This is a genomic window from Sphingomonas pollutisoli, assembly GCF_029167165.1.
Taxonomy (GTDB): Bacteria; Pseudomonadota; Alphaproteobacteria; order Sphingomonadales; family Sphingomonadaceae; genus Sphingomonas; species Sphingomonas pollutisoli.
Genome location: NZ_JARFNJ010000004.1, coordinates 286,877 through 344,012 on the forward strand (window position 1 = coordinate 286,877; position 57,136 = coordinate 344,012).

54 protein-coding genes (2 of these 54 cut by a window edge) are annotated in these 57,136 nt (G+C 66.9%); 20 read left to right on the top strand and 34 right to left on the bottom strand.

The genetic code is table 11. From position 1 onward, the window contains the following. Nucleotides 1-190, bottom strand: the 5' portion of a protein-coding gene (gene hisI / locus PX554_RS10610) for a phosphoribosyl-AMP cyclohydrolase (protein WP_093219662.1). It extends 173 nt beyond the left edge of the window; 190 of the gene's 363 nt are visible here — the first part of the coding sequence; the start codon lies at nt 188-190; its stop codon lies beyond the left edge, outside the window. 235 nt (nt 191-425) lie between these two features. Between hisI and purF the strand changes: the two genes are divergently transcribed. Next, nucleotides 426-1,904, top strand: a complete 1,479-nt coding sequence (gene purF / locus PX554_RS10615) for an amidophosphoribosyltransferase (RefSeq protein ID WP_093219664.1) — start codon at nt 426-428, stop codon at nt 1,902-1,904. Between the two features lie 104 nt (nt 1,905-2,008). After that, on the top strand, nt 2,009-2,719 hold the full coding sequence (locus PX554_RS10620; protein WP_093219667.1) for an SDR family NAD(P)-dependent oxidoreductase: 711 nt from the start codon (nt 2,009-2,011) through the stop codon (nt 2,717-2,719). Between the two features lie 73 nt (nt 2,720-2,792). On the opposite strand, the gene PX554_RS10625 is transcribed toward PX554_RS10620, so the two are convergent. From PX554_RS10625 to PX554_RS10665, 9 genes are all read right to left on the bottom strand, one after another. Then, nucleotides 2,793-4,085 carry an SAM-dependent methyltransferase gene (locus tag PX554_RS10625; protein WP_093219669.1) on the bottom strand — a complete coding sequence of 431 codons (1,293 nt, stop codon included), beginning with the start codon at nt 4,083-4,085 and terminating at the stop codon, nt 2,793-2,795. Between the two features lie 42 nt (nt 4,086-4,127). Then, nucleotides 4,128-5,492 carry a cryptochrome/photolyase family protein gene (locus PX554_RS10630; RefSeq protein WP_275501476.1) on the bottom strand — a complete coding sequence of 455 codons (1,365 nt, stop codon included), beginning with the start codon at nt 5,490-5,492 and terminating at the stop codon, nt 4,128-4,130. 25 nt (nt 5,493-5,517) lie between these two features. Continuing rightward, nucleotides 5,518-6,141, bottom strand: a complete 624-nt coding sequence (locus PX554_RS10635) for a tetratricopeptide repeat protein (protein WP_093221659.1) — start codon at nt 6,139-6,141, stop codon at nt 5,518-5,520. Further along, a complete protein-coding gene (locus tag PX554_RS10640; protein WP_275501478.1) occupies nt 6,141-6,548 on the bottom strand; it encodes a cytochrome c-type biogenesis protein in 408 nt (135 codons plus the stop codon). Before PX554_RS10640 ends, PX554_RS10635 begins: the two co-directional genes overlap by 1 nt. Next, a complete protein-coding gene (locus PX554_RS10645; RefSeq protein ID WP_275501479.1) occupies nt 6,545-7,072 on the bottom strand; it encodes a redoxin family protein in 528 nt (175 codons plus the stop codon). Before PX554_RS10645 ends, PX554_RS10640 begins: the two co-directional genes overlap by 4 nt. Beyond that, on the bottom strand, nt 7,069-9,030 hold the full coding sequence (locus PX554_RS10650) for a heme lyase CcmF/NrfE family subunit (RefSeq protein WP_275501481.1): 1,962 nt from the start codon (nt 9,028-9,030) through the stop codon (nt 7,069-7,071). Before PX554_RS10650 ends, PX554_RS10645 begins: the two co-directional genes overlap by 4 nt. A 145-nt stretch (nt 9,031-9,175) precedes the next feature. Beyond that, nucleotides 9,176-9,610 (bottom strand): cytochrome c maturation protein CcmE, encoded by a 435-nt coding sequence (gene ccmE, locus PX554_RS10655; protein ID WP_275501482.1) that lies wholly within the window; start codon nt 9,608-9,610, stop codon nt 9,176-9,178. A 114-nt stretch (nt 9,611-9,724) separates the two neighbouring features. Next, nucleotides 9,725-10,447, bottom strand: coding sequence for a heme ABC transporter permease CcmC (gene ccmC / locus PX554_RS10660; protein ID WP_275501483.1), 723 nt, complete (start codon nt 10,445-10,447; stop codon nt 9,725-9,727). A gap of 105 nt (nt 10,448-10,552) precedes the next feature. Then, entirely contained in the window at nt 10,553-10,888 is a 336-nt protein-coding gene (locus PX554_RS10665) for a VOC family protein (protein ID WP_093221661.1), read from the bottom strand. Nucleotides 10,889-10,939: 51 nt separating this feature from the next. Here PX554_RS10665 and PX554_RS10670 point away from each other — a divergent pair, with 51 nt between their 5' ends. Then, nucleotides 10,940-12,010 carry a PA0069 family radical SAM protein gene (locus PX554_RS10670; RefSeq protein ID WP_093219685.1) on the top strand — a complete coding sequence of 357 codons (1,071 nt, stop codon included), beginning with the start codon at nt 10,940-10,942 and terminating at the stop codon, nt 12,008-12,010. A gap of 7 nt (nt 12,011-12,017) precedes the next feature. Here the strand turns inward: PX554_RS10670 and PX554_RS10675 are convergent, their stop codons facing one another. Further along, entirely contained in the window at nt 12,018-12,395 is a 378-nt protein-coding gene (locus PX554_RS10675) for a winged helix-turn-helix transcriptional regulator (RefSeq protein ID WP_093219688.1), read from the bottom strand. Between the two features lie 95 nt (nt 12,396-12,490). Between PX554_RS10675 and PX554_RS10680 the strand changes: the two genes are divergently transcribed. Further along, nucleotides 12,491-13,069, top strand: a complete 579-nt coding sequence (locus PX554_RS10680; protein ID WP_275501488.1) for an FMN-dependent NADH-azoreductase — start codon at nt 12,491-12,493, stop codon at nt 13,067-13,069. Between the two features lie 53 nt (nt 13,070-13,122). On the opposite strand, the gene dnaE is transcribed toward PX554_RS10680, so the two are convergent. The 6 genes from dnaE to PX554_RS10710 form a co-directional block, all read right to left on the bottom strand. After that, entirely contained in the window at nt 13,123-16,605 is a 3,483-nt protein-coding gene (gene dnaE, locus PX554_RS10685; RefSeq protein ID WP_275501489.1) for a DNA polymerase III subunit alpha, read from the bottom strand. A 201-nt stretch (nt 16,606-16,806) separates the two neighbouring features. Then, on the bottom strand, nt 16,807-17,286 hold the full coding sequence (locus PX554_RS10690) for a glutathione peroxidase (RefSeq protein ID WP_093219694.1): 480 nt from the start codon (nt 17,284-17,286) through the stop codon (nt 16,807-16,809). After that, on the bottom strand, nt 17,283-17,876 hold the full coding sequence (locus PX554_RS10695) for a GNAT family N-acetyltransferase (protein ID WP_093219697.1): 594 nt from the start codon (nt 17,874-17,876) through the stop codon (nt 17,283-17,285). The genes PX554_RS10690 and PX554_RS10695 overlap by 4 nt, the downstream gene beginning before the upstream one ends. Beyond that, nucleotides 17,873-18,547 (bottom strand): ABC transporter ATP-binding protein, encoded by a 675-nt coding sequence (locus PX554_RS10700; protein WP_275501495.1) that lies wholly within the window; start codon nt 18,545-18,547, stop codon nt 17,873-17,875. The genes PX554_RS10695 and PX554_RS10700 overlap by 4 nt, the downstream gene beginning before the upstream one ends. Next, the gene (locus tag PX554_RS10705) at nt 18,540-19,790 is read right to left on the bottom strand and encodes a lipoprotein-releasing ABC transporter permease subunit (protein WP_275501497.1); all 1,251 of its coding nucleotides are present in this window, start codon (nt 19,788-19,790) and stop codon (nt 18,540-18,542) included. The genes PX554_RS10700 and PX554_RS10705 overlap by 8 nt, the downstream gene beginning before the upstream one ends. A 502-nt stretch (nt 19,791-20,292) precedes the next feature. Beyond that, entirely contained in the window at nt 20,293-22,734 is a 2,442-nt protein-coding gene (locus PX554_RS10710; protein ID WP_275501499.1) for a TonB-dependent receptor, read from the bottom strand. 259 nt (nt 22,735-22,993) lie between these two features. On the opposite strand from PX554_RS10710, the gene PX554_RS10715 reads away from it, so the two are divergent. Next, a complete protein-coding gene (locus tag PX554_RS10715) occupies nt 22,994-23,467 on the top strand; it encodes an Hsp20 family protein (RefSeq protein ID WP_093221664.1) in 474 nt (157 codons plus the stop codon). Between the two features lie 123 nt (nt 23,468-23,590). Continuing rightward, nucleotides 23,591-24,976: an RNB domain-containing ribonuclease gene (locus PX554_RS10720; protein ID WP_275501502.1), complete on the top strand. Its 1,386-nt coding sequence runs from the start codon at nt 23,591-23,593 to the stop codon at nt 24,974-24,976. A gap of 85 nt (nt 24,977-25,061) precedes the next feature. Here PX554_RS10720 and PX554_RS10725 read toward each other — a convergent pair whose 3' ends face one another. Both PX554_RS10725 and secG read right to left on the bottom strand, forming a co-directional pair. After that, nucleotides 25,062-26,696 carry a CTP synthase gene (locus PX554_RS10725; protein WP_093219709.1) on the bottom strand — a complete coding sequence of 545 codons (1,635 nt, stop codon included), beginning with the start codon at nt 26,694-26,696 and terminating at the stop codon, nt 25,062-25,064. A 105-nt stretch (nt 26,697-26,801) separates the two neighbouring features. Next, entirely contained in the window at nt 26,802-27,203 is a 402-nt protein-coding gene (secG, locus tag PX554_RS10730; RefSeq protein ID WP_476712850.1) for a preprotein translocase subunit SecG, read from the bottom strand. Between the two features lie 223 nt (nt 27,204-27,426). On the opposite strand from secG, the gene PX554_RS10735 reads away from it, so the two are divergent. The 8 genes from PX554_RS10735 (at nt 27,427) to eda (ending at nt 34,918) form a co-directional block, all read left to right on the top strand. Then, nucleotides 27,427-27,783, top strand: a complete 357-nt coding sequence (locus tag PX554_RS10735; protein ID WP_093221669.1) for a MarR family transcriptional regulator — start codon at nt 27,427-27,429, stop codon at nt 27,781-27,783. 37 nt (nt 27,784-27,820) lie between these two features. After that, entirely contained in the window at nt 27,821-28,060 is a 240-nt protein-coding gene (locus PX554_RS10740; protein ID WP_275501506.1) for an SH3 domain-containing protein, read from the top strand. Then, nucleotides 28,057-28,986 carry an N-acetyl-gamma-glutamyl-phosphate reductase gene (gene argC / locus PX554_RS10745; protein WP_275501508.1) on the top strand — a complete coding sequence of 310 codons (930 nt, stop codon included), beginning with the start codon at nt 28,057-28,059 and terminating at the stop codon, nt 28,984-28,986. Before PX554_RS10740 ends, argC begins: the two co-directional genes overlap by 4 nt. 46 nt (nt 28,987-29,032) lie before the next feature. Beyond that, the gene (zwf, locus tag PX554_RS10750) at nt 29,033-30,502 is read left to right on the top strand and encodes a glucose-6-phosphate dehydrogenase (RefSeq protein ID WP_093219714.1); all 1,470 of its coding nucleotides are present in this window, start codon (nt 29,033-29,035) and stop codon (nt 30,500-30,502) included. A gap of 108 nt (nt 30,503-30,610) precedes the next feature. Continuing rightward, complete coding sequence (gene pgl, locus PX554_RS10755; RefSeq protein ID WP_093219716.1) at nt 30,611-31,318, top strand: 6-phosphogluconolactonase; 708 nt, start codon at nt 30,611-30,613, stop codon at nt 31,316-31,318. Nucleotides 31,319-31,530: 212 nt separating this feature from the next. Continuing rightward, a complete protein-coding gene (edd, locus tag PX554_RS10760) occupies nt 31,531-33,345 on the top strand; it encodes a phosphogluconate dehydratase (RefSeq protein WP_275501512.1) in 1,815 nt (604 codons plus the stop codon). Then, nucleotides 33,345-34,313 carry a glucokinase gene (locus PX554_RS10765; RefSeq protein WP_275501513.1) on the top strand — a complete coding sequence of 323 codons (969 nt, stop codon included), beginning with the start codon at nt 33,345-33,347 and terminating at the stop codon, nt 34,311-34,313. Before edd ends, PX554_RS10765 begins: the two co-directional genes overlap by 1 nt. Further along, entirely contained in the window at nt 34,310-34,918 is a 609-nt protein-coding gene (gene eda / locus PX554_RS10770; protein ID WP_275501515.1) for a bifunctional 4-hydroxy-2-oxoglutarate aldolase/2-dehydro-3-deoxy-phosphogluconate aldolase, read from the top strand. The genes PX554_RS10765 and eda overlap by 4 nt, the downstream gene beginning before the upstream one ends. Before the next feature lie 342 nt (nt 34,919-35,260). Here eda and mltG read toward each other — a convergent pair whose 3' ends face one another. From mltG to fabD, 6 genes are all read right to left on the bottom strand, one after another. Further along, complete coding sequence (gene mltG, locus PX554_RS10775; protein WP_093219724.1) at nt 35,261-36,226, bottom strand: endolytic transglycosylase MltG; 966 nt, start codon at nt 36,224-36,226, stop codon at nt 35,261-35,263. A 5-nt stretch (nt 36,227-36,231) separates the two neighbouring features. Further along, nucleotides 36,232-37,491, bottom strand: coding sequence for a beta-ketoacyl-ACP synthase II (gene fabF / locus PX554_RS10780; RefSeq protein WP_275501518.1), 1,260 nt, complete (start codon nt 37,489-37,491; stop codon nt 36,232-36,234). A 136-nt stretch (nt 37,492-37,627) separates the two neighbouring features. Further along, entirely contained in the window at nt 37,628-37,864 is a 237-nt protein-coding gene (locus PX554_RS10785) for an acyl carrier protein (protein ID WP_069207325.1), read from the bottom strand. Between the two features lie 118 nt (nt 37,865-37,982). Further along, entirely contained in the window at nt 37,983-38,720 is a 738-nt protein-coding gene (fabG, locus tag PX554_RS10790; RefSeq protein ID WP_275501524.1) for a 3-oxoacyl-[acyl-carrier-protein] reductase, read from the bottom strand. Continuing rightward, nucleotides 38,720-39,151, bottom strand: coding sequence for a GxxExxY protein (locus PX554_RS10795; protein WP_093219729.1), 432 nt, complete (start codon nt 39,149-39,151; stop codon nt 38,720-38,722). Before PX554_RS10795 ends, fabG begins: the two co-directional genes overlap by 1 nt. Before the next feature lie 82 nt (nt 39,152-39,233). Then, complete coding sequence (gene fabD / locus PX554_RS10800; RefSeq protein ID WP_093219731.1) at nt 39,234-40,169, bottom strand: ACP S-malonyltransferase; 936 nt, start codon at nt 40,167-40,169, stop codon at nt 39,234-39,236. A 171-nt stretch (nt 40,170-40,340) separates the two neighbouring features. Between fabD and PX554_RS10805 the strand changes: the two genes are divergently transcribed. From PX554_RS10805 to rplI, 4 genes are all read left to right on the top strand, one after another. Continuing rightward, nucleotides 40,341-40,724 carry an RcnB family protein gene (locus PX554_RS10805; protein WP_093219733.1) on the top strand — a complete coding sequence of 128 codons (384 nt, stop codon included), beginning with the start codon at nt 40,341-40,343 and terminating at the stop codon, nt 40,722-40,724. 154 nt (nt 40,725-40,878) lie between these two features. Continuing rightward, nucleotides 40,879-41,307 (top strand): 30S ribosomal protein S6, encoded by a 429-nt coding sequence (gene rpsF, locus PX554_RS10810; RefSeq protein ID WP_093219735.1) that lies wholly within the window; start codon nt 40,879-40,881, stop codon nt 41,305-41,307. Nucleotides 41,308-41,320: 13 nt separating this feature from the next. Then, complete coding sequence (rpsR, locus tag PX554_RS10815; RefSeq protein WP_010543816.1) at nt 41,321-41,545, top strand: 30S ribosomal protein S18; 225 nt, start codon at nt 41,321-41,323, stop codon at nt 41,543-41,545. 12 nt (nt 41,546-41,557) lie between these two features. Next, nucleotides 41,558-42,148: a 50S ribosomal protein L9 gene (rplI, locus tag PX554_RS10820; protein WP_093219738.1), complete on the top strand. Its 591-nt coding sequence runs from the start codon at nt 41,558-41,560 to the stop codon at nt 42,146-42,148. Between the two features lie 143 nt (nt 42,149-42,291). Here the strand turns inward: rplI and PX554_RS10825 are convergent, their stop codons facing one another. The 3 genes from PX554_RS10825 to alaS form a co-directional block, all read right to left on the bottom strand. After that, entirely contained in the window at nt 42,292-43,176 is an 885-nt protein-coding gene (locus tag PX554_RS10825; protein WP_093219740.1) for a bestrophin family protein, read from the bottom strand. 40 nt (nt 43,177-43,216) lie between these two features. Next, a complete protein-coding gene (locus PX554_RS10830) occupies nt 43,217-43,438 on the bottom strand; it encodes a hypothetical protein (protein WP_093219743.1) in 222 nt (73 codons plus the stop codon). Nucleotides 43,439-43,663: 225 nt separating this feature from the next. Further along, a complete protein-coding gene (gene alaS / locus PX554_RS10835; protein WP_275501618.1) occupies nt 43,664-46,324 on the bottom strand; it encodes an alanine--tRNA ligase in 2,661 nt (886 codons plus the stop codon). Nucleotides 46,325-46,472: 148 nt separating this feature from the next. On the opposite strand from alaS, the gene PX554_RS10840 reads away from it, so the two are divergent. Continuing rightward, on the top strand, nt 46,473-47,924 hold the full coding sequence (locus tag PX554_RS10840; protein WP_275501620.1) for a DUF1593 domain-containing protein: 1,452 nt from the start codon (nt 46,473-46,475) through the stop codon (nt 47,922-47,924). A 3-nt stretch (nt 47,925-47,927) separates the two neighbouring features. Here PX554_RS10840 and PX554_RS10845 read toward each other — a convergent pair whose 3' ends face one another. Next, on the bottom strand, nt 47,928-49,193 hold the full coding sequence (locus tag PX554_RS10845; protein ID WP_275501622.1) for a M24 family metallopeptidase: 1,266 nt from the start codon (nt 49,191-49,193) through the stop codon (nt 47,928-47,930). A 74-nt stretch (nt 49,194-49,267) separates the two neighbouring features. Between PX554_RS10845 and PX554_RS10850 the strand changes: the two genes are divergently transcribed. Beyond that, entirely contained in the window at nt 49,268-50,584 is a 1,317-nt protein-coding gene (locus tag PX554_RS10850; RefSeq protein WP_275501625.1) for a dicarboxylate/amino acid:cation symporter, read from the top strand. Here the strand turns inward: PX554_RS10850 and PX554_RS10855 are convergent. The 5 genes from PX554_RS10855 to PX554_RS10875 all read right to left on the bottom strand — a co-directional run. Then, a complete protein-coding gene (locus tag PX554_RS10855) occupies nt 50,575-51,201 on the bottom strand; it encodes a glutathione S-transferase family protein (protein WP_275501627.1) in 627 nt (208 codons plus the stop codon). The genes PX554_RS10850 and PX554_RS10855 overlap by 10 nt on opposite strands. 121 nt (nt 51,202-51,322) lie before the next feature. Further along, on the bottom strand, nt 51,323-52,411 hold the full coding sequence (gene recA, locus PX554_RS10860) for a recombinase RecA (RefSeq protein WP_371128236.1): 1,089 nt from the start codon (nt 52,409-52,411) through the stop codon (nt 51,323-51,325). Between the two features lie 194 nt (nt 52,412-52,605). Beyond that, nucleotides 52,606-52,959, bottom strand: coding sequence for a response regulator (locus PX554_RS10865; protein WP_275501629.1), 354 nt, complete (start codon nt 52,957-52,959; stop codon nt 52,606-52,608). A 16-nt stretch (nt 52,960-52,975) separates the two neighbouring features. After that, the gene (locus PX554_RS10870; protein WP_275501632.1) at nt 52,976-55,390 is read right to left on the bottom strand and encodes a hybrid sensor histidine kinase/response regulator; all 2,415 of its coding nucleotides are present in this window, start codon (nt 55,388-55,390) and stop codon (nt 52,976-52,978) included. A 433-nt stretch (nt 55,391-55,823) separates the two neighbouring features. Further along, nucleotides 55,824-57,136, bottom strand: the 3' portion of a protein-coding gene (locus PX554_RS10875; protein ID WP_275501634.1) for a M13 family metallopeptidase. 736 nt of this gene lie beyond the right edge of the window; 1,313 of the gene's 2,049 nt are visible here — the last part of the coding sequence; its start codon lies off the right edge, out of view; its stop codon occupies nt 55,824-55,826.

Consider the following 57,136-nt stretch of genomic DNA (forward strand, 5'->3'; position numbering starts at 1 on the left):
AGAGCTTCGCGCGGCTGCGGGACCAGAAATGCGCCTCGCGCGTCGCAAGCGTGGCGGCGAGCGCTTCGGCATTCATATGCGCGAGCATCAGCACATCCCCCGACGCGCGATCGGTCGCCACGGCGGTGATGAGGCCGTCGGCGCCATATTTGGGATTGAGGGCGAGCGTGGTGTCGCGGTCGTCGGTCATGCGGACTCCATAGTGGCGCCGCCGCCCGAGCGATAGCGCCCGCGACTCGGCGTTGAGCGTGGCTCGCCCGCTCCGCCCGCATTTTCGGAACGCGCCGACCGCAAAAAGCACACGCGGAAACCTTGGTTTTCCGCCATTGCGATGGCCGGCTTCGCTTTCGATGTGACAAAAGCGCGACAAATCCGCGCGGCGCCCCTATATGGCGCGGACACGCTCACCCCCCGCGAAGGGCGCCATGTTCACAACCAATCCGTTCGAGGTCGCCGATGGCGACAAGCTCCGTGAGGAGTGTGGTGTTTTCGGTGTCGCCGGTGCGGCGGACGCGGCGCGACTCGTCGCGCTCGGCCTGCATGCGCTCCAGCATCGCGGCCAGGAGGCGGCCGGCATCACCAGCTTCGATGGCGCCGATTTCCACACGCATCGTGCGATGGGCCATGTCGCCGGCAATTTCGACCGCGAGGACGTGATGGTCCCGCTGCGCGGCAACGTCGCCTGCGGCCATGTGCGCTACTCGACCACCGGCGAGACGGCGCTGCGCAACGTCCAGCCGCTCTATGCCGATCTCGCCTCAGGTGGATTCGCGATCGCGCATAACGGTAATATCTCAAATGCGATGCGGTTGCGGCGCGATCTGGTCCGCAACGGATCGATCTTCCAGTCGACGAGCGATACCGAGACCATCATCCACCTCGTCGCGATGTCCAAATACCGGACGTTCCTCGACAAGTTCATCGATGCGCTCAAGCGGGTCGAGGGCGCCTATTCGCTGATCGTGATGACGCCCGAGGGGATGATCGCCTGCCGCGACCCGCTCGGCATCCGCCCGCTGGTGATGGGCAAGGTCGGCCCCGAGGACGATGGGGCGATCATCTTTGCATCCGAAACGGTGGCGCTCGACGTGGTCGGCGCGCGCTTCGTGCGCGAGATCGAGCCGGGCGAACTGGTGATCGTCAAGGGCGGCGAGATCAGCTCGCACCGCCCGTTCGCGCCGGTGTCGCCGCGCCCGTGCATCTTCGAGCATGTGTATTTCTCGCGCCCCGATTCGATCTCCAGCGGGCGCAGCATCTATACGGTGCGCAAGGAAATCGGCGCGCAGCTCGCGATCGAAAGCCCGGTCGATGCCGATCTGGTCATCCCCGTCCCCGATTCGGGCACGCCCGCCGCGATCGGCTATGCCCAGCAATCGGGCATTCCGTTCGAGCTCGGCATTATCCGCTCGCATTATGTCGGGCGTACCTTCATCCAGCCGACCAACGAGGTTCGCCATCTCGGCGTCAAGCTCAAGCACAACGCCAACCGCGCGCTGATCGAGGGCAAGCGCATCATCCTGATCGACGATTCGATCGTGCGCGGCACCACCTCGTTGAAGATCGTGCAGATGATGCGCGATGCCGGTGCCGCCGAAGTCCATATGCGAATCGCCAGCCCGCCGACCCGGCATAGCTGCTATTACGGCGTCGATACGCCCGAGCGCGCCAAGCTGCTCGCGCACAGCAAGAACGTCGCCGAGATGAACGCGTACATCCACGCCGACAGCCTCGCCTTCGTCTCGATTGATGGTCTCTACAAGGCACTCGGCGAGCCATGCCGCGCCGACATCCGCCCGAGCCACTGCGACGCCTGCTTCACGGGCGATTACCCGACGACGCTGACCGACCAAGACGAGGTCGCCTCGGTCGACCAGTTCGCGCTGCTGGCGGAGCGGGTGGTCTAAAGACCCGAATACCGTTCGTGCTGAGCTTGTCGAAGCACGTGCTTTCCCTCTACGCGGGTTGGAAGATACGCCCTTCGACAAGCTCAGGGCGAACGGAGGGATAATTGACCGACACGCCACTCGCCAACCAGATCGCCCTCGTCACGGGCGCGAGCCGGGGGATCGGCGCCGCGACCGCGAAGGCGCTGGCGGCGGCGGGCGCGCATGTGGTGCTGACCGCGCGTACCGCCCACGCGCTCGAGCAGGTCGAGGAGGCGATCTTCGCTGCCGGCGGCTCGGCCACGATCGCGCCGCTCGACCTCACCGAGACCGACAGTATCGCGCGGCTGGCGGCGGCGGTCGGCGAACGCTGGCAGACGCTCGACATACTCGTGCTCAACGCGGCGATGCTCGGCACGCTCGGCTCGGTGCCCGCGATCGATCCCAAGGAACTCGCGCGTGTGCTGACGCTCAACGTCAGCGCGCAGGCCGCGCTGATCGGCGCGTTCGACCCGATGCTGCGCCGCTCGCCGCGCGCCCGCGTGATCGGCATCACCTCGAGCGTCGCGCGTACCCCGCGCGCTTATTGGGGGCTGTACGGCGCCTCCAAGGCGGGGTTCGAGACGCTGATCGGCGCCTATGGCGACGAGATGGAACAGATCAGTTCGCTTCGCACCGCGATCATCGATCCCGGCGCGACCCGCACCGCCATGCGCGCGCGGGCCTATCCCGGCGAGGCGCCGGAGACGGTCAAGCCCCCCGAGGTGGTGGGCGAGCGAATCGCCGCGCTGGTGATCAACGATTTCGCGACTGGGCATGTCGAGCGGGTGGGGTAATCCCCCGTTCGTGCTGAGCTTGTAGAAGCACGTGTTTCAAAGCGCTGCGATTGAGACACGCCCTTCGACAGGCTCAGGGCGAACGGGTTGAAACGCCCACGCTTTTCACCAAAGTCACCTGCGCGACATCAATCCCGCCGCCGCGAAAGCCGCCCTCGCAGTACATCAGATAATAGCGCCACAACCCGATGAAATCGCTGTCGAAACGCTCCGGCAGGCGGCCTTCTGAGACCACCCGGTCGAACGCCTCGCGCCAGCGTCGCAGCGTTTCGGCATAGTGCAACCCGAAGCCGCGCCGATCGGTCCAGGTCAGGCCATGCTCCGCCGCGATTGCGCGGAAGCGGCTTTCCGAGATCAGCATCCCGCCGGGGAACACGTAACGCTGGATGAAATCGACGTTGGCGGCATAGGACGGGAAGATCGCATCGTCGATCGCGATATATTGGAGCGCCGCCCGGCCACCCGGCTTGAGCGCGCGCGCGATCGCGGCGAGATAGTCCGGCCAATAAGCCTGCCCGACCGCCTCGACCATCTCGATGCTCGCGACGGCATCGTAGGTGCCGGAGACGTCACGATAATCGGTCAGCGACACCGATACGCCGGTCAGCGCGAGACGCTCGGCACGCGCCTCGACCGCGCGCTTCTGCTCGGCCGAGAGTGTGATGCCGTGGACACTGCGCCCGGCGCGTGCCGCCACTTCGATGAACGATCCCCAGCCGCAGCCGATTTCGAGGATCGTATCGCCCGGCGCGGTGGCGGTGCGATCGAGGATCGCGGCAAGTTTGGCGCGCTGCGCGTCCTCGAGACTCTGCGCCGTGGAGATCGGCTCGGCGAACAGCGCGCTCGAATAGCTCATCGTAGGATCGAGCCATAAGCTATAGAAATCGTTGCCGAGATCGTAGTGGAATTCGATGTTGCGGCGCGCGCCCCGCCGGCTGTTCGCGCGGAGCCGATGCCAGCCGCGCTGGAGCCGGCGCGTCATGCCCGACGCACGCCCGGCATTGCCGAGCGTCGCGCGGTTGAGCACGAACAGCTCGAACAGCGCGACCGGATCGGGGCTCGACCATTCGCCGAGCGACCATGCGACATACCAGCCCACCGAACCGCGCGTCGCCAGCCGGAGCAGCGCGCGCCAACTCGCCAGCGTGACCGACGCCGCCGGCCCTTCGGCACGCCCGCCGAGCCGCCGCACCCGCCCGTTCGGCAGAACCGTCTCGATCGAGCCGGCGGCCAGACCCGCATCTATCCGGTCGAGGAGCTTCTGGAACACACCCGCGAACAGCCCGAACACCGGATCGAGCGCGGAGGGCCGGCGCGAGGGGGTGGCGCCGTGCTGGCGCCCGGAAGCTGGCGCGATTGCGTTCATGGCGTCAGCCCATGCACCGAGGCCCCGCGCCGCCACAAGAGGTCATTTCGTCCGACGATAAGCCGCCAGCGCGCGCTCGCGGGCCTCTCGGTGGCCAATCCGCTTGGCCGGATAATCGCGGGGGCGGCAGCCAGCGGCTTCGGGGTCGTGGATCGCGGCATCGCCGACCCCGGCGAGTTCGGGCACCCACTCGCGGATATAGTCGCCCGCGTCGAACTTGGCCGATTGGGTGAGCGGCGCCATGATCCGCGGGAACATGTTCGAATCGATCCCGCTGCCTGCCGTCCACTGCCAATTGACCGAATTGTTGCCGTAATCGGCATCGACCAGACAGTCCCAGAACCAGCGTTCACCCGCGCGCCAGTCAATCAGCAGGTGCTTGATGAGGAACGAAGCGGTGATCATCCGCACGCGGTTATGCATCCACCCCGTCGTCCAGAGCTGGCGCATGCCAGCGTCGACGATTGGATAGCCGGTGCGGCCCTGCTGCCACGCGCGTAGATCGGCGTGCGCCGCGCGGTCGTCGCGCCACGGCATCGCATCGAACGCGGTACGGCCGTTCTTCACCGCATAATCGGGCCGTTGCAGGATGACGGTCTGCGCGTAATCCCGCCAGCCGATCTCGCTCAGGAAGATGGTCGCCTTCGTGCCGACGCCGTGCCACACCTGTGCGGGCGAGATCTCGCCGAAGTGCAGATGCGGCGACAACCGCGAACTGCCCTCGACCGAGGGCAGGTTGCGCGCCTCGGGATAGCCATCCGCCTCATCCCGGAAATCGGCGAGCCGCTCGTGCGCGCCGGCCTCCCCGGGGGTCCAGTCGGCTGCGAACGCCTTGGCCCAATCAGGCTTGGTCGGCAGCAGCGCCCAATCGGCGAGCGTTTCGCTCTTGGGCCAGTGCGCCGGCGCGGGGATCGCGCGCGGCGCCGGGTGGGGCGCGGGCGGCGGCATATGCTGCTGGAGCGCGCGCCAGAACGGCGTGTAGATCTTGTACGGCACGCCGCTGCCGGTGGTGATCGATCCCGGCGGGGCGAGGTAATTGCCGTCGTGGCAGATCAGATCGAGCCGCTCTGCGACCGCGCGCTCGGCCGCGCGCCACCAAGGTTCGTAATGGCGCAGGCAGTGGACTCGCGTCGCGCCGGTCTCCTCGGCGAGCGCGGCGAGCGTCGCGGCGCTACCACCGCGTCGCAGGATCAGCCGCGAACCCTTGGCGCGCAATGCTGTGTCAAGCGCGGCGAGGCTGTGATGTAACCACCAGCGCGAGGCGCCGCCCATCGCGAACTGCTGCGGCGTCTCGTCGTCGAGGATATAGATCGGGATCACCGCGCCATCGTGCGCGGCGGCGGCAAGTGCGGCTTGATCGGCGAGGCGCAGATCGCGCCGGAGCCACAGGAGTGTTGGGGATGTCATCGCAAGGCGTAACGCCGCAGCGCGCTTACGGCTTCGTCGCGGCTAGATATTTATCAAGAATCGCGAGCCGCTCGGCGATCGCAGGCCGGTACGAGATCGTCTTGGGAGCAAGCGCCAGCGCGCGTGCCCAATAGGGCCGCGCGGCGGCGAAGTCCCCGCTCTGGATCAGCGCGACACCGAGGAAGAACGGCGGTGCTGGATGGTTAGGGGCAAGCTGCATCGCGCGCGTGAACGCCAGCCGCGCCGCCGGCGACACCGCGCCGTCATGCTGGACATAGGCCATGCCGAGCCACGTCCACAAAGCGAAATTGTCGGGCGCATTCCCGACCCCGCCGCGCATGATCTGCACCGCCGCACGCGGGTTGCCCGCACGGGTGAGCCCGTCGGCCATCACCATATAGGCGGCCTCGCCAGTATAGCGGCCGAGCATATCGCCGCGCAGTTCAATCAAACCGGGATCAACCGGGATCGGCCGCGCGAACGGCTCGACCGGGTGACCGGGCAGCCCCGGCCTGCCCTGCACCGCATAGCCGGTCGCGCCGAGCATCAGCCCGGCGCCGACGAAGCTCCACAGCGGCCGCGCGAGGCCAAGCAGCCACAGCGCCGCTGCCACGGCCACACCGATCAGCCCGAGCGCGATCCACCCCATCACCGGCGGCGCCTCCGGAAGCACGCGCGCGCCAGCCACAGGCCGATCGCGATCAGCGCGAGCGGCGCGATCCAGAGCGGCGCGGTGAGCAGGCTGAACGGCGGATCATAGGTGACGTAATCGCCATAGCGCGCGACCAGCCAGTCACGGATCTGTGCGGGCTGTTCCCCCGCCTGGATGCGCTGGCGCACCAGCGCGCGCATGTCGCCCGCCATCTCGGCGTCGCTGTCGGCGATCGACTGGCCCTGGCAGACGAGGCAGCGCAACGTCACCATCAGCGCCTGCGCCTTCGCCTCCTGTGCCGGATCGGGCAATTGCGTGCTGGCGAGCGGCGCGGGCGGCAGAGTGCTGTCGGCGAAGGCGGGGGCCGCCGCGAGCAGCGACAGCGCGAGCGCGACCCGCCTCATCGTGCGGCCCGCAGCTTGGCGACGATGCCGGGCACTTCGTCGGCACGGATATCGCCGACGTGCTGGAGCAGGATCGTGCCGTCGCCGTCGATCAGGAAGCTCTCCGGCACGCCCGACGAGCCGAGCGAAAGTTGTACCGCGCTCGCCTTGTCGTCGCCGATCGCCGCATAGGGGTCGCCAGCGCGCGCGAGGAAGTCGCGCATCGCCTGCGGGGTATCGCGGATCGCGACGCCCTCGATCGTGACCCCCGCCGCCTTGAGCGCCATCAGTTGCGGCGCCTCGGCGACGCAGGGCACGCACCAGCTCGCGAAGATGTTAAGCAGCTTAGGCTTGCCGTCGTGGAACGCCGCGCTGGCGAGGCCGGGCTTGTCGGGCAGCAACGGCGGCGTCTCGAACGCCGGCAGCGGCTTGCCGACCAGCGCCGAATAGACCGTGCGGTCGGCCGGCCGGTACAGCGCGCTGGCGATGATCCCCAGCACCGCGACGAACGCGACCAGCGGCAGCCACAGTTTCAGGCCCTTCACGCCCAGGCCTCCGCTTCGACACGCCGCCGCGCGCGTCGTTCGCGCAGAAGCCGCCCGAACAGAGAGAGTGCGCCGCCCAGCGCGACCAGCGCGCCGCCGAGCCAGATCAGCGTCACGAACGGCTTCCACCACAAGCGCAACTGCACCCGGCCGGAGGGGTCAATCTGGCCGAGCACCGTGTACACCTGCCCGTCCCAGCGCGTCGCGATCGCCGATTCGCTCGTCACCGTCACCGGGTTGGTGAAGAAGCGCGATTGCGGGCGCAGCACGATCGCCGGCGCATCACCGCGCCGCGCCACCAGATGCGCCTCGAGCGCCGACCAGTTCGGGCCGATCACCGGCGAAATCCCCTTCAGCGTCACGGTGTACGGCCCGACTTGCAGCGGCTCGCCGACCCGCGCCGCGACCAATGTCTGCTTGGTGAACGCGCTCTCAGCGGCCATGCCGGCAAGGCTCACCGCGATGCCGAGATGCGCGACCACCATTCCCCAGGTGAACAGCGGCGTGCGCAGCAGATTGCGTCGCCACAGCGGCGCGACGCTCGCCACTGCCAGGCCGCCCGCGAGCGCCAGCCCGAGCAGTGGCAACAGCGAAACGCCACCGCCGAACACCAGCAGCGCGATCAGCCCGATCGCGAACGCCGCGCCCGGCACCGCCATTCGCGCCGCCAGCGCGCGCCAGCCATCGCGCCGCCATCGCAGCAGCGGCCCCGCCGCCATCACCACCACCAGCAGCAGCGCAACCGGCCCCGCCGCCTTGTCGAAGAACGGCGGACCGACCGACAATTGCACGCCGAACCCAGCCGCGACGATCGGGTAGAGCGTGCCGATCAGCACCACGCCGAGGATCACTGACAGCAGCAGATTGTTGGCGACCAAAGCGCCCTCGCGACTGACCGGATCGAAGGTATTGCCCGCGCGCACCGTGCCGACGCGGGTCGCGAACAGCGCCAGCGCGCCGCCGATGTACAGCACCAGCAGCGCGAGGATGAAGCTGCCCCGCGTCGGATCGACCGCGAAGGCATGAACGCTGGTGAGGATGCCCGAGCGCACCAGAAACGTGCCGATCATCGACATCGAGAAGGCGACCACCGCCAGCATCACCGTCCAGGCGCGGAGACCATCGCGCGTCGCCAGCACCGTCACCGAATGGAGCAACGCGGTCGCCGCCAGCCACGGCATCAGCGACGCGTTCTCGACCGGGTCCCAGAACCACCAGCCGCCCCAGCCGAGTTCGTAATAGGCCCAATAGCTGCCCGCGGTGATGCCGAGCGTCAGGAAGATCCATGCGCCGAGCACCCACGGCCGCATCGCGCGCGCGAACGCCGGCCCGACGTCGCGCGCCACCAGCGCGCCGACCGCGAACGAAAACGCCACCGATATGCCGACGTAGCCGATGTACAGCGTCGGCGGGTGGAAGGCCAAACCCGGATCTTGCAACAACGGGTTGAGGCCCTGCCCGTCCGCCGGTGCCGGATCGATCCGCGCGAACGGGTTCGAGGCGAACAGCAGGAACGCGTAGAAGCCAAGCGCGATCAGCGCCTGCGCGCCGAGCGTCGCGGTCAGCGTCGCGCGCGCAAGGCTGCGCTCGAAGATCGCGACCGCGCCGCCCGCCAGCCCGAGGATCGTCACCCACAGCAGCATTGAGCCTTCGTGGTTCCCCCACGCTCCGGCGAATTTATAGAGCCACGGCTTTTCGGAATGGCTGTTCTCGGCGACGAGCAGCACCGACATATCGCTGCGCAGGAACACCGCGATCAGCAGCGCCATCGCCAGCGCCGCGAGTGCGCCCTGCACGATCGCCACCGGTCGCACCGCGCCGATCAGCTCTGTGGTCAGCGCGCTGTCGTCATCCGGCGCGGCGAGCACACGCCGCACGCTGATGGCGGCGAGCGCGACCTGCATCGCCGCCAGCGCGGCGGCAAGCCACAGAGCGGCGAGGCCGGCTTCGGCGATCATGCGGCGCCTGCGGGGATGCCTCCCCTCCCTGGAAGGGAGGGGTCGGGGGTGGGTTGCTCGCAAGGGAACGTTGCGGCCGCCCCGGGCCGACCCACCCCCGGCCCCTCCCTTTCAGGGAGGGGAGTAAGAAGGGACACGCGAACGCTCATTCCCGCAATGTCTTCGTTTCGTGCATCTTGCCCGCAAGCTGCGGCGGCATGTACTTCTCGTCGTGCTTGGCGAGCAGGTTGGTCGCAGTAAAGCTGCCATCGGGGTTGAACGATCCCTCCGCCACCACGCCGGAGCGCTCACGGAACAGATCGGGCGCGATGCCGCGGAACGTGACGGGCACGCGCGCAACACCATCGCCGACGACGAAATGGATCGAGACGCCGTCGGCCTGGCGTTTGATCGAGCCGGCCTCGACCATGCCGCCGAGCCGAACCGCGCGCCCGAGCGGCAGGCCCTGGCGCTGGACGTCGCTCGGCGCGTAGAAGAACGACGCCTGATCCTTGAGCGCGGACAGCGCGAGCAGCGCCGCCGCCGCCACCGCCGCCAGCCCGAGGCCCGCGAGCATCATGCGTTGCTGCTTCGCCTTCACCGCCGTTCGCTGCCCCGCATCGCGAGATAGCTCCACGCCGCAAGCGCGGCCGCGCCGATGCCGGTGATCGCGTACGCGGCGATGACGAACGGCCAGGGGTTCACGCCGCAATCCTCATCGCGCCATCCGGCGCAGCCGCGCTTCGGCCTTGGTGATCGCGAGGATCGTGCGCATCCGCATCAGCACCACACTCGCGAAGAACAGCGAAAAGCCGCCGAGCGTGAACCACAGCGGCCACAACATGCTCGCGTCGATGCTCGAGCGGGTGAGGCCGATGCTCTCGCCCTGGTGGAGCGTGTTCCACCACACCACCGAATAGCGGATGATCGGCAGCAGCACCGATCCCGCCACCCCGTACAGCGCGGGAATGCGGCCGTCCCCGCCCCGATCGGCATCGGCGCGCAGCAACGCCATGAAGCCAAGATAGACGAACAGCAGCAGCAGCATCGAGGTCAGCCGCCCGTCCCACTCCCACCAGGTGCCCCAGGTCGGCCGCCCCCAGATCGACCCAGTGACGAGGCACAGCGCGGCGAACACCGCGCCGGGCAGCGCGAGCGCGCGCGCCGCGACCATCGCCAACGGATGGCGCCACACCAGATAGGCGAGCGAACACAGCGCGATGCTGCTCCAGCCGCCCATCCCCAGCCACGCGGCGGGCACGTGGATGTAGAGGATACGCACGGTCTCGCCTTGGAGATAATCCGCCGGTGTCCGCGTCAGCCCCGCCCAGGCGCCGATCGCGACCAGCACGACGCCCACCCAGAACAACGCCGGCGTCAGCGGCCGCGCCAGCTTGAGGAAGCGCGCAGGATTGGCAAGGGCATGAAGGGAAGCCACGATCTCCAGCGTCTAGGCAATTGCGCGAAGACACTCAACCAAACTCGTCGATGCGGTGAAGGCCGACGCACCCGGCCAAGCGCCTCACCTGAGCCTGAGCGAAGATCAGTCGGATTGCGATACCGCCATTTCGTGCCCGTCGGGATCGCGAAAGTGGAAGCGCCGTCCGTCCGGATAGGCGACGATCGGCAGCGTGATCGCGCCGCCCGCCGCCTCGACCGACGCAAATGCCGCATCCACATCGGCCACGTCGATCACCGGCAGCGCCGCCGCGGTCTTCTCCGCCGGATCGGCCTGAAGGCCGAGATCGGTGTCGCCGCTGGTGGTCGCGGCATAGCTTGGCCCGAAATCGGTGAAGACCCAGCCGAATGCCGACCCGTAAAACGCCTTCGCCCGCGCGGTGTCCGCGACCGGCAGTTCGACATAGTTGATTCGCGCCATCTCGCCCTCCATGTTCTTGTATTGTTCTATAGGCGGGCGTAGCATCGGGCAATGGCAAAGACTCGCCCAGCGCGCGGCGCGACCGTCAATCGTGAGAGCACGCGCTTCAACCTGCCCGAGCGCGAGGCCGATGGCGATTGGCTCGACGCGCGCGCGATCGTCGATGACGGCCCGGCGCCGCTTCGCACGACGGTCACGGTCGAGACGCCGCGCACGATCATCACGCGCAACAGCTCGCCCGACATCAGCTTCGACCGCTCGATCAATCCCTATCGCGGTTGCGAGCACGGCTGCATCTATTGCTTCGCACGGCCAACCCACGCCTATCTCGATCTGTCGCCGGGGCTCGATTTCGAAAGCCGGCTGTTCGCCAAGCCCGACGCGCCCGCGTTGCTGCGCGCCGAACTCGGCAAACGCGGCTATGTCGTCCAGCCGATCGCGTTCGGCACCAACACCGATCCGTATCAGCCGATCGAGGCCGAATGGCGCATCATGCGCGGCTGCCTCGAAGTGCTCGCCGAGACGGGCCACCCACTGTTCATCACCACCAAGTCCGACCGAATCCTGCGCGATCTCGATCTTATCGCGCCGATGGCGAAGCGCGGGCTGATCGCGGTGATGATTTCGGTCACCTCGCTCGACCGGCGCACCGCGATGACCGTCGAGCCGCGCGCGCCCACGCCCGAGCGGCGGCTGACGGCGGTGAAGGCGCTGAGCGAGGCGGGGGTGCCGACCTATGTCTCCGTGTCGCCGGTCATCCCGGCGATCACCGATCATGAGATCGAGCATCTCATCGCGCGCGCGGCGCAGGCAGGCGCGCGCAACGTCAATTTCATCCCGGTGCGCCTGCCGCACGAAGTCGCGCCGCTGTTCCGCGCCTGGCTCGACGAGCATTTCCCGGACCGCGCCGCCAAGGTGATGGCGACGATCCAGGCGCTGCGCGGGGGACGCGACAACGACCCCAATTTCGGCACGCGCATGCGCGGCCAAGGGCCGTGGGCGGACCTGCTTCGCACCCGCGTTCAGATCGCCTGCCGCAAACATGGGCTGACGCGCGAGAAACTGGTGCTGCGGACGGACCTGTTCCGGGCTCCGGCCGGGCCGCAGGGGGAGTTGTTCTAGCGGCGTCTCAATCCTCTCGGCTGTCGAACGCCATGCGGGAGCGCGTGATCTCGTCCATATTATCCATCACCCAAAGCCCGAGCGCCTTGACCGGCACACGCAGCGAATGACCGAGCGGGGTCAGTTCATAATCCACGCGCGGCGGGATCGTGGGGAAAACGGTGCGACGAACCAGCCCGTCGCGTTCGAGGCTGCGCAGCGTGTGTGTGAGCATCCGCTGCGAGATGCCGTCGATCAACCGCTTGAGTTCATTGAAACGACGCGGCCCGACGGAGAGCACCATCACCACCAGGATGCTCCATTTGTCGCCGATGCGGGCGAGTACCGGCGTGACGTTCTTGCAGCCGGCGTGGATGTCGGCCGGGTCAAGATCAGTCACATCCATGTGACCAGGTAACAAAATAGTGCCTCCTTGCGCGTCGCTTGCCTACGGTAACATATCCCGCCCCGGTTACGTTTCTATACCGGAGACCCTGCATAATGAAACTGCTTCAGATCGATTCGAGCATCACCGGCGAGAGCTCGGTGTCGCGACCGCTCACGGAAAAGGTCGTCGCGAAACTGGTCGCCGCCGATCCGGGCGCCGAGGTCATCAAACGCGATCTCGCCGCCGCGCCGTTGCCGCACCTCGATCTGGCATCGTTCCCGGGCGGCGAGGGCGACGCCTCCGCCGCCAGCGAAGCGATCCTCGCGGAATTCCTCGCCGCCGATGTCGTCGTGATCGGCGCGCCGATGTACAATTTCACGGTCCCGAGCCAGCTCAAGGCATGGATCGACCGCATCGTCATTCCCGGCCGTACCTTCCGTTATGGCCCCGAGGGCGTGACGGGGCTGGTCGCGGGCAAGCGCATCATCGTCGTGGTGTCGCGTGGCAACTTCTATGGGCCGGGCGCGCCGGCGGCCGCCTTCGAGCATCTCGAAACATTGCTGGGCGGCCTGTTCGGCTTTCTGGGCGCGACCACGGAGTTCGTCATCGCGGAAGGGGTGCGGGCCGGCCCGGATCATCTCACCGCCGCGCTCGACAGCGCGCACCAGGCGATCGACCGGCTCGCCGCCTGATCGTGGGCGCCGGCGGGTGGCGAACGTCACCTGCCGGCGCCATCCGCCAAACGCTACCCGACGAGCGCCAGCCGCGTCTCCGACGTCTTCAGCGCGACGCCGCTGATCCCCGGCAGTCCCTCGATCCGCGTCGCCAGTTCCTGATCGAGCAGGAAGTCACGCCCGAGCAGCAGCCGCGCGAAGCCGCCCTCGGGCATCGCCGCCTTCGCCCACACCTCACCGCGCGCGCCGCGATGGTCGGCGAGGACGCCGGCGAGCGTCTGCATCGCCGCCGGGGTCTCGACCGTGAGGTCGAGCATGAAGCGCGCGGCGGTCGCCAGCGAATCGAACCGCTGCAACCGTTTGACCGAGACGCGTGGCGTCTCCTCGCCGGGCCGCCGGTCGAGCTCCACCGTCAACAAACCGCACGCACCCTCGCGCGCGGCTTCCTCCAGATCGGCCGCGACGGCATCGTCGAAACAGGTCGCGATGAACTGCCCGGATGGATCGGAGAGCGTCGCCATCAGATAGCGCCGCCCGCGTGCCGAAGTACGCCAGCGCGCGTCCTCGACCAGCACCGCCATCATCGCGCCGGCGCGCGATTTGCCGTCGTCGGGGATGTCGAGTTCACCCAGCGTCGCATAGCTGCGCGCGCCGTGCATCCGCGCGAGATGGCCGTGGCGGTCGACCGGGTGCGCCGAGAAATAGAAGCCGAACGCCTCCTTCTCCGCCTCCATCCGCTCGGCGAGCGGCCAGTGCGCGTTGGGCAGGCGGATTGGCGGCTCGGCGGCATCGGCGCCGCCGAACAGCCCACCCTGCCCGCTCGCGCGCATCGATTGCACACGCGAAGCCGTCGCGAGGATCGTCTCGGCGGCGGCGTGGATGCCGGCGCGATTGGGGGTGAACGCATCGAACGCGCCCGCGCCAGCCAGCGTCTCCAACTGGCGCTTGTTGAGCAGGCGCGGATCGACGCGGTGCGCGAGATCGTCGAGCGTGGCGAACTTGCCATTGGCCTCGCGTTCGGCGACGAGCTTCTCCATCGCCGCCTCGCCGACGCTCTTGAGCGCGCCGAGCGCGTAGCGCACCGCCAGACCGTCTCCCGCGTCCTCGACCGAGAACTCGGCCTCGCTGCGGTTGATGTCGGGCGGCAGGATCGCGACGCCCAGCCGCCGCATATCGTCCACGAAGATGCTCAGCTTGTCGGTGAGCGCCATGTCGTAGCACATCGAGGCGGCGAAGAATTCGTGCGGATGATGCGCCTTGAGCCACGCCGTCTGATAGGCGAGCAACGCATAGGCCGCCGCGTGCGACTTGTTGAAGCCGTAGCCGGCGAACTTGTCGATCAAGTCGAACAGCTCGTTCGCCTTGGCGGCGGGGATCTGGTTGTGCTCGGCGCAGCCCTTCACGAAGATGGCGCGCTGCGCGTCCATCTCCGCCTTGATCTTCTTTCCCATCGCGCGGCGCAGCAGATCGGCGCCCCCCAGCGAATAGCCGGCGAGGATCTGCGTCGCTTGCATCACCTGTTCCTGATAGACGAAGATGCCGTAGGTCTCCGCCAGGATCGGTTCGAGCAGTGCGTGGGGGTATTCGATCGGCTCCTGCCCGTTCTTGCGGCGGCCGAAGCTCGGGATGTTGTCCATCGGCCCGGGCCGGTACAGCGAGACGAGCGCGATGATGTCGCCGAAGTTGGACGGCTTCACCGCCGCCAGCGTGCGCCGCATCCCCTCCGATTCGAGCTGGAACACGCCGACCGTGTCGCCCTTCTGGAGCAGTTTGTAGACGCCCTCGTCATCCCATTCGAGCGCCGACAGGTCGATCGAGACGCCGCGGTCGGCGAGCATCTGCACCGCCTTCTGCAACACCGAAAGCGTCTTGAGGCCGAGGAAGTCGAACTTCACGAGGCCGGCGCCCTCGACATATTTCATGTCGAACTGGGTGACCGGCATGTCCGAGCGCGGATCGCGGTAGAGTGGCACGAGTTCGGCGAGCGGTCGATCGCCGATCACCACGCCAGCGGCGTGGGTGGAGGAATGGCGGGGCAAGCCTTCCAGCTTCATCGCGAGATCGAGCAGATGCTTGACGCCCGCGTCGCCTTTATACTCCGCGGCGAGTTCGGAGACGCCGTTGAGCGCGCGGTCGAGCGTCCACGGGTCCGCGGGCAGGTTTGGCACCAGCTTGGCGAGCCGATCGACCTGGCCGTAGCTCATCTGGAGCACGCGGCCGGTGTCCTTGAGCACCGCGCGCGCCTTGAGCTTCCCGAAGGTGATGATCTGCGCGACCTGATCGCGGCCGTATTTCTCCTGCACGTAGCGGATCACCTCGCCACGCCGGGTTTCGCAGAAGTCGATGTCGAAGTCGGGCATCGACACGCGTTCCGGGTTGAGGAAGCGCTCGAACAGCAGCCCGAGCTTGATCGGATCGAGATCGGTGATGGTCAGCGCCCACGCCACCACCGAGCCCGCGCCCGATCCGCGCCCCGGCCCGACCGGAATGTCGTGATCCTTAGCCCATTTGATGAAGTCGCCGACGATCAGGAAATAGCCGGGGAAGCCCATCGAGATGATGACGTCGAGCTCGAACTCGAGCCGCTTCGCATAGGTGTCGCGCAGCGCCGGGTCGGTGATCTTCGCCTTGGCGAGCCGCGCCTTCAGCCCGGCGCGCGAGGTGACCCGCAGCGCCTCCGCCTCACCCTCGCGGTCGCCCGCGAGGCTCGGCAGGATCGGCTTGCGATAGGGGGCCGCCACCGCGCACCGCTGCGCGACGACGAGCGTGTTGGCGATCGCCTCGGGCAGATCGGCGAACAAGGTCCGCATCTCGTCCGCCGGCTTCATCCAGGCATCGGGCGAGCTGCGCGGGCGATCCTCGCTGGCGAGATACGACGAGCTGGCGATGCACAGCATCGCATCATGCGCCTCGACGAAATCGGCCTCGGCGAAACAGCAGGGATTGGTCGCGACCAGCGGCAGATTGCGGTCATAGGCAAGATCGACGAGCGGCGCTTCCGCCTTGCCCTCGATCGGATCGAGCCGCCGCGTCAGTTCGATATACAGCCGATCGGGGAACAGCGCCTGCAAGCGATCGGCATAGGCGAGCGCGCGCGCCGGCTGATCTTCGGCGAACAGTCGCGTGAGCCCCCCCTCGCGCCCGGCGGTGAGCGCGATCAGCCCGTCCGTATGCTTGGCCAGCGTTTGGAACGACACATGCGGCGCATGTTCGAGCGGCCGGTCCAGATGCGCCTGCGACACCAGTTCGCACAGGTTGCGATAGCCGGTCTCGTCCTGCGCGTAGAGCGCCAGCCAATCGAACACCGGCTCGACGCCATCGGGCATGTCGGGCCGGGCCAACCCGAGCATCGTGCCGATCACCGGCTGCACGCCGGCTTTCTTGGCCGCGTCGGAATAGGCCATCGCCGCATAGAGGCCATTGCGATCGGTCAGCGCGGCGGCGGGAAAGCCCAGTTCCTGCGCGCGCTTGGCGATCGCCTTGGGGTCGATCGCGCCGTCGAGCATGGTGAAACACGAGAAGATACGCAGCGGAACGAACGCGGAATGGGCCATCGCCCGTCTATGCGCGCCTCACGCGATTCGCGAAACCGTCATGTGGCGGATCGGGCGCATCTGCGGCCCCACGCGTCATGCCAGCGCACGCTGGCATCTCGTCGCGAAGCGCGGAACGTCCGCCAAGTGGGGCTCTGCCCAGATCGGGCGGGTCGCGAAAGCCGCGCGAGACCCCAGCGTGCGCTGGGGTGACGAACGTCCTTACAGCAGCCGCTCGATATCCGCCGCGATCGCCTCGGGCACCGTTCTCGGCCCGAAACGCGCGACCGCCTTGCCGCTGCGATCGACGAGGAACTTGGTGAAGTTCCACTTGATCGATTTGGTGCCGAGCAGCCCCGGCGCCGCCGCCTTCAGCGCGGTGAACAGCGGATCGGCGGCGGGACCGTTCACGTCGATCTTGGCGAAGACCGGGAAGGTCACGTCATAGGTCAGCGAGCAGAAGGTCGCGATTTCGGCGGCGTCGCCCGGCTCCTGCGCGCCGAACTGGTTGCAGGGGAACGCCAGCACCGTGAAGCCGCGCGCGGCGTAGCGCTGATAGAGTTCCTCCAGCCCCTCATATTGCGGGGTGAAGCCGCATTTCGAGGCGGTGTTCACGATCAACAGCACCTCGCCGGCATAGACCGACAGGTCAGCCCGCGCGCCGCTCGATGCCGTCACGACGAAATCGGTGATCGCGGTCATCTCGCATGCCTCGCCAGCAGATATTCCAGGTTCTGGCGCACGCCCGGCCATTCACGGTCGAGGATCGAATAGACCACCGAATCGCGCAGCCGCCCGTCCGCCATGATCTGATGCCCGCGCAGCACGCCGTCGCGTTTGGCGCCCAGCCGTTCGATCGCCGCCTGGCTGCGCTTGTTGAGCGTATCCGTGCGGATCTGCACGCATTGGCAGCCGAGCACATCGAAAGCATGGCCGAGCAGCAGCAACTTCGCCTCGGTGTTGACGCCGGTCCGCTGGACGGCGGTCGCGTAAAAGGTGCCGCCAATCTCGAGCCGCCGGTGCTTCTCGGCCACGCGCAAATAGCGCGTCGTGCCTACCACCCGGCCCCCGGCTAGCACCGCGAACGGGATCACCCGGCCATAATCCTGCTCGGCGAAGGTCTCGCCCATGAAGGCATCGACATTCTTGAGCTTGGCGACGCTCGCGTAGAACAGATCCCACAGCCCATCGGTGCGGGCGACCTCGACCAGCGCCGGGCCGTCATCACGGGTCAGCGGCCGCAGCGTGACGTGCTGGCCCTTGAGCGTCGGCACCGAGCGCCACAGGCTCATCCGAGCGTGCCTTCGTGAAGGCGCACCACGCGGTCCATCTTCTGCGCGAGCCGCTCGTTATGCGTCGCGACCAGCGCCGCCGAGCCTTCGCCGCGCACCAGCCGGAGGAATTCGGCCAGCACGACATCCGCCGTGGCTTCATCGAGATTGCCGGTCGGCTCGTCGGCGAGGACGAGCGCGGGCTGGTTCGCGAGCGCGCGCGCCACCGCGACGCGTTGCTGCTCGCCGCCCGACAATTGGCTGGGCCGGTGCGTCAAACGGTGGCCGAGCCCGAGCGCGGTGAGCAGCGCCTCGGCGCGCGCATCGGCGGCGGCGCGGTCGGCGCCGCGGATCATCTGCGGCAGCACGACATTCTCGGCGGCGCTGAAATCGGGCAGCAAGTGGTGGAACTGATAGACGAAACCGAGCGACTCGCGCCGGACGCGCGTGCGCCCGTCCGAATCGAGTTCGGCGGCTTCGGCGCCGGCGATGCGGATCGATCCTTCGAACCCGCCTTCGAGCAAGCCGACCGCCTGCAACAAGGTCGACTTGCCCGATCCCGATGGGCCGAGCAGCGCGACGATCTCGCCCTGCCCGACCGTCATGTCGACACCGCGCAGAACGTCGATCCGCACCCCGCCCTGTTCGAAGCTGCGCGCGAGGCCGCTGACGGCGAGAACCGGCTCACTCATAACGCAACACCTGCACGGGATCGGTACTCGCCGCCTTGAACGCGGGGTACAAGGTGGCGAGGAAGCTGAACACCAGCGCCATCACCGCGATGCCGGTGACCTCGACCGGATCGGTCTTGGAGGGCAATTCGGTCAGGAAGCGGATCGAGGGATCCCACAGGTTCTGCCCGGTCACCAACTGCACGAAATCGACGATCGACTGGCGGAAGAACAGGAACACGAACCCCAGCGCCAGACCGGCCACCACGCCGAGCGCACCGATCGTCGTGCCGACCACCATGAAGATCTTCATCAGCCCGAACCGCGACGCGCCCATCGTCCTCAGGATCGCGATGTCGCGCGTCTTGGCGCGCACGAGCATGATGAGCGAGGACAGGATGTTGAACACCGCGACGAGGATGATGATCGACAGCACCGTGAACATCGCCACCCGCTCGACCGCGAGCGCCTGAAAGAGCTGCGCGTTCATCTGCTGCCAGGTGGTGATGACGGCGCGGCCCGCGATCTGGGTCTCGACCGGCTCTAGGATCGCGTTGACGCGGTCGGGGTCGACCGTGTTGACCTCGATCATGCCCACCGAATCGCCCATCAGCAGCAAGGTCTGCGCGTCCTCGATCGGCATGACGATATATTTGATGTCGTAATCGTACACGCCGACCTCGAAGATCGCACCGACCGTGTAGCTGACCACGCGCGGCACCGTGCCGAACGGCGTCGATTGCCCGAGCGGGTTGAAGATCGAAATCTGGCTGCCGACCTGCGCGCCGAGCGCCTCCGCGAGCCGGCTGCCGATCGCGACGCGGCCGCTGCCGGCGGTGATGCTGTCGAGCGACCCCATCACCACCTTGCTGCCGATCGTCGCGTTCGAGCGGATGTCCTCGACCCGCATGCCGCGGACGAGGATGCCCTCGGAACGGCCCGAATAGGTCACGGCGAGCGGCTGCTCGATCAGCGGCACCGCACTGGTTACGCCCGGCGTCTTGATGGTAATCTTGGCGATATTGCGCCAGTCGGGCAGATCGTTGCCGATCCCCTGGATCACGGCATGGCCGTTGAGCCCGACGATCTTGTCGAACAGCTCGGCGCGGAAGCCGTTCATCACGCTCATCACGATGATGAGCGCGGCGACGCCGAGCATCACCGCGACCAGGCTGATGCCGGCGACGAGGAAGATGAACGCTTCGCCACGCCCCGGCAGCAAATAGCGCTTGGCGATCATGCGTTCGTAACGGGAAAGGATCATATGCGGTGTCTGCCCGGCCCCCGGGAGGTAAGTCATCGCCGCTCTAGGTCGCGCGTGCGCCGCTGGCAACCTGCATACCCTGTTGCGCATACGCCACAGCCCCGCCGCAATCGCCGCAACCGTGTCACAATGACGGTGACAAAAGGGGGTTGTCGCCCTAGCAACACAATCACTGAGACACAGGCAATGGCCGTGGTTCGGGGAGAGTTTCCAGTCCCGCCAAAAGGCGTGTGGGCGGAGACGATTTGGGGGCTGACGAGCGATCGTCACGCAGGCGCTCGGGCTGGAAACGGCCCGGGCGTTTGGCGTTGCGGCGAAGGCGGCAACGCCGCCGATGCGCTCTGCGCAGCGCCGCAACCGGCCGGCGGGTCGCTTTAGCGAACCCGACCGACGGCGGCTTTGCCGCCGGCCGCGGCAGACCCTTCCACCCGCTCGCCAATAAGCAAGCCGATATGTCCGCGATATGTCCGGCGGCGGAGCGATGCCCCGCCGCCCCACACCCTTAGAACGACTTGGAGATCGTCGCGCCGATCGTGCGCGGATCGCCCGGCTGGCCGACGATCAGGCCCGTGCTGCCCGATTGCGCCGACAGCAGCTCATAATAGTTCTGGTTGAAGGCGTTGCGCACCCAGCCGAACACGTTGAAGCTGTCCTGCCGGTAGCCGAGCCGGAAGTTCGACAGCGAGTAGCCGTCGATCCACATGTAGCGCGACACCGACGGGTTGGACGAAAAGCGCGAGCGATAGCTGCCGTCATAGCCGGCATAGACCTGACCGTTGCCGACCGGCACGTTGACCTCGCCGCCGAACGAGAACGACCATTTCGAGATGCCCGGCAGCACCGTCCCGGAGATGTCGCACGTCAGCGGGCTGAGGCCGGGCGTGCCCGCCGGTGCGGGCGTGGCGCCGTTCAGCGCCGGGTTGCCGCCGGCCAGTTCGGGCGCGCAGGGCGCGTTGGTGAAGCGCAGATACTTGGCGTCGGTATAGGCGCCGTTGGTGTAGAGATTGACCCGTGCGCTCGGCCGATACGACGCATCGAACTCGGCGCCGCGCACCCGCACCAGCCCGGCATTGGCGAGATAGCCCCGGATCACCGTGGTCTGGCCGTTGTTCACCGTCGCCTGATAATCATGCACGTCGGTCCAGAAGCCGGCGAGGTTGAGCGTCAGCTTGCGATCGAGGAACTGCGTCTTGATCCCGACCTCGAAATGATCCTCGCTCTCGGGCTTCACCGTTTGCTTGGTCAGATCGGCGATGGTGTTGGTCGTATCCAGCGGCAGGCCCGACAGGTTGATGCCGCCCGATTTGAAGCTGCGCGCATAGGTCGCATAAGCGTGGACATCCGCCGTCACATCGTAGGAGAGCGTGAAATCGCCCGACACGTTCCACGCGCTGAACCGCGGGCTGTAACGCTGGGGCGCGAGCGTGTTGATCTGGTTGGCGAAGGTCGTCCGCGCTGCGCCGGTCTTCGAGTTGAGCATCGTCGCGACATTGTCGGCGGTCGCAACAAAGTCGTACTGGCTGTTGTGGATGCTCACCACCGAGTCGTAATAGCCGGACTTCTTATCGTAATTCACGCGCAGACCGGGCGCGAGATGGAGCCCGGAAACGGGCTGCCAATTGAGCTTGCCGAACACCGCGAAGCTGTCGTTCTTGAAGTTGATCGTGTTGGTCGAGGTCAAGCCGTTGAGCACATTCGGGTTCGATGCGTCCGTGCCCGACAGAAGCCAGCGGCTCGCCGCGCTTCCCTGCACCTGCGATCCTTGCGTGTTGATCGTCTGATGGAAGTAGAACACGCCCGCCGTGTAATCGAGCGTGTTCTTGCCGTTCGAGGCGATCCGCAGTTCCTGCGACCATTGCTTCTGCTGCGATGGGTTCTGCGAAACGGTGGTGATCGGCAAGCCGACGTAATCGCGGTCGTTCGCCGGTTTCCAGTCCCAATAGCGCCACGCCGAGACCGAGGTGATCGTCGCCGGGCCGATATCCCAATTGCCGACCAGCGAGGCGCCGCCCATTTCCTGCTTCGAATTGATACTCGCGTCGAGATCGGTCACGCGGTCGAACGCGTTGGTGCTCGGCGGTGCGTAGCCGAGCGCCGCAGCGAGCGCGGTGTACTGGCGATTGGTGGCGCGCTGCGTCGGCGCGAGCCGCGCGTAATATTGCACGCAGCACAACGGGTTTTGGAAGTTGAAGTCACCGGTCAGGCGGAAATCCATGTCGTTGCGCGGCTTCCACAGCAACTGGCCACGCACGCTGAAATTGTCGAGCTTCTGCAGATACTGATTGCTGGTGCGATCGTAGATCGTGCCGCCGCGCTTGGTGACGGAGGCCGACAGACGCGCCGCCAGCGTATCGCCGACCACCTTGTCCGACACCGAAGCCTTGGCCTGCCAATAGGCATAATCGCCGCCGCTCACCTCGAAGCGGGCATCGGGCGTGAAGCTCGGCGCGCGCGTCGTGATGTTGACCGCGCCGGCGGTGGTGTTCTTGCCGTAGAGCGTGCCCTGCGGGCCGCGCAGCACCTCGACCCGGTCGACATCGACGAAATCGAAGGTCGAGGCGCCGACCCGGCCGACATAGACGCCGTCGAGATAGAAGCCGACGCCCTGCTCGATCCCGTCGTTGGTGAGGCCGAATGGCGTGCCGAGACCGCGAATGTTGATCGAGGAGTTGCGCGGATTGCTTGAATAGAATTGCAGCGCGGGCTGCTGCTGCTGCAGGCGGTTGACGTTGAACGCACCGGTGCGGTCGATCTGGTCGCTGCCGATCACCGACATCGCGATCGGCACGTCCTGCGCGCGCTCCTCGCGGCGGCGCGCCGTCACCACCACGTCGCCATCGCCGCCGGACTGCACCTGAGCCTGCGCGGGAGACGGCTGCGCGGCCGGCGCCTCGGGCACAGCGGCCGACGAAGCCAGCAAAATCGACGTGAGATGAGCGAACATCATATCCCCCTTGAGACTTTCTTATTCGAGTCGCCCTTCAATACCCACCGTCGCACTAGGATTTCATCCCGTTCGTTCTTCACACCGCTAAAGTTTGGCTTCGCGGCCCACGCAAAAATCCACATCAAAGGCTCTTGAACGCGAAAACGAGCGCCCCAAATCTGGGGCGTGCGGCGCCGACCGGGCCGCACGAAACCGGGTGCCGCGCCGTGTGCGGGCACTCTTCAGCACCGTTCATTCGCTCACAGGAGGCATGCACATGCGTCAGTTCGATTTCACCCCTTTCCGCCGTTCCGCGATTGGTTTCGACCGGCTCTTCGACATGCTCGAAGCCAGCGCGCGCCAGCAGGCGGCGGACAATTATCCTCCGTTCAACCTGGAGCGCGTCGCCGACGACCGCTACCGGATCACCCTCGCCGTCGCCGGCTTCAGCCGTGACGAGATCGAGATCGTCGCCCAGCAGAATCTGCTGCAGGTGAAGGGCAAGAAGGATGAGAAGGAAGGCCAGAACACCTTCCTGCATCTCGGCATCGCCAATCGCAGCTTCGAGCGCCGCTTCGAACTCGCCGATTTCGTGCGCGTCGATGATGCCCGCCTCACCGATGGCCTGCTCGTGATCGACCTCGTCCGCGAAGTGCCGGAAGCGGCCAAGCCCAAGACCATCGCGATCAAGACCGGCACCCCCCTCGCCGCTGTCGAGAACGCGTCGGCCAACGAAGCACAGGCCGCGTAACGCGCGGCCGGGCGCTCTCGCCCCCCTCCCCCATCGAGAGCGCCGCAGGAGGGCGCCCGGATCGTTCCGGGCGCCCTTTTTGCATGCCTTTTCCGCGCGTTCGATCGCGTGTAGCGGATGGGAATGAAGACGCTCATCGACCCCGGACACGCGCTCGCGCGCGGGCTGCTCGCCATCCGCACGCAATATCAGGTGCCCGAGAGCTTCCCGCCCGAGGTACTGGCCGCCGCCGAAGCCGCCGCGCGGCGCACGCCCGCCGAGCATCTCGATCGCACCGCCGAACCGTTCGTCACGCTCGATCCCGCGAGTTCGACCGATCTCGACCAGGCGTTCTCGATCCAGACGGCGGGGGGCGACCTGCTGTTGCGCTATGCGATCGCCGATGTCGCCTGGTTCGTCGGCGACGGCGATCCGATCGATACCGAGGCGTGGCGGCGTGGCGAGACCCTGTACCTGCCCGATGGCAAGGCCCCGCTGTATCCGCCGGTTCTGAGCCAGGGTGCCGCGAGCCTGCTGCCGGACGGCCCACGCCCCGCGGTGATCTTCACGGTACGCGTCGCGGGCGATGGCGCGGTCACGCTCGACGGTGCCGAGCGCGCACTGATCCGCAGCCGTGCCAAACTCGCCTATGACAGCGTGAGCGAAGCCGACCTGCCAACAGGCTTCACCGAACTGTCGCGCCGGATCGCGGCCGCCGAGACCGCGCGGGGCGCCGCTCGTGTCGATCCGCCAGACCAGGAAGTGAGCGCGGCCGGCGGCGGCGCATACCAACTCGCCTTCCGTCCGCGCCTCGCCGCCGAGGACCAAAACGCCGCGCTCTCGCTCGCCACCAACATGGCCGTCGCCGATACGTTGGTCTCGCACCATACGGGGCTGTTCCGCGTGATGGCCGTGCCCGACGCACGCGCCATCGCCCGGCTCCGCAACACCGCGCGCGCTTACCGGCTCGATTGGCCCGATGCGCAATCGCTCGACGATTACGCGCGCACGCTGGATGCCGCCGATCCGCACGAGGCGGCGTTCATGCTCGCGATCCGCCGCGCTGGTCAGGGCGCGAGCTACACACCATATCGCGACGGGGTGAAGCCTTGGCATGCGGCGATGGCGGCGACCTACGCCCACGTCACCGCGCCGCTGCGCCGCCTGGCGGATCGCTATGTGGTGGAGGCGACCCTCGCCATCGCCAACGGCCGGCCGGTGCCGGATACCGTCGCCGCCGCGTTCGAGACATTGCCCAAGGTGATGGCCAAGGCCGAAGCGCGCGGCGGCGACATCGACCGTGCGGTAATCGATCTGGCCGAGGCGGTGATGCTGTCGAGCGATATCGGCGAGCGCTTCGACGCGGTCGTCACCGATGCCAATGATCGGGGCGCGCGCATCCAGTTGTGCGAGGCGCCGGTGGTGGTGCGGGTGCCCGCGACGGGCGTCGCCCCCGGCGATGCGGTGCGGGTGCGGTTGAGCACGGTCGACGTCGACAAGCGCAGCGTGACGTTCGAGCGGATCGGCTGATCGCCCGTCAGGGGCATCGGCGGCCGCACGGGCGAAGGCCCGATCACGCGACGCGGGCCTCGGCCAGCGCGCGCTTCCACGGACCTCAGACCAGGCGGCTCTGCCGCACCGCCGCTTCGATGAAGCTCTTGAACAACGGATGCGGATCGAACGGCTTGCTCTTCAGTTCCGGGTGGAACTGCACGCCTACGAACCATGGATGGTCGGGCCGCTCGACGATCTCGGGAAGCATCCCGTCGGGCGACATGCCGCTGAACACGAGCCCGCCCTTTTCCAGCGCCTCGCGGTAGGCGGTGTTGACCTCGTAGCGGTGGCGATGGCGCTCGGAGATCGACTCGCTGCCGTAAATCGAGGCGACGACGCTGTTGCCGTCGAGCTTGGCCTCATATGCGCCGAGCCGCATCGTCCCGCCGAGATCGCCGCCTTCCTCGCGCTTCTCGATACCGGCTTCGCTCATCCATTCGGTGATCATGCCGACGACCGGCTCGCTGGTCGGGCCGAATTCGGTCGAACTCGCCTCGGCGATGCCGGCGAGATCGCGCGCGCCTTCCACGCAGGCCATCTGCATGCCGAAGCAGATGCCGAGATACGGCACGCGCCGCTCGCGCGCGAAGCGGACGCTGGCGATCTTGCCCTCGGCACCGCGCGACCCGAACGCGCCGGGAACGAGGATCGCGTGCATCGGTTCGAGCTTGGCGGCGATGTCGCTGTCCGCAGCCTCGAACAGTTCGGCGTCGATCCACTGGACGTTGACCTTGACGCGATTGGCGATGCCGCCATGCACCAGCGCCTCGTTGAGCGACTTGTACGCGTCCTGGAGGCCGACATATTTGCCAACCACGCCGATCGTCACCTCCCCCTCCGGGTTGGTGAGCCGGTCCATGATATCGGTCCAGCGCGACAGATCGGGCGCGGCGCCGGGCGCGATCCCGAAGGCGTTTAGGACCGCGCTGTCCAGCCCCTCCTCGTGATATTGCACCGGCACGGCGTAGATGCTCCTCGCGTCGAGCGCCGGGATCACGGCCTCCTTGGGCACGTTGCAGAACAACGCGATCTTGGCACGGTCGCTCTCGGGCAGCGGCTGTTCGCAGCGGCACACCAGGACGTCGGGCTGGACGCCGAGAGCAGCGAGTTCGCGCACCGAATGCTGGGTCGGCTTGGTCTTCAACTCGCCCGCCGCGGCGATGTACGGCACCAAGGTCACATGGATGCTGATCGAATTGCCGCGCCCTAGATCGTTCTTGAGCTGGCGCAGCGCCTCGATGAACGGCAGCGATTCGATATCGCCAACTGTGCCGCCGATCTCGCAGAGCACGAAATCGAGATCGTCGGTCTCGGCCTGCGCGAACTCCTTGATCGCATCGGTGACGTGCGGGATCACCTGCACCGTCGCGCCGAGATAATCGCCGCGCCGTTCGCGCGTGATGATCTGCTGATAGATCCGGCCCGAGGTGACGTTATCCGACTGGCGCGAGGCGACGCCGGTGAAACGTTCATAATGGCCCAGATCGAGATCGGTCTCGGCACCGTCGTCTGTCACATAGACTTCGCCGTGCTGATAGGGCGACATCGTGCCGGGATCGACGTTCAGATACGGATCGAACTTGCGGATTCGCACGCGATAGCCGCGCGCTTGCAGCAATGCGGCGAGGCTCGCCGCCATGAGACCCTTGCCGAGCGAGGAAACCACGCCGCCGGTGATGAAAATGAACCGCGCCATGGGAGGAAACGCCTAACGTCAAACGCCGTGGCGCGACAAGCGCGCGACTCCGGCGACCATCAAAGAAAAGCGGGAGCCGCCGGCCCCCGCGCGATGCGGTTCCGCTTACCGGGCAAGCGGAACGCTGTTGTTGCCCGCCGGCGCGGCGTCATTGCCGATCGCCTGCTTGGCCGCCGAGGAGAAGGGCGCCGCGTCATCGGCCGGCGCCTGGGGTACCGGCAATTGCGCCGCCGGTGCCGCCGGCTTCCCCGTCGCCAGCGTCGTGTCGATCTTGGCGGTGTGGCCGCGCGCCGCCAACACGGCGAGACCGATGCTGAGCGCCACGAACAGCGTCGCCAGCACCGTCGTCGCGCGGGTGAGGAAGTCCGCCGCGCCGCGCGCCGACATCAGCCCGGACGGGCTGCCCCCCATGCCCAGACCGCCGCCTTCGGACTTCTGCACGAGAATCACCCCCACCAGCATGGCGGCGATGATGGCGTGAACGACGAGGAGGAACTGGAACAGCATGAAATCGGGCTACCCTGCGGGGAAATTCAAGCGGCGCACATAGGCGCGCAATCACCGTCGATCAACCGCCGTGGCGCCGGCGCAGGACATTTCGGGAGCGGTCTGAAACCAGAGCGAATGCGGATCGTTACAACTCGCGAGCATCCCGGACCGCGGGATGTCGAGTTGCTTAACAGAAAGACTCGCCGTGGCCTCTGTGTTCAATCGTTCGCTCGATAGCTGGATGCAAGCGCTGGTCGATTATGTCAGGTCGGGCGAGCCCGATCTCACCAACCGGCAGATGGCGCTTCTCCTGTTCGTATATCTCACGCCCGGGCCGCATACGGTGCGCGGGCTGGCGCGCGTTCTGAACGTTTCCAAGCCGGTCGTCACGCGCGCCTTGAATAGACTTGGGTCCCTCGGCTATCTGCGGCGCCAGCGCGACGATACCGACAAGCGCAATATCTTCATCGCGCAAACGTCCGAGGGGGCAGATTTTCTTGAAGAGTTCGGCCAGTTTATCGGCGATACAGAGCAGCCCACACCCCGCCGCAGCCCCACGCCGGAGCTTCGCGCTGCTGGGGCACTCGGTCGAGATTGATCCCCGTTTCAACGCGGTACGCCGCGATCTCGCCGACGTGCGGCTGGCGGACCGCGTGTTCGCCCCGCATTATGCCGCACCGGTGCTGATGGTGGTCGCCCGCGCGACCGCGCTGCGTGCGGCGCGCGAAAGCGATTCGGACATCCGGGCCGGGCTGGTGCCCGGCGACGTGTTCGAGGTGTTCGAACTCGCCGGCGGCAACGCCTGGGGCAAGGCGCCCGGCTGCGGGCTGGTCGGCTATCTCGATGAGACCGCATTGGTGAGGGCTTCGTCATGAGCACACGCGTTTTCATCGATGGCGCGGCCGGCACGACCGGGCTCGAAATCCGCGAGCGGCTTGCCGGGCGTGCCGATATCGAGCAGATCATCCTCGACGATGAACGCCGCAAGGACGCCAGAGCACGTGCCGAGGCGCTGAACGCCGCCGACTTCGTCATATTGTGCCTGCCCGACGCGGCTTCGCGTGAGGCGGTGGCGCTGATCGAAAACGATCGCACCCGCGTGATCGACGCATCGACCGCGTTCCGGACGGCGGAAGGCTGGACCTACGGCTTCCCCGAACTCGAACCCGGCGCGGCCGATGCGGTCGCCTCCGCGCCGCGCGTCAGCAATCCCGGCTGCTACCCGACCGGCTTTCTCGCGCTCGTGCGTCCGCTCGTCCGCGCGGGCCTCATCCCCGCCGACTGGCCGCTAACCGTAAACGCCCTGTCGGGCTATTCGGGCGGCGGCAAGGCGATGATCGCCGAATATGAGAGCGGCGCGCAGGCCCCCGCCGCGCGCGCCTATGCGCTCGCGCTCGCGCACAAGCATGTCGGCGAGATGCAGAAGCACGCTCGCGTCGAGCATCCACCGATCTTCACCCCCACCGTGGTCAACACCTATCGCGGCATGCTCGTCGAAGTGCCGCTCCCGCTCCACATCTTCCCGCGCCGCCCGTCGCTCGCCGCGTGCGAGGCCGCGTTGCGCGAGGCGTACAAGACCTCGCCGATCGTTCGCGTCGTCGATGGCGACGCCGCGACGGTTGCGATTGAGGACGATGCCGGCACCGACCGGCTCACGCTGCGGGTCTGCGGCAACGCCGAGACCGGCCAGGCGCGGCTGATCGCGACGCTCGACAATCTCGGCAAGGGCGCCGCCGGCGCGGCCGTGCAGAACCTCAATTTGATGGCGGGGCTAGACCCGGTCGCCGGGCTGACGCTTTAAGCGGCCACCGATTCGTTTCGCCACGCGGACAAGGGAGATCGTCTTAATGCCGGGAACTCGCCAGCCAGTCGGCAAGCTTCTGCTTTTCGGGGCGACGGGCGATCTCGCCCAGCGCATGCTGCTGCCGTCGCTCTACGGGCTGCACGCCGACGGCTTGCTGCCGGAGGCGCTGACCATCACCGGCACCGCGCGCGCCGAGCATGATGACGCGGACTATCAGGCGTTCGCCGAGAAGGCGCTCAACCAGTTCCTGCCCGCCGACCGCAAGGACGCCGACAAGATCAAGAGCTTCCTCCGCCGGCTCGGCTATCAGCCGCACGACGCATCGGACGTCGAGGGCTACAAGACGCTCGCCGAGAAGGTCGGCGACGTGTCGGGCGGGCTCGCCATCTTCCTGTCGACCGCGCCTTCGCTGTTCGAGCCGGTCATCAAGGGCCTCGCCTCGGCCGGCCTCGCCGGCGAGACGGTGCGGATCGGGCTTGAAAAGCCGCTCGGCTACGATCTCGCCTCCAGCCGCGAGATCAACGACACGGTCGCCACCGCGTTCAGCGAGGATCGCACGTTCCGCATCGACCATTATCTGGGCAAGGAGACCGTCCAGAACATCATGGCGCTGCGCTTCGGCAATTCGTTCTTCGAGCCGATCTGGAACGCGCAAGGCATCGACAACATCCAGATCACCATCGCCGAGACGGTCGGGCTGGAGGATCGCGCATCCTATTATGACGGGGCGGGCGCGCTTCGCGACATGGTCGCCAACCACATGCTCCAGTTGCTCGCGCTCGTCGCGATGGAGGCGCCCGCAAAGTTCGACGGTGCCGCGATCCGCGACGAAAAGGCCAAGGTGTTCCGCTCGCTGCGCCCGATCGCGCCCGAGGACGTGCCCTCGCACACCGTCACCGGCCAATATGGCTCGGGCGCGGTCAAGGGTGAGATCGTCAAGGGCTATATCGACGAACTCGGCAAGCCCTCCACCACCGAGACCTTCGTCGCGATCAAGGCGCATGTCGACAATTGGCGCTGGCAGGGCGTGCCCTTTTACCTGCGCACCGGCAAGCGCATGGCGACCCGGCGGAGCGAGATCGCGATCCAGTTCAAGCCGGTGCCGCACTCGATGTTCCGCAACCGTGGCGGACTGCTCCAGCCCAACGCACTGATCATTCGCCTGCAGCCGGAGGAATATATCCAGATCCTCATGATGGCCAAGGAACCCGGCCTCGACCGCGAGGGCATCCGGCTGCGCGAACTGCCGCTCAACCTCAGCCTCGATGCCGCCTTCGCGGGCAAGCCGCGCCGCATCGCGTACGAGCGGCTGTGGCTCGACCTGATCGAGGGCGATCAGACGCTGTTCGTGCGCCGCGACGAGGTCGAGGCGCAATGGGAATGGATCGACGCGATCCGCGCCGGCTGGACCGCCAACGACACCAAGCCCAAGAGCTACCCGTCGGGAAGCTGGGGCCCGAGCGCGGCGATCGCGCTCACCGAGCGCGACGGGGTCACCTGGCAGGACGATTGAACCGATTTCCTCCCCGTTCGTGCCGAGCAAAGTCGAGGCACCTGTAGTCCGGGCATTGTCCCTCGACTACGCTCGGGACGAACGGAATTCAGATTTAAGGACAAAGACATGACCGACGAAGTCGAATGGTGGGACTATGACGACGCAGCCGAAATGGCCGCTGCCGTCGCCGGCGACATCGCCTTCATCATCGAGAGCGCGATCGACGCGCGCGGCGGTGCCGTCATCGCGCTCGCCGGCGGCAAGACCCCGATGCCGATCTACGAGAAGCTCGCGGCCACCAAGCTCGACTGGAAGCGCGTGACGATCGTGCCCGGCGACGACCGGATCGTGCCGCTGGGTGATCCGCTGTCGAACGTCACCGCGATCGGCAAAATCTTCATCCCGAAGGGCGCGCGCGTCATCCCGCTCATCAGCGAAGCGGCGAAGGATTACAAAGCGGCGGGCAAGGCCGCCGACGCGCGGCTCGGCGATCTGCACTGGCCGCTCGATCTGTGCCTGCTCGGCGTCGGCGCCGACGGGCACACCGCGTCGATTTTCCCCGGACCCGATTACGACGAGGCGGTCAACGGCCCCAAGGAGCGCCGCGCGCTCGGCGTGATGCCCGATCCGCTGCCCGCCGAGGCACCGGTGCCGCGCGTAACGCTCAGCCTGTCGGCGATCACCTCGGCGCGCGCGCTGATGCTCGCGGTGACCGGCGACGCCAAACGCAAGGTGATCGAGACCGCGATCAAGCAGGGTCCGGCCTCGACCTATCCGATCGGTCGCGTGCTCGCCGATGCCGAGCTGCCCGCCGACATCCACTGGGCGCCCTGATCTGATATACGCCCGTTCGTCCTGAGCGAAGTCGAAGGACGTATCGCAAGCGGCCCGTTTGGGGCACGCACTTCGACTTCGCTCAGTGCGAACGGGTTGGCAAGACCGCAGGCTTCAGTACACGCGTATAACCGACGGCTGCCCCTTGTCCTTCGCACGCGCGAAAGGCGATAAGGGCTGCCTCTCCCTACCCGCCCAAGGGGAACCAGACCATGACGCTCCATCCCGAGATCGCGGCCGTCACCGACCGGATCATCAGCCGTTCGAGGCGCACGCGTGATGCGTATCTCGAGCTGATCCGACGCGAGCGCGACCAGCATATCGCGCGCCCCGCGCTGAGCTGCGCCAACCTCGCGCACGGCTATGCCGGTACCGAGGAGGACCGCGACACGATGCGAACCGCCAAGGCGATGAACATCGGCATCGTCACGTCGTACAACGACATGCTCTCGGCGCATGCGACCTATTATCGCTATCCCGAGCAGATGAAGGTGTGGGCGCGCGAGGCGGGCGCGACCGCGCAGGTGGCGGGCGGCGTACCGGCGATGTGCGACGGGGTGACACAGGGCTATGCCGGGATGGAGCTGTCGTTGTTCAGCCGCGACACGATCGCGCTCTCGACCGCGATCGCACTGAGCCACGGCATGTTCGAAGGCGCGGCGCTGCTCGGCATCTGTGACAAGATCGTGCCGGGCCTGCTGATCGGCGCGCTCCGCTTCGGGCATCTGCCGATGGTGCTGATCCCCGGCGGCCCGATGCCGACCGGCATCCCCAACAAGCAGAAGGCGGCGGTGCGCGAAGCCTTCGCCGAGGGCAAGGTCGGCCGCGACGACCTGCTCGATGCCGAGATCGCCGCCTATCATTCGAAGGGCACCTGCACCTTCTACGGCACCGCCAATTCGAACCAGATGATGATGGAGATGATGGGTCTGCACATCCCCGGCGCGGCCTTCGCCAACCCTGGCACCAAGCTGCGCCAGGAACTGACCCGCGCCGCCGTCCACCGGCTCGCCGAGATCGGCTGGGATGGCGATGACTATCGCCCAATCGGGCTGTGCGTTGATGAGAAAGCGATCGTCAACGCGGCGATCGGCCTGCTCGCCACCGGCGGATCGACCAACCATCTGATTCACCTGCCCGCCATCGCCGCCTCGGCGGGGATCGTGATCGACTGGGAAGATTTCGATCGCCTGTCGCGCAGCGTACCGCTGATCGCGCGCGTCTATCCCAACGGCGCGGCCGACGTGAACGGGTTCGAGGACGCCGGCGGCATGCCTTACGTGATCCGCGAACTCGCCGATGCCGGGCTGCTCCACCGCGATCTGCTGACGATCGGCCACGGCGACATGACCGACTACGGCAAGCGTCCGGTGGTGGTCGGCGATGGTCTCGTCTGGGAAGATCCCGGTGCGAGCGGCGACGAGACGATCCTCCGCCCGGCCGCAACGCCCTTCTCCGAAGAGGGCGGGTTCCGCATCCTCACCGGCAATCTGGGTCGCGGGTGCATCAAGGTGTCGGCGGTCGAGCGCGACCGCTGGACGATCGAGGCGCCATGCCGGATCTTCCAGACCCAGGCCGAGGTGCAGGCCGCGTTCCAGGCCGGCGAGCTCGACCGCGATGTCGTGGTCGTGGTGCGCTTCCAGGGCCCGCGCGCCAACGGCATGCCCGAACTCCACAAGCTGACGCCGACGCTGGGCGTGCTCCAGAACCGCGGCTACCGCGTCGCGCTCGTCACCGACGGGCGGATGTCGGGCGCGAGCGGCAAGGTGCCCGCCGCGATCCACTGTTCGCCCGAGGCGCTCGGCGGCGGTCCGCTCGCGTTGCTGCGCGACGGCGACGTGGTGCGGATGTCGGCGGAAAGCAACGAACTGGTCGCGCTGGTCGATCCGGCCGAATGGGCCGCGCGTCAGCCCGTCGCCGCGCCGCCGCCCGCCGAGGGCATGGGCCGCGAGCTGTTCGGAATGTTCCGTGGCCTCGCCAACGAGGCCGAAAAAGGCGCTTGCGCCGTGCTGGCCGGGATGAACTGATGGAAGTCGTAAGCGTCGATATCGGGGGCACGCACGCCCGCTTCGCCATCGCTGAGGTCGAGCATGGCCATGTCATTTCGCTCGGCGAGCCAGTCACGCTCAAGACCGCCGAGCACGCCTCGCTCCAGACCGCGTGGCAGGCGTTTGGCAAGACGCTGGAGCGACCGATGCCGCGCGCCGCCGCGATCGCGGTCGCCTCGCCGGTGGATGGCGATCTCATCAAGCTCACCAACAACCCGTGGATCATTCGGCGCGGACTGGTGAAGGAGCGGCTCGAAGTCGATGAGTTCGTGCTGGTCAACGATTTCGGCGCGGTCGGCCATGCCGTTGCGCAGGTCGGCCCAGACATGTTCGAGCATATCACCGGCCCTGACGTGCCGCTCCCCGATCATGGCATCATCTCGATCGTCGGCCCCGGCACGGGCCTCGGTGTAGCTCAGGTGTTGCGCGAGAAGCGCGGCTATCACGTGCTGGAAACCGAAGGCGGCCACAGCGACTTCCCGCCGCTCGACAGTTTCGAGGATGCCTTGCTCAAGCGGCTGCGCGCGCTGCACGGCCGAGTCTCCTCGGAGCGAGTCGTGTCCGGCCCCGGCATCGTCGCGATCTACGAGACGCTCGCCGAGATCGACGGGCGTCCGGTGCCGCGGCTCGACGACAAGGCGATCTGGCAGATGGCGCTCGAAGGCAGCGACAGCCTTGCGCTCGCCGCGCTCGACCGCTTCTGCCTGGCGCTCGGCGCCACCGCCGGCGACCGCGCAATCTGCCACGGCGCGAAGAGCGTTGTCATCGCGGGCGGGCTTGGCCTTCGCATCAAGGACCATATCGTCCGATCGGGCTTCGCCGAACGGTTCGCGGCCAAGGGCCGCTTCCGCGCGATGATGCAGGCGCTGCCCGTCAAGCTCATCACCCATCCCCAGCCCGGCCTCTTCGGCGCCGCGGCCGCCTTCGCCCAGGAGCATCACAAATGAGCTACACCGTCCGCGAGCTGATGCAGATCGCCCCCGTCATCCCGGTCATCGTGATCGACGACGCGGCGACCGCCCGCCCGATCGCCGAAGCGCTCGTCGCCGGCGGCATCCGCGTGCTCGAAGTCACGCTGCGCACCCCCGCCGCGCTCGACTCGATCCGCGAGATGAAGCAGGTGCCCGGCGCGATCGTCGGTGCCGGCACGGTCATCAACCCCGACCAGTTCGCGCAGGCGGTGGACGCGGGCGCCGAGTTCATCGTCTCCCCCGGCCTCACCGAGCGGCTTGCGCGCCCGATCATCGACAGCGGCGTGCCGTTCCTGCCCGGCACGGCCAATGCCGCCGACATCATGCTCGGGCTCGATCTTGGCCTGACGCACTTCAAGTTCTTCCCGGCGATGGCGGCGGGCGGCCTTCCCGCGCTGAAGGCGCTCGCCGCGCCGTTCAACCAGTGCAGCTTCTGCCCGACCGGCGGCATCACCGAGGCGACCGCGCCCGAGTGGCTCGCGTTCGATCCGGTGCTGTGCGTCGGTGGGAGCTGGGTGCTCGGCGGCACCCCTGCGGAGATCGAAGCCAAGGCGCGTGCGGCGGTGGCGCTGCGGGGTTGATCCGCCCGGCTTTGCCAGGACGAACACACCGTTCGTCCTGAGCGAAGTCGAGCATGCCTCGGGTGAACCGCTTGGGGCACGCCCTTCGACTGCGCTCAGGACGAACGGCAGAGGGTGTGCAGCGCCCTTGTCCCGTGTCCCGTCCGGAAGGCACGCCACGTCCTCATCGGTGTTACGCCGTTCCAAGGCACTGCGGCGTTGGTGCGCCCGGCGCAGCGGTGGGTTTTCGAGGCACCAAACCCCCGTTCGCCCTGAGCGAAGTCGAAGGGCGTGTCACGAGCGATCCGCGTCGGGCACGTCCTTCGACTGCGCTCAGGACGAACGGGGGATGGTCCCGCCCGGTTAGATCCCGTGTTCCTTCCGGAACGCGCGCCACTTCATCACATTGGCATTATGCTGTTCGAGCGTGTCGGCGAAGACATGCCCGCCCGATCCGTCCGCGACGAAGTACAGGGCGTTGGATCGCGCCGGGTTGAGCACCGCGTCGATGCTCGCGCGTCCGGGGTTGCAGATCGGGCCGCTTGGCAGCCCCACCATCGCATAGGTGTTGTAGGCATTGACCTCGCGAATCCACGGCGGCGGAATGCGCCGGCCGAGCGGACGCCCGAACGTGTGCGGATAGATGATCGTCGGGTCGGCCTGGAGCATCATGCCGCGCTTGAGCCGGTTCGAATAGACCGCCGCGACCATGCTGCGCTCGCTCGGCTTGCCGGTTTCCTTCTCGACGATCGACGCCAGGATCAGCGCCTCGCGCGGCGTCTTCACGACGATCCCCGGCGCGCGCTTGGCCCATGCGTCGGCGAGGTAGCGGTTCATCGCCTTCTGCATCCGCGCGACCATGCCAGCACGGGTATCGCCGCGATCGAAGCTGTAGCTGTCGGGCAGCACGCTCCCCTCGACCGGCACCACGACATCGCCCTTGAGTTCGGTCGCCTTCATCAACACGTCGCGGACGATCACCGAAGGCAACCCCTCGGGAATCGTCACGAAACGCTGGAGCGTGCGACCGCCCTGAAGCAGCTTGAGGATATCGGCCTGGCTGAGATGTGCGGGGATGCGATACTCGCCCGCCTTGATCGGCGCGCTCGTCCCCAGCACCTTGGCGAGAATGCGGAAGCGGCTCGCCGAGGTGATCGCCCCCGCCTTCTGCAATTGCTCGGATGCCCCGGCCAGCGTGCTGCCCTGCGCCACCGTGACGGTGACGTTGTGCGTGAGCGGCCCGCGCCCCGACCACATATGCAGCACGCCAAAGAAGCCGATGATCGCCGCCAGGACGATCAGCAGCGTGAGGCAACCGAGCTTGCGCACCTTGCCTAGATCGCCTTCATCACCAGCGAGGCGTTGGTGCCGCCAAAGCCGAACGAGTTGTTGAGCACCGCCTTGACCTTACGTTCCTTGGCCTTGTGCGGGACGAGATCGACGCCGACGCAATTCTCGCTCGGATTGTCGAGGTTGAGCGTCGGCGGGACGATCTGGTCGCGCAGCGCGAGGATGCAGAAGATGCTCTCCACCGCACCCGCGCCGCCGAGCAGATGCCCGATCGCCGACTTCGTCGATGACATCGAAACGCCGTCGAGCGCGCTGCCGAATAGCCGCCGCACCGCGCCGAGTTCGAGCTCGTCGCCGAGCGGGGTCGAAGTGCCATGCGCGTTGATATAGTCGATGTCCTCGAGCGTGAGGCCGGACTTGCGCATCGCCATCTGCATCGAGCGGAACGCGCCCGAGCCTTCGGGATGGGGCGCCGTGACGTGATACGCGTCGCCCGACAGGCCGTAGCCGATCACCTCGGCATAGATTTTCGCGCCGCGCGCCTTGGCATGCTCATATTCCTCGAGCACGACGACGCCCGCGCCTTCGCCCATCACGAAGCCGTCGCGGTCGCGGTCATACGGGCGGCTGCCGCGCCATGGCTCGTCGCGGAAGCCGGTCGAAAGCGCGCGCGCCTGTGCGAAGCCGGCGATGCCGATCGGGCAGATCGCGCCCTCCGAACCGCCGGCGAGCATCACGTCGGCATCGTCCATCGCGATCATCCGCGCCGCGTCCCCGATCGAGTGCGCGCCGGTCGAGCAGGCGGTGACCACCGCGTGGTTCGGGCCCATCAGCCCGTATTTGATCGAGACCTGGCCCGAGATCAGGTTGATGAGCCGGCCATGCACGAAATGCGGCGAAACGCGCTTCGGCCCCTTGGCGGCGAGCACCAAAGATTCGCTTTCAATACCCGGCAGACCGCCGATGCCCGCGCCGATCGAGCAACCGGCGCGGAAACGCTCTTCCTCGCTCATGTCCGTAAGGCCGGCATCCTCGATCGCCTGGCCGGCGGCGTCGATGCCATAGACGATGAACGGATCGACCTGACGCTGGACCTTGTGGTCGACGCGCTTGCCCGGATCGAAGCCATATTCGTGATCGGCCGGCTTGACCTCACACGCATAGTTCATCTGGAAATCGGTCGCGTCAAAGCGCGTGATCGTGCCCGCGCCCGATTTCGCGGCGATGAGGTTGCTCCACGCGGTCTCGACATCCGCGCCCAGCGGCGTGACAAGGCCCAATCCGGTTACGACGACACGGCGCATGGCCATCTCCGTTTCTATTGCTCTTCAAAACGAAACGGCTCCCCGCCCCTGTGCGAACCCTGGGACGGGGAGCCGATCCTATGTCTTCAGGCCCCGATACGGGCCGGGCGCCGCCGCGCGGGCGGCGCCCGCTCGATCAGCCCTTATGCTCGTCGATGAAGGTGATCGCATCCTTGACGGTCGCGATCTTCTCGGCGGCGTCGTCCGGGATTTCGACCTCGAACTCCTCTTCGAACGCCATCACCAGCTCAACGATATCGAGGCTGTCGGCGCCCAGATCATCGATGAAGCTCGCATCCTCCGTCACCTTATCGGCTTCGACGCCGAGGTGCTCGACGACGATCTTCTTTACGCGATCGGCAGTCTCGCTCATGTTCATGTCCCTCTCATGAAGTGTGGGGTCTAAATACCGGTTTGCACGTAGAGCGCGGTTCCGGCCCGCGCAAGGGGCTGTGATGTTTCGGGGCGGCGCCGAAGCGCCACCCGACCCGTCAGATCATCGCCATGCCGCCGTTGACATGCAACGTCTGGCCGGTGACGTATCCCGCTTCCTTGCTGGCCAGATAGACGACGGCCGCGCCGATGTCAGCCCCCTCGCCCATCTTGCCCGCCGGTATCTTCGCGTTGAGCGCGTCCTTCTGAGCGTCGGGCAGAACGTCGGTCATCGCGGTGCGGATAAAGCCGGGCGCGACGCAGTTGACGGTGATGTTCCGCGCCGCGAGCTCCTGCCCCAGCGCCTTGGACATGCCGACAATGCCCGCCTTGGAGGCGGCATAGTTCGCCTGGCCCGGATTGCCCGTCGTGCCGACGATCGAGGTGATCGAGATGATGCGGCCGAACCGCGCCTTCATCATCGGCTTGGCGGCCGCACGCATCAGGCGGAACGCGGCTTCGAGATTGACGCGGATCACCTGATCCCACTCGTCATCCTTCATGCGCAGGATGAGGTTGTCGCGCGTGACGCCGGCATTGTTGACGAGGATGTCGAGCTTGCCGAGCGCCGCCACGGCCCGCGGCACCAGCGCGTCGACTGCCGCCGCATCGGACAGATCGCAGGGCAGCGCGACATGCTCACCACCGAGACTAGCGCGAAACGCCTCGAGCTTGTCGGCGTTGGACCCCGAAACCGCCAGCCGCGCACCCTGCGCGGCCAGCGCCTGTACGATCGCCGACCCGATCCCCCCGCTCGCGCCGGTCACCAGCGCCGTCATACCTGTAAGGTCGAACATCAGTTGCTCCTTGAATTTTGTTCGCGCAGAGGCGCAGAGGACGCAGAGGGCGTGTAGTTGTTGACCAACCGTCGCACGCCTTCCTTGAGCGTCTCTCCGCCGAAGTTCAGAAGCAGCCCGACGGGCTGCTTGGTAAGCCGCAAATACGTCAGCACCTGTTTGGCATGAACGGGACTGAGCTTTTCGGCAGACTTGATCTCGATGATCAAGCGCTCGTCGATCATCAGGTCGATACGGAACGCCGAGTCGAACCGCATGCCCTCGAATTCGATGCCGATCGCCTTCTGACGCTCGACGCGATGGCCCTGCGCAGCCAGTTTACCTGCCAGAACTGCCTCATAGACACTTTCGAGCAGTCCCGGCCCGAGGTCGCGATGAATGCGGATCGCCAGATCGATGACGTCGCGGGTGATCTGATCGATATCCTGCACCGCAACCCCTCCGCGTCCTCTGCGCCTCTGCGCGAACATCCTTCCTCTCGTCGATCCTACCGTCCCGTCGCGGAAGAAGCGATCATAGCGTCTTCGCCAGCGCCTCGATATCGTCCATCGTCACGATGCTGACCGTTTCCACATCCGCCGCGGTTCGCTTGACCATCGCGGTCAGCACCTTGGCGCCGAATTCGACGAATCGTGCGACGCCGGTGTCCGCCATCGCCAGCACCGATTCGCGCCAGCGCACCATGCCGGTCACCTGTTCGACGAGCAGACGGCGGATCGTGTCGGGGTCGCTGACCGGGGTCGCGGTCACGTTGGCGAACACCGGCACCAGCGGCGCGTCGATCCGCGCCTCGGCCAGCGCCTTCTCCATCGCGTCGGCGGCAGGTTGCATCAACGGGCAGTGGAACGGCGCCGACACCGGCAACAGCACCGCCTTCTTCGCCCCGAACTCCTTGGCGATCGCGACGACGCGGTCGATCGCGCCCTTGGCGCCCGACAGCACGACCTGCGACGGATCATTGTCGTTGGCAACGGTGCACACCTCGCCCTCGCTCGCCGCGTTGGCGATGATGCGCGCCTTCGCCAGATCGGCGCCGAGGAGCGCCGCCATCGCACCCTCACCGACCGGGACTGCGGCCTGCATCGCGAGGCCGCGATGCTTGAGCAGCAGCGCCGTCGTCGGCAGATCGAGCGCGCCCGCCGCGCATAGCGCGGTATATTCGCCGAGCGAGTGGCCGGCGACATAATCGGCCTTGTCGGCGAGCCGGACGCCACCTTCCTTCTCCAGCACGCGCAACGTGGCGATCGCATTCGCCATGATCGCGGCCTGTGAATTCTCGGTGAGCATCAACTCCTCGGCCGGCCCTTCGGCCATCAGCCGGAAGAGATGCTGGCCGAGCGCGTCATCGACCTCCTGGAACACCTCGCGCGCCACGGCGCTGGCGTCGGCGAGCGCCTTGCCCATCCCGACCGCCTGACTGCCCTGCCCCGGAAAAATGAATGCCCGCATCGTTGATGTCCTTCAGATCAGGCGCGTCGCCGTAGAAACCTGAACGAACTTACGCAAGCCGGGACACTTTGCGACCCTTTACCGTTCTCGTCGGGACGGGCCTGATACAATCGCATCCTAGATTGCTCTCGACGCCGGGAGAAGGCGCCGTTGAAAAACAGGAGCTGAAACGTGAAAAAGTTCATCCTCGCCGCGCTGGCAACCTCGATCCTCGCCAGCCCGATCGCGATCGCGCCCGCCGAGGCGCAGGGCCGCCGCGATCACCAGGAGCGCCGCACCACCGTCGTCCGTGAAGGGCCACATGGCCGCACCGTCGTGACGAACCGCACGGTGGTCAACAACCGCAACAATTACCGCCGCTGGAACAAGGGCCAGCGCTTCGATCGCCGCTATGCGCAGAATTACCGCGAGATCAGAGACTGGCGCGCGTATCGCGGCCGCCGCCTCTACGCGCCGCCGCGCGGCTACCATTGGGTCCGCTCGGGCAATGACGCGGTGCTCGTCGCACTGTCGAGCGGGCTGATCGGCGCCGTCCTCGCGGGCGCGTTCAACTAAGGAGCGCTTGCTTCCGCCGCGAAAATCGCTAAGGAAACGCACTCCGGGGTGGGAAGCACACGCTTTCCGCCCCGGTTGCTATTGAAGACGACAGCCGGAGGGGCGTTCGCATGGTGCGGGCGTCAGCGATCGGCCAAGATAAGGTAATGCACGCATGGCTCTGTACGAGCATGTGTTCCTTGCGCGCCAGGATCTGGCACAGGCGCAGGTGGATGCACTGGCGGAAACCGCCACCAAGATCATTCAGGACAACAACGGTCGGGTCGTCAAGACCGAGACCTGGGGTCTCCGCAGCCTCGCGTACAAGATCGCGAAGAACCGCAAGGCGCATTATGTGATGCTCGAGATCGACGCCCCCGGCTCGGTCGTCGTCGAGCTGGAGCGCCAGATCCAGATCAACGAAGACATCATCCGCTACATGACCGTCAAGGTCGACGAGCTCGAAGCCGGGCCGACCGTGATGATGCGCAAGAGCGAGCGCGACCGCGAGCGTCGTGGCGACCGTGAAGGTGGCCGTGGCGGCGATCGCCCCGACCGTGGTGAGCGCAGCGAGCGCCCGCGTCGCGATTTCGACGGCGAATAAGGAGTTATAGACAATGGCACGCCCATTTTTCCGCCGCCGCAAGAGCTGCCCGTTCTCCGCGAAGGACGCTCCCCGGATCGACTATAAGGACGTTCGGTTGCTCCAGGGCTTCGTGTCCGAGCGTGGCAAGATCGTCCCCTCGCGCATCACCTCGGTGAGCGCGAAGAAGCAGCGCGAACTCGCTCAGGCGATCAAGCGCGCCCGTCATCTGGGCCTGCTGCCCTACATCGTTAAGTAAGGAGCGACCCACATGGATGTGATCCTGCTGGAACGAGTCGAAAAGCTCGGCAACATCGGCGACGTGGTGAAGGTGAAGGACGGTTTCGCCCGTAACTACCTGCTGCCGAACAAGAAGGCGCTTCGTTCGAACGAAGCCAACCGCAAGGTGTTCGAGAAGAACCGTGAGCGCATCGTGGCCGAGAACGCCGCGAAGCGCAGCGAGGCCGAGAAGGAGTCGAAGACGATCGACGGCCTGACGATCACGCTGATCCGCCAGTCGTCGAACACCGGCCAGCTCTACGGTTCGGTCGCGGTTCGCGATCTGATCGAGGCGCTCGAGGCCGAAGGCCACAAGGTCGCGAAGTCGGCGATCGTGCTCAACAAGCCGATCAAGGCGATCGGTCTGTACGAGGTCAAGGTCGCGCTGCACCCCGAGGTGTCGGTGACGGTCAAGATCAACATCGCGCGTTCGCCCGAAGAGGCCGAGATGCAGGCGCAGGGCGTCGATGTCATGTCGGCGATGTTCGAGAAGGACGAGGCCGGCTTCGTCGAGGCTTACGATCCCAACGCGGAGCCGGGTGCCACCGCCGAGGTTTCGGCCGAGGAACCGGCCGAGGGCTGATCGCCTTCGCCGTTGGTTACGGAAAGGGCCGCCCGGAGAGATCCGGGCGGCCCTTTTCGTTTTACGCGTCATGCCAGCGCAAGCTGGCATCTCTCTCGGCAAGCGCGCTTGCCACCCCAGCTTGCGCCGGGGTGACGTATAGCTCACCAGAGCACGCCGTCCTTGTCGGGCGCGAGCGGCGCGGGCGCCTGGTCGCCGATCGCCTGCAACAGATCGATCTCGATCGTGCGGCACATCGCCGAAAGCGGTACGTCGTGGAGCGTGTTGGCGAACGGATCGACCAGATCGTCGCCGATCGCGAGGATGGCGAGGAACATCAGCCCGACGATCGACGATCCGAGCGGCGTCGCGAACCCCAGCGTCTCGACCAGACCGATCGGCAGCAGGATGCAGACCAGATGCGTGAACACCATCGGGAAGAAGCGATACTGGTTGGGAAGCGGCGTGTTCTTGAGCCGCTCCATCCCGCCCTGCGCATTGGCGATATCGACCAGCACGCTTTCCATCGCCGATTGCTGGATCGTGTCGATCAACCCCTGACGGCGGGCGAGATCGATGCGATGCCCGGTACCCTCGACGATGCCGTTGGCGACATTGGTGCGCTTCAGCGCGGGCGTCGCTTCGCCTTCGGACAAGAAGCGCAGCACGTCGTCATCAGGCTTCTGCCGCCGCAACTGGCAGCGTAGCGCGTTAACGTAAGCGATCTGCCGCAGAACGATCGTCCGCTTAAGGTCGGTCGCCTCGTCGGGCAGAAAGTTGCGCGCCTGCCGGGCGAGGCTGCGGCTGGCGTTGATCATCGCCCCCCACAGGCCGCGCCCTTCCCACCAGCGCTGATAGGCCGAGTTGCTGCGAAACCCGAGCACCAGCGCGAGCGCGGAGCCGAACAATGTGAGCGGGAGCGACGGCGCGGTGAACGGCAGCCAATAATAGGTCACGGTCACGGTGACGTCCCAGACGAACAGCACCGCGAGCGGCTTCCAGACTTCCCGGATCACCTGCTTGGCGCCGGGAACGGCGGTAACGATCATAGAGCCTCAACTGCGAAACAAACGGGACAAGTCGTGCCTATCACGGCTTGGCCGGATCGATGGCGCCCTTCTTCGCGGGCGCGGCCTCGGCGGCACTGGCAAGCGCGATCGCGGTGCCGGTGGCGGGACGCAGCACGAACCATTGGGGACGCTCGATCGCGACCAAATACGCGAGCACGGCGATGCCGAACATCAAGAACTTCCACGACCCGCGCCAGGTTTCCAGCAGGGCGTGGCGGTCACGTTTGTCGAACGGCTGCATGGGCATCTCCTTGTTGTCAGGCCCGACAAGATAGGGATGTCCGAAGAGGTGCTGCGTAAACTGGCCGTTACGTTTTATTGCTGCGCCGCAGCATAACGGTGGGACGTGCCTGCGCGGGGATGAATGTGCGAGCATCGCCCCGCGCAGGCCGGGGCTGCTGCGTTTGATGGGAGCCGGTCGCCAAGGCACGAAGCGGCCCCGGCCTGCGCCGGGGCGACGGTTCGTTTACGCCGCCGAAGCATGTTCCTCGGCAAGCGCGGCCCGCACCGCCGCGACCGCGTCGGCCGCCTTCGCGCCGTCAGGGCCGCCGCCTTGCGCCATATCGGGCCGGCCACCGCCGCCCTGCCCGCCGAGCACCGCGACGGCGACGCGCAGCAGATCGACCGCGCTGCGCGACGCCGCAACGTCGGCGGTCAGCCCGACCGCGACCGAGGCACGGCCTTCGTTGACCGCGACGATCATCGCCACGCCCGAACCGATCCGGCCCTTCACATCATCAACCGCGCCGCGCAGCGACTTTGGATCGAGACCCTCGATGACCTGGCCGACGAAGTTGACGCCGCCGATCTGCTCCGGCCCCGCCGGCGCGGCACCCGCGCCGCCGCTGAGCGCGAGCGCTTTCTTTGCCTCGGCGAGTTCGCGTTCGAGCTTGCGGCGCTCCTCGACCAGCGCGGCCACGCGCGCCGGCACGTCCTCGGGGGTCGCCTTCAACGCAGCCGCCGCCTCGCGCAGCTTCTCGTCGCGAGCGCTGAGGTAGGCGCGCGCCGCTTCGCCGGTGAGCGCCTCGATCCGCCGGACACCGCTCGACACCGCGCTCTCCGAGACGATCTCGAACAAGGCGATGTCGCCGAGCGCGTTGACGTGCGTACCGCCGCACAGCTCGACCGAAAAGCTCGCGTCCTCGTCGCGGCCCATCGAGAGCACGCGCACCTCTTCGCCATATTTTTCGCCGAACAGCGCCATTGCGCCGGCCGCGATCGCGTCGTCGGGCGTCATCAACCGCGTCGTCACCGCGTCGTTGCTGCGAATGTGACGGTTCACGTCCGCCTCGACGTCGGCGATCTCCTGCGGGGTCATCGCGCTGTTGTGTGAGAAATCGAAGCGCAGCCGGTCCTCGGCGACCAGGCTGCCCTTCTGCGTGACATGCCCGCCCAGCCGCCTCCGCAACGCGGCGTGCAGCAGGTGCGTCGCGCTATGGTTGGCGCGGATGCGGGCGCGGCGCTCGACGTCGATCGCGAGCCGGACGGTATCGCCAACCGCGATCGCACCACTGTCGATGTGCGAACGATGCGAGAACAGGCGCCCGAGCGGCTTGGCGGTATCCTCGACCTGGATCGAAACAGTGTCGCCGGTGATCGTGCCGGCGTCACCCATCTGGCCGCCGCTCTCGCCGTAGAAGGGCGTCTGGTTGACGAGGATATCGACCGTCTCGCCGGCCTCGGCGCGTTCGACGCGGACACCGTCCTTGACGATCGCGATCACCTGAGCCTCGCCCGCGTCGGTCGCATAGCCGATGAACTCGGTGCTGCCGAACGCCTCGGCGATGTCGAACCACAGGTCGTCGGACGCGCGCTGGCCCGACCCCTTCCAGGCCGCGCGCGCCTGTCGCTTCTGCTCGGCCATCGCCGCATCGAAGCCGGCGCGATCGACCGTGAAGCCCTTGGCGCGCAGAGCGTCCTCGGTCAGATCGTAAGGGAAACCGAACGTGTCGTAGAGCTTGAACGCGGTCTCGCCCGGCAAGACCGCCCCCTCGCCGAACCCGGCGGTCGCCTCGTCGAGCAGGCGCAGGCCGTTGGTCAGCGTGCGGCGGAACTGGGTTTCCTCCTGAAGCAACGTCGCCTCGATCAGCGGCTGCGCGCGCACCAGTTCGGGGAAGGCCGCGCCCATTTCGGCGACCAGCGAGGGCACGAGCCGGTGCATCAGCGGGTCTTTCGCGCCAAGCAGATGCGCGTGGCGCATCGCACGCCGCATGATCCGGCGCAGCACATAGCCCCGGCCCTCGTTGGCCGGCAGCACGCCATCGGCAACGAGGAAGCCCGACGAGCGCAGATGATCGGCGATGACGCGGTGGCTCGCCTGCGCCTCGCCTTCGGCCTTGGTGCCGGTCAGCGCGGTCGAGGCGGCGATCAGTGCCTTGAACGTATCGGTATCGTAATTGTCGGTGACGCCCTGGAGCACCGCCGCGATTCGCTCGATTCCCATGCCGGTGTCGATCGACGGGCGCGGCAGATCGAGCCGCGTTTCCTTGTCGATCTGCTCATATTGCATGAACACGAGGTTCCAGATTTCGACGAAGCGGTCGCCGTCTTCCTCCGGGCTTCCCGGCGGGCCGCCCCAGATATGGTCGCCGTGATCGTAGAAGATCTCGCTGCACGGGCCGCACGGACCGGTGTCGCCCATCGACCAGAAATTGTCGTTGGTGGCGATGCGGATGATACGGTCCTCGGGCAGGCCGGCGATCTTGCGCCACAGCTCGAACGCCTCGTCATCGGTGTGGTACACGGTGACGGTCAGCTTCTCCGCCGGAATACCCCACTCCTTGGTGAGCAGGTTCCAGGCGAGCGTGATCGCGCGTTCCTTGAAATAATCGCCGAACGAGAAGTTGCCGAGCATCTCGAAGAAAGTGTGATGCCGGGCGGTGTAGCCGACATTGTCGAGATCGTTGTGCTTGCCGCCCGCCCGCACGCACTTCTGCGAGGAGGTCGCGGTCGAATACGCGCGCGATTCCAACCCGGTGAAGACGTTCTTGAACGGCACCATGCCCGCGTTCACGAACATCAGCGTCGGATCGTTCTGCGGCACCAGCGGCGCGGACGGGATGCGAGCATGCCCCTCGCGCTCGAAATAGTCGAGGAAGCTGCGGCGAATGTCGTTGGTCGAGATCATCCCGCCGACTTAGGCGAGGCCGCGTATCTTCTCAAGCGTGGCGCTGCTGCGGCGAACCGTGCATCCTCGCTTCACTGGCAACCGCGATCCACCGGTTGTAAGGCACCGCCGCCGCCCGGCGCCATGAACACCACAGGGAGAGAAGACGTTGCGAAAACTGGCGATCCTGCTTGCGACCATGATGCCGCTCGCCGTTCCGGTCATGCCAGCGACCGCACAGGCCCCGCTGCCGGCGCCGACCGAGCGGCACCGCATGATCGTGCTGAGCGACATCGAGGCCGATCCCGACGACACGCAATCCTTCGTCCGGCTGTTGCTCTATGCGAACGAGATCGACCTCGAAGGGCTGGTCGCGACGACCTCCGTCCACATGAAGACGGCCATCCATCCCGATTCGATCCGCCGCATCATCCAGGCCTATGCCAAGGTTCAGCCGAATCTGGCGAAGCACGAGGCCGGCTATCCGACGGCCGACCGTCTGCGCGCGCTCGTTCGCGAGGGCCAGCCGGGCTATGGCATGGCGGCGGTCGGTACCGGCAAGGACACGGCCGGGTCGCGGCTGATCGTCGAGGCATTGGAGCGCAACGATCCGCGCCCGCTGTGGATTTCGGTCTGGGGCGGCGTCAACACGCTCGCACAGGCGCTGTCCACGATCCGCGAAACGCGCTCGCCCGAGGTGGCCCGGCGCCTGATCGCCAAGCTGCGGGTCTACACTATCTCCGATCAGGACGATGCCGGCGCATGGCTGCGCAAGACTTTCCCCGATCTGTTCTATGTCGTCAGCCCCGGCGGCTATGGCGCGGGCACCTGGACCGGCATCCACACGCTGATCGACGGCGGCGACAACCGCACGATCAGCAATGCGTGGCTGCGCGACAACATTCAGCAGGGGCACGGGCCGCTCGGCGCGATGTACCCGGACGTCTCCTATGGCATGGAGGGCGACACGCCCGCCTTCCTGTCGCTGCTCCCCAATGGCCTCAGCAACCCCGACCATCCCGATTGGGGCGGCTGGGGCGGCCGGTACGAACTCTACACCCCGCCGGTCGCGACGACCGACCCGAGCGGGTTCAGCGGGGTCGTGATTGAACCGGAGACGCGCCCGATCTGGACCAACGCGATCGACAGCTTCACCCCGCAGGTCGCGCGCGAGTTCGGGCGCGCCTCGGTTCCCGGCGACCGGCAGATCAAGGATTTCCGCGCCGGGATCTGGCGCTGGCGTGACGACTTCCAGAACGACTTCGCCGCCCGCATCGCTTGGACGGTGCGCCCATTCGCTGAGGCCAACCACCCGCCCGAGGTGCGGCTGAGCGGGCCGGATCGGCTGACGGTGAAATCGGGCGAGCGGTTCGTGCTAAGCGCGGTCGACAGCACCGACCCCGATGGCGACAGCCTGAGCTTCCAATGGTTCCACTATCAGGAGATCGGCCATTGGCAGACGCCGATCCTCAACGGCATCGCCGCCAACATCCACACGGTCGACTTCACCGCGCCCAAGGTGAGCGAGCCGCGCGAGGCGCATTTCATCGTGCGGGTGACCGACAAGGGCACGCCGCCGCTGACCCGCTACAAGCGCGTGATCGTGACGATCACGCCCTGACCGTCACCCCAGCGGCGCGTCGATCGAGACGGGCGGCACCGAAAACCACTTCGGACCGCCCGGGGTCATGTGGAAACAATCCTCGAGCCGGACGCCGAACTTGCCCGGCAGGTAAAGCCCCGGCTCATCGGAGAAGCACATGCCGGCGGCGAGCGGCATCGTCTCGCCGTGGACGAGGTTGACGGGCTCGTGCCCGTCGAGCCCGATCCCGTGGCCGGTGCGGTGCGACAGGCCCGGCATCCGGTAGCGCGGGCCATAGCCGAGGGTCTCGTAGAAGCCGCGCACCGCATCATCGACCGCGCCCGCCGGCGTGCCGATCCGCGCCGCCGCGAACGCCTTGGCCTGGCCGGCGCGGACATGGTCCCAGACGGTGCGCTGGTCCTTGCTCGCGGTGCCGAACACGAAGGTGCGCGACACATCGGATTGATAGCCCTGAACGGTGCAGCCGCAATCCATCAGCACCACCTGCCCGTCCGCGACCACCTGCGGCGCACGGCTGCCGTGCGGATAGGCCGCCGCCTCGCCGATCAGCACCAGCGCGAATTCGGGATCGCCACCAAGCTTGCGGGTTGCGGCGTTCATCAGCGCGGCGATCTGCTCGCGCGTCATGCCTTTCTCGACGCGCGGATACACCCAACGATAGGCGGCGATCGTCACGTCGGTCGCACGCTGCATCAGCGCGATCTCGGGCGCGGTCTTGACCATCCGGCAGCCGCGCACGACCGGATTGGCCGAAACGATCCTGGCGTCGGGCATGGCGCGCGCGAGACCATCGACCGCGAAGTAGCGCACCGTCTCCTCGATCCCGACCGCGCGGCTGGCGAGACCGCGCTCGCGTAGGAAGCCGGCGACGAACTTGAGCGGGTCTTCGTCTTCCTGCCACACACGCACATCGCACGGAATGGCGAGCGTCTGGCGCACCGAGGGTTCCTCGAAGAACGGGGTGACGATGCACGGATCGCCCTCGACCGGCAGGATCGCGGCGGTCAGCCGCTCGCTGCGATGCCAGGCGACGCCGGTGAAATAGATCAGCGACGATCCCGCCTCGACCAGCACGGCGCCGATGCCGTTCGCCTTCATCAGCGCCTGCGCGCGTGAGATGCGGGCAAGCCGTTCGGCGGCCGTTATCGGCGCCGCGTCCCTGGTGATATCGGCCAGGCCGGCGAGATCGGGCTCGGCCGCGCGGACGGCATGCGTCGCGGCGAGCAAGGGCAACGCCCCCGCCATCTTCAACACCCTGCGGCGGCCCAGGAAAATATTTTGCTGCATCGGAACCCGATAGGACGCTTGACGGCGCCGGGGCAATGCCCTTCGCTATATACGGGGCCAGCGGGAGAATAGACTTGGCGAAGCGGTTGACGTGGTACATCCTCGGCGGGCTGGTGCTCGGCATCGTGCTCGGCTGGACGATCCACGCCGGTATCGATGACGGCTCACCCGACGCGGCCGCGCGGCTCAAGGGCATCGCCGGCTGGTTCTCGATCCTGACGACGGTGTTCCTGCGCCTCATCAAGATGATCATCGCGCCCCTGGTGTTTTCGACGCTGGTCGTGGGTATCGCGCACATGGGGGATACCGGCGCGCTCGGGCGGGTCGGGTTGAAGTCGGTCGGGTGGTTCATCGGCGCCAGCCTGGTTTCGCTGACGCTCGGGCTGTTGCTGTTCCACCTCACCTCGGATTTCGGCGACACGCTCGGGCTCAGCCCGCATCTCACGCCGCCCCCGGTCAACGCCGCGGTCGGGCTCGACGCGAGCGGATTCGATGTCGCCAAGATCATCACGCATATCGTGCCGAGTTCGATCGTCGACGCGATGGCGACCAACGAGATCCTCCAGATCGTGATCTTCTCGGTGTTCTTCGGTGTGGCGATCACCGCCGTCGGCGAGCGCGCGGCGCCGCTGGTTACGGCCGCCGAGGGGCTGGCCGCCGTGATGTTGCAGATCACCGATTACGTCATGCGGCTGGCGCCGATCGCGGTATTCTCGGCGATCACGGCCGCGCTGACCGAACATGGGCCGGGGCTGATCTTCAAGCTCGCCTATTTCATGGGCAGCGTCTATTTCGGGCTGGCGACTTTGTGGATCGTGCTCGGTGCGCTCGCCTTCGCGGTGATCGGCCGGCGCGCGGGGATGTTACTCCGCTACATCCGCGAACCGGCGCTGCTCGCCTTCTCGACCGCCTCATCCGAAGCGGCGTTCCCGCGCACGCTGGAGGCGCTCGATCGGTTCGGCGTGCCCGCCAAGATCGCCAGTTTCGTGCTGCCGCTCGGCTATTCGTTCAATCTCGACGGGTCGATGATGTACATGACGTTCGCGTCGCTGTTCATCGCCAAGGCTTACGGCATCCAGCTCACACTGGGCACGCAGATCGCGATGCTGCTGACGCTGATGGTGACGTCGAAGGGGATCGCCGGCGTGCCGCGCGCGAGCCTCGTCGTGATCGCGGCGACGCTCGGTCAGTTCGGCATTCCGGAGGCAGGGCTGCTGCTCATAATCGGGGTCGACCAGTTCCTCGACATGGGCCGCTCGGCGACCAACGTCGTCGGCAATGCGATCGCGGCGAGCGTGGTCGCGCGCTGGGAGGGCGATCTCGAGCCGCCCGCGCCGGCCGAGATCGAGCCGCCGCATGCGCCGAGCCACGGCTTCACGCGTCACGCGTAAGCGTAGGGCCCGCCTTTGGCGAGCGCGGCCTGATAGGCCGGGCGCGCGTGGATGCGATCGAGCCAGGCGATCGTGGCGGGCCGCGACTCATCGAGTCCGGCGCGGCTGCGCGCGGCCTCGAGCGGGAAGCTCATCATCACGTCGGCGGCGGAGATCGTGTCGCCAGCAAACCACGGCTGCGTCGCGAGGACGGTTTCGACATAATCGAGATGCACGTCGACCATCGGCCGGAATCGCCGACGCGCAGTGCGGCCGAACAGCGGCACGCGGCCGAGCACGAGCAGCACGAACAGCGGCGGCATCAGCGAGCCTTCGGCATAGTGGAGGAACTGGCGGTAGCGCAGCGCCGCGTCGCGGTGTGCGGGGGCGGCGAACCGACCGTCGCCTTTTTCGACGAGATATTCGACGATCGCGCCGGTCTCGACGAGGATGCGGCCGTCGTCCTCGATCATCGGCGACTTGCCGAGCGGGTGGAGGCGCTTGAGCGCTTCGGGCGCGAGCATCGTCTTGGGATTGCGGGCGTAGCGGCGGATTTCATAGGGCAGGCCCAGCTCTTCGAGCAGCCACAGGATGCGCTGCGAGCGGGAGTTCTCGAGATGGTGAACGGTGATCGTCATGAAACTCAAGCGCGGACGAAGGCGATCGGTTCCGGCATACTGAAAGGCCCGCCACAGGGGCGGGCCTTTCCGGGCTTTGCGGCGTCTGGATGAACGCCGCTTCGAATTTCAGCAAGCTCGCTCACATGTCGATGTCGTCATCCTCGGGGCCGGCCATCATCTCTTCGGCGACCTTGTCGGTACGGCTGCGGATGGCTTTTTCGAGACGCTCGCACATCTCGGTGTTTTCCTTGAGGAAATTCTTCGAGTTCTCACGGCCCTGGCCGATCCGGACGCTGTCGTAGCTGAACCACGCGCCCGATTTCTCGACGAGCCCGGCCTTGACGCCAAGATCGAGAATCTCGCCGATCTTGGAGACGCCCTGCCCGTACATGATGTCGAACTCCACCTGCTTGAACGGCGGCGCGACCTTGTTCTTGACGACCTTGACGCGCGTGGTGTTGCCGATGATCTCCTCGCGATCCTTGATCTGGCCGGTGCGGCGGATGTCGAGACGGACGCTCGCGTAGAATTTCAGCGCGTTGCCCCCGGTGGTGGTCTCCGGGTTGCCGTACATCACGCCGATCTTCATGCGGAGCTGGTTGATGAAGATCACCATGCAGCGCGAACGGCTGATCGAGCCGGTGAGCTTGCGCAGGCTCTGCGACATCAGGCGCGCCTGCAGGCCGACGTGGCTGTCGCCCATCTCGCCCTCGATTTCGGCGCGCGGCACCAGCGCCGCCACCGAATCGACCACCAGCACGTCGATCGCGTTCGAGCGCACGAGCGTATCGACGATCTCGAGCGCCTGCTCGCCGGTGTCGGGCTGCGAGACGATCAGCTCGTCGATGTTGACCCCGAGCTTCTTGGCATAGACCGGATCAAGCGCGTGTTCGGCATCGACGAACGCGGCGGTGCCGCCGGTCTTCTGAGCCTCGGCGATGACGTGCAGCGCGAGCGTGGTCTTGCCCGAGCTTTCCGGGCCGTAGATCTCGATCACGCGACCGCGCGGCAGGCCGCCGACGCCGAGCGCGATGTCGAGCCCGAGCGAGCCGGTCGAGATCGCCTCGACCTGCATCGTCTCCTTGGAGCCGAGCCGCATCGCCGAGCCCTTGCCGAACGCGCGGTCGATCTGTGCGAGCGCCGCGTCGAGCGCCTTCTGCCGCTCATCCGCGGCCTTTGTGTTGGAAGCTGCCATTTTGGTGTCGATGACCTTCAGTGATGCCGCCACGAGAGCCTCCGTCGCTAAACCGATGTGCCTGCGCATTCAATGCGTGTTGGAAGCGACGTATCCTATTTGTTCTAATGGAACAAGAGTGGAACAGATATTTTCCAACACGCGTCGTCCCGGCGAAGGCCGGGGCCGGCTTATGACTTGGCGATCGTCCCGCCACAGCGGCCCCGGGCTTCGCCGGGGCGACGGGTTTAGGCCAGTGCGTCGAGGGCCTTGCTCACACCGTCCATCGTGAACGGCTTGGCGAGCGAGGGGCGATCGCGGAAGCGTTCGGCGACGCTGTCGTGCGAGCCGCCGGTGGCGAAGACGAACGGGATGCCCGCCGCCGCGAGCGCGTCCGCGATCGGCAGGCTGGTTTCGCCGCCGCGCAGATTGAGATCGAGGATCGCCGCGTCGATGCCGCCGGCTTCGATGAGACCCATCGCGACCGACACGCAATCGGCGGTGCCGACCGGAACCTTGTCGAGAACCTCGAGAAAATCCTCGAGCATCATCGCGATCAGGGGTTCGTCCTCGACGATCAGGATATTGCGGGGTGCGGTCATGACGGGTCCATAACCATCAACTCGCGTCCGCGCCAAGCCCTTTCGCCCCCATCATCGCGCGCACCGCCTCGGCAAGTTGCTGCACGGAAAAGGGTTTGGCGAGGAAGGCGACGTTTTCGAGGTCGATCGATTTGCGCAACGTCTCCTCGGCATAGCCCGACATGAACAGGATCGGCAGGTCGGGATAAAGCTTGCGGGCGTGGCGCACCATCGTCGGGCCGTCCATCAGCGGCATCATCACGTCGGAGACGAGCAGATCGGGGCGCGGGTGGCTGGCGAGCAGTTCGAGCGCGGCCTCGCCATGCTCGGCGCCGAGCACGGTATAGCCCTGCCGGGTGAGCGCGCGTTCGGCGACGGCGCGGACCATGTCCTCGTCCTCGACGAGCAGAATCGTGCCGCTGCCCCACAGATCGAGCGGCTTGCCCGGCGGCGCGATCACCGTGTCGGCGACGGGGGCGGACGCGGTATGGACGGGGAGATAGATGCTGAACACCGCCCCCTGCCCCGGCTTCGAATCGGCGAAGATGTAGCCGCCTGATTGCTTGACGATGCCGTACACGGTCGAAAGACCGAGCCCGGTGCCCTTGCCGACATCCTTGGTGGTGAAGAACGGCTCGAAAATCTTGGGCAGAACATCTGGCGGAATGCCGGCACCGTTATCGGACACCTCCAGCCCGACATAATCGCCGACCGGCAGAATATCCGAGCCCATCCGCCGCACATCGGTCGCCGTCATCGCGAAGGTGCGGATCGAGAGCACCGCGCCCCCCTTCGGCGGCTTGGCCAGCATCGCGTCGCGCGCGTTGACGGCGAGATTGACGACCACCTGTTCGAGCTGCCCCGGATCGGCGCGCACCGGCGCGAGATTGCGGCCATGCTTCACCTTGAGCGTGATGCTCTCGCCGAGCAGCCGCTTGAGCAGTTGCGACACCTCCGAGACGACATCGGGCAGTTGCAGCACCTGCGGGCGCAACGTCTGCTGGCGCGAGAAGGCGAGCAACTGCCGGGTGAGTGAGGCGGCGCGGTTCGAATTGGCGCGGACCTGCTGAATGTCGTCATAATCGCTGTCGCCGGGCGAATGGCGCATCAGCATCAGGTCGCAGTGGCCGATGATCGCGGTCAGGATGTTGTTGAAATCATGCGCGACGCCACCGGCGAGCTGGCCGACCGCCTGCATCTTGGTGGCCTGCGCCACTTCGCGCTTGAGCCGGGTCTCCTCGCCATTGTCCTTGAGGCTCAGCAGCACCGCCGCATCGCCCAAGCCCCGCGCGCCGGCGATCGACAGCGCGACCGGCTCGTCGGGGTGATCCTTGAGACGGATGGCGAGATCGGTCGAATGGGTCGCGCCGCTTGCGAAACGGCGCACCGCATCGGCGATGACGCCCTTGTCCTCGCGCACGACGAGATCGCCCGGATAGACCGGCGGCGCGGCGGGATCGACCAAGGCGGCGCGCGCGAACGACTCGTTCATCTGGAGGAACCGCCCGTCGTTGCCGACCAGCGCGACGCCGAACGGCATCAGCGCGACGAGCGTCTGGACGTGCGCGCTGGCGCTCGCGCCGACGGCGGGCGCGCCGCTCTGCTCCTCGTCGATCAGCGCGACCAGCATCGGCGCGTCATCGCCCTCGACGAAGGGGATTTGCAAGACGCGCAGCGGGTTCTTGAGCATGCCCTCGCGCTCGAACCGCACCAGCCCGCGTTCGTCGGTGATGAGGAAGCGCGCGAAGTCGCGGCCCGTGATCGCGGCATCGGCATGCCCCATCGCGCGCGCGCGCAGCACGCTGTTGGCGGCAATGACGCGGCCGTCATGCCCGATCAGCGTGACCATGATGCCGGCGCGACCAAATTGCTCACCGATACGCCCGGCGACGAGTTCCTCGACGGTGGCGGCGAGATTGACCCGCATGGTCTGGCGGAAGCGCCACACGAGCAGATCCCCGTCCTCGCCCGCGCAGGCGATATCCGCGACGACACTGGCGCCGCGCGTGACCAGCCGGTCGAGCGTGGCGGTGCCATCCCGCCAGGCGCGGCGCCCGGCGACGCCGATCCGCTCGGCCCCGTCGCCGTCGAACGGCAGACCGGGCGGGGTCGGGAAGCCGCCGAACAGCGCCTCATAGTGATCGTTGGCGCAGACCAGCCGCCCCGCCCGATCGGTGACCGCGACCGCATCGGCGCTGGCGGCGGCGAGCGTGCGCGCGAGCGCCCAATCGGGTTCGGCGCCCTCGCCCGCGCTGGACGGGAACAGGCGCCGGAAGACGATCATCCCGCCGCCCCCGACAATCGCGGTGGCGAGGAAGGCGGCGGCGATCACGACGTTGCCGAGCAGGCCGAGGATCACGAGGGCGGCGACGATTCCGGTCGCGCCGGCGATCAGCGCCGCGTCGCGGGTTGGGTTCGAGTCGGCGGACTTGAGGATAGGAAGGCTGGCCATTCTTATCCTTCTTTGGCTAGGGTTGGGCTGCGAGGCTATCACATATCGGCGTGCGATGATCAGTCTCTGCCAATACAACTCCGTTCGTGCTGAGTAGCCGCCGAGTAGCCTGCGCAGCAGGCATATCGAGGTGGCGTATCGAAGCACACGCCCCGCGCGCAACCTGTGCTTCGATACGATGAGCAGGTCGGATCATCCCCCAGATGATCCTGAACATGCCGGGGGCATGTTCACCTGCTCATCTCGATACGGGCCTTCGGCCCTACTCGATCTCTACTCAGCACGAACGGGTGAATGGATCGTCACCCGATTTTAAAACTTGGTTCCCCCGCGAAAGCGGGAGTCCAGAGTAGCAAGAACCGTAGATCGTGTTCTGCTTGGCTCTGGGTTCCCGCTTTCGCGGGAACGCCGGATTGGGATACGTTACGTCCTGCTACCAGATCCGCACGCGCTGTTCGGGCGTGAGGTACAGTTTCTGGCCCGGCTTGGGCTTGAACGCGGCATACCACGGATCGAGGTTGCGCACGATGTTTCCGCGCTGTTCGGACGGGCTGTGCGGATCGGTGAGCAACCGCTGGCGCAAATTCGCCTCGCGGTAGTTACGCCGCCACACCTGCGCCCAGCCGAGATAGAAGCGCTGATCGGCGCTGAACCCGTCGATCACCGGCGGCGCCTTCCCGGCGAGCGAGGCGCGATAGGCATCGTAGGCGATCGTCAGGCCGCCGAGATCGGCGGTGTTCTCGCCGAGCGTGAGGTGGCCGTTGAGGTGCACGCCCGGCAACGGCTCATAGGCGTCATATTCCTTGGCGAGCGCCTCGGTGCGCGCGTTGAACGCCGAGACGTCGGCGGGAGTCCACCAGCTCGCGAGCTGGCCGTGCTCGTTGTACTTGGCGCCCTGATCGTCGAAATGATGCGTCAGTTCATGCCCGATCACCGCGCCTATGCCGCCATAGTTGACCGCCGGATCGGCGGCGGGATCGAAGAACGGCGGCTGGAGGATCGCGGCCGGGAAGACGATCTCGACCATCGGCGGGTTGGCATAGGCGTTGACCTCCATCGGGGTCATCCCCCACTCCCAGCGCTGGATCGGCTTGCCGAGATGGCCGACGTTATAGGCGTGGCTGAATGCATTGGCGCGCCATGCGTTGCCGAACGCGTCGCCCGCCGTGATGGTGAGGCCGCTGTAATCCTTCCACTGGCTCGGATAGCCGATCTTGGGGGTGAAGGCGGCGAGCTTGGCATGGGCGCGGCGCTTGGTCTCGGGTGTCATCCAATCGAGCTTGTCGATGCGCGCGTCCATCGCGGCGATGATGTTGTGGACGAGCGCATCGGCCGCCGCCTTGGTCTCGGGCGGGAAATATTTGGCGACGTAGAGCTTGCTGACCTCGTCATCGATCGCGCCGGTGGTGAATTGCACCGCGCGCTTCCACCGCGCCTCCTGCTCGGGCGTGCCCGACAGGATGGTGCCGTAGAAGGCGAAATGCGCGTCGTCGAACGCCTTGGGGAGTACGTCGGCATAGGCATCGAGCGAGCGGACCAGCAGTTGATCGCGCAGCACGCCGAGCGGCGCGGCGGCGATCAGCTTGGCGATACCGGTGACGGCGCTCGGCTGCGCGACGATGACGCTATCGACCGGCGCGCCGATGCCCGAGAAATAGGCGGCGAAGTCGAAGCCGGGCGCAGACTTGGCGAGCGCGGCGACGGTGAGCTTGTTGTAGGTCTTGTCGGCGTCGCGGCTTTCGGTGC

What these genes read in the sequence shown, in the direction of transcription:
- edd (WP_275501512.1), top strand. Translation starts at nt 31,531, where the DNA reads ATGACGCTCCATCCCGAGATCGCGGCCGTCACCGACCGGATCATCAGC.
- PX554_RS10690 (WP_093219694.1), bottom strand. Translation starts at nt 17,286, where the DNA reads ATGACCGCGATCACCGATTTCGTCGTGACGGCATCGAGCGGCGCGCGG.
- fabD (WP_093219731.1), bottom strand. Translation starts at nt 40,169, where the DNA reads ATGCGGGCATTCATTTTTCCGGGGCAGGGCAGTCAGGCGGTCGGGATG.
- dnaE (WP_275501489.1), bottom strand. Translation starts at nt 16,605, where the DNA reads ATGGCCCATTCCGCGTTCGTTCCGCTGCGTATCTTCTCGTGTTTCACC.
- PX554_RS10665 (WP_093221661.1), bottom strand. Translation starts at nt 10,888, where the DNA reads ATGGCGCGAATCAACTATGTCGAACTGCCGGTCGCGGACACCGCGCGG.
- PX554_RS10650 (WP_275501481.1), bottom strand. Translation starts at nt 9,030, where the DNA reads ATGATCGCCGAAGCCGGCCTCGCCGCTCTGTGGCTTGCCGCCGCGCTG.
- pgl (WP_093219716.1), top strand. Translation starts at nt 30,611, where the DNA reads ATGACCGACGAAGTCGAATGGTGGGACTATGACGACGCAGCCGAAATG.
- fabF (WP_275501518.1), bottom strand. Translation starts at nt 37,491, where the DNA reads ATGCGCCGTGTCGTCGTAACCGGATTGGGCCTTGTCACGCCGCTGGGC.
- PX554_RS10845 (WP_275501622.1), bottom strand. Translation starts at nt 49,193, where the DNA reads ATGCAGCAAAATATTTTCCTGGGCCGCCGCAGGGTGTTGAAGATGGCG.
- PX554_RS10825 (WP_093219740.1), bottom strand. Translation starts at nt 43,176, where the DNA reads ATGATCGTTACCGCCGTTCCCGGCGCCAAGCAGGTGATCCGGGAAGTC.
- PX554_RS10765 (WP_275501513.1), top strand. Translation starts at nt 33,345, where the DNA reads ATGGAAGTCGTAAGCGTCGATATCGGGGGCACGCACGCCCGCTTCGCC.
- PX554_RS10700 (WP_275501495.1), bottom strand. Translation starts at nt 18,547, where the DNA reads ATGAGTGAGCCGGTTCTCGCCGTCAGCGGCCTCGCGCGCAGCTTCGAA.
- rpsF (WP_093219735.1), top strand. Translation starts at nt 40,879, where the DNA reads ATGGCTCTGTACGAGCATGTGTTCCTTGCGCGCCAGGATCTGGCACAG.
- PX554_RS10680 (WP_275501488.1), top strand. Translation starts at nt 12,491, where the DNA reads ATGAAACTGCTTCAGATCGATTCGAGCATCACCGGCGAGAGCTCGGTG.
- PX554_RS10705 (WP_275501497.1), bottom strand. Translation starts at nt 19,790, where the DNA reads ATGATCCTTTCCCGTTACGAACGCATGATCGCCAAGCGCTATTTGCTG.
- fabG (WP_275501524.1), bottom strand. Translation starts at nt 38,720, where the DNA reads ATGTTCGACCTTACAGGTATGACGGCGCTGGTGACCGGCGCGAGCGGG.
- PX554_RS10715 (WP_093221664.1), top strand. Translation starts at nt 22,994, where the DNA reads ATGCGTCAGTTCGATTTCACCCCTTTCCGCCGTTCCGCGATTGGTTTC.
- PX554_RS10855 (WP_275501627.1), bottom strand. Translation starts at nt 51,201, where the DNA reads ATGACGATCACCGTTCACCATCTCGAGAACTCCCGCTCGCAGCGCATC.
- alaS (WP_275501618.1), bottom strand. Translation starts at nt 46,324, where the DNA reads ATGATCTCGACCAACGACATTCGCCGCAGCTTCCTCGACTATTTCGAG.
- PX554_RS10695 (WP_093219697.1), bottom strand. Translation starts at nt 17,876, where the DNA reads ATGAGCCTGTGGCGCTCGGTGCCGACGCTCAAGGGCCAGCACGTCACG.
- PX554_RS10710 (WP_275501499.1), bottom strand. Translation starts at nt 22,734, where the DNA reads ATGTTCGCTCATCTCACGTCGATTTTGCTGGCTTCGTCGGCCGCTGTG.
- PX554_RS10640 (WP_275501478.1), bottom strand. Translation starts at nt 6,548, where the DNA reads ATGAGGCGGGTCGCGCTCGCGCTGTCGCTGCTCGCGGCGGCCCCCGCC.
- PX554_RS10735 (WP_093221669.1), top strand. Translation starts at nt 27,427, where the DNA reads ATGCAAGCGCTGGTCGATTATGTCAGGTCGGGCGAGCCCGATCTCACC.
- PX554_RS10725 (WP_093219709.1), bottom strand. Translation starts at nt 26,696, where the DNA reads ATGGCGCGGTTCATTTTCATCACCGGCGGCGTGGTTTCCTCGCTCGGC.
- rpsR (WP_010543816.1), top strand. Translation starts at nt 41,321, where the DNA reads ATGGCACGCCCATTTTTCCGCCGCCGCAAGAGCTGCCCGTTCTCCGCG.
- PX554_RS10635 (WP_093221659.1), bottom strand. Translation starts at nt 6,141, where the DNA reads ATGGGGTGGATCGCGCTCGGGCTGATCGGTGTGGCCGTGGCAGCGGCG.
- PX554_RS10630 (WP_275501476.1), bottom strand. Translation starts at nt 5,492, where the DNA reads ATGACATCCCCAACACTCCTGTGGCTCCGGCGCGATCTGCGCCTCGCC.
- PX554_RS10870 (WP_275501632.1), bottom strand. Translation starts at nt 55,390, where the DNA reads ATGGCCAGCCTTCCTATCCTCAAGTCCGCCGACTCGAACCCAACCCGC.
- PX554_RS10675 (WP_093219688.1), bottom strand. Translation starts at nt 12,395, where the DNA reads ATGGATGTGACTGATCTTGACCCGGCCGACATCCACGCCGGCTGCAAG.
- PX554_RS10670 (WP_093219685.1), top strand. Translation starts at nt 10,940, where the DNA reads ATGGCAAAGACTCGCCCAGCGCGCGGCGCGACCGTCAATCGTGAGAGC.
- purF (WP_093219664.1), top strand. Translation starts at nt 426, where the DNA reads ATGTTCACAACCAATCCGTTCGAGGTCGCCGATGGCGACAAGCTCCGT.
- zwf (WP_093219714.1), top strand. Translation starts at nt 29,033, where the DNA reads ATGCCGGGAACTCGCCAGCCAGTCGGCAAGCTTCTGCTTTTCGGGGCG.
- PX554_RS10720 (WP_275501502.1), top strand. Translation starts at nt 23,591, where the DNA reads ATGAAGACGCTCATCGACCCCGGACACGCGCTCGCGCGCGGGCTGCTC.
- eda (WP_275501515.1), top strand. Translation starts at nt 34,310, where the DNA reads ATGAGCTACACCGTCCGCGAGCTGATGCAGATCGCCCCCGTCATCCCG.
- argC (WP_275501508.1), top strand. Translation starts at nt 28,057, where the DNA reads ATGAGCACACGCGTTTTCATCGATGGCGCGGCCGGCACGACCGGGCTC.
- PX554_RS10785 (WP_069207325.1), bottom strand. Translation starts at nt 37,864, where the DNA reads ATGAGCGAGACTGCCGATCGCGTAAAGAAGATCGTCGTCGAGCACCTC.
- secG (WP_476712850.1), bottom strand. Translation starts at nt 27,203, where the DNA reads ATGCTGTTCCAGTTCCTCCTCGTCGTTCACGCCATCATCGCCGCCATG.
- PX554_RS10625 (WP_093219669.1), bottom strand. Translation starts at nt 4,085, where the DNA reads ATGAACGCAATCGCGCCAGCTTCCGGGCGCCAGCACGGCGCCACCCCC.
- PX554_RS10865 (WP_275501629.1), bottom strand. Translation starts at nt 52,959, where the DNA reads ATGACCGCACCCCGCAATATCCTGATCGTCGAGGACGAACCCCTGATC.
- rplI (WP_093219738.1), top strand. Translation starts at nt 41,558, where the DNA reads ATGGATGTGATCCTGCTGGAACGAGTCGAAAAGCTCGGCAACATCGGC.
- PX554_RS10830 (WP_093219743.1), bottom strand. Translation starts at nt 43,438, where the DNA reads ATGCAGCCGTTCGACAAACGTGACCGCCACGCCCTGCTGGAAACCTGG.